38 protein-coding genes and 1 tRNA gene (2 of these 39 running past the window's edge) are annotated in these 57,671 nt (G+C 37.1%); 16 read left to right on the forward strand and 23 right to left on the reverse strand.

Features of this window, described 5'->3' with window-relative positions; all coding sequences use genetic code 11:
- From BN1225_RS12055 to BN1225_RS12095, 9 genes are all read right to left on the reverse strand, one after another.
- Nucleotides 1-19,031, reverse strand: the 5' portion of a protein-coding gene (locus BN1225_RS12055) for an SdrD B-like domain-containing protein (RefSeq protein ID WP_041140058.1). The gene continues 1,753 nt to the left of window position 1, outside the view; only the first 19,031 of its 20,784 coding nucleotides appear in the window; it begins with the start codon at nucleotides 19,029-19,031; the stop codon falls past the left edge of the window.
- 742 nt (nucleotides 19,032-19,773) lie between these two features.
- Nucleotides 19,774-20,574 (reverse strand): hypothetical protein, encoded by an 801-nt coding sequence (locus BN1225_RS12060; protein WP_041140059.1) that lies wholly within the window; start codon nucleotides 20,572-20,574, stop codon nucleotides 19,774-19,776.
- A 110-nt stretch (nucleotides 20,575-20,684) separates the two neighbouring features.
- Entirely contained in the window at nucleotides 20,685-20,876 is a 192-nt protein-coding gene (locus BN1225_RS12065; RefSeq protein ID WP_041140060.1) for a hypothetical protein, read from the reverse strand.
- A gap of 114 nt (nucleotides 20,877-20,990) precedes the next feature.
- The gene (locus tag BN1225_RS12070; protein ID WP_041140061.1) at nucleotides 20,991-21,593 is read right to left on the reverse strand and encodes a TVP38/TMEM64 family protein; all 603 of its coding nucleotides are present in this window, start codon (nucleotides 21,591-21,593) and stop codon (nucleotides 20,991-20,993) included.
- Between the two features lie 162 nt (nucleotides 21,594-21,755).
- The gene (locus tag BN1225_RS12075) at nucleotides 21,756-23,111 is read right to left on the reverse strand and encodes a glycoside hydrolase family 32 protein (protein WP_197066565.1); all 1,356 of its coding nucleotides are present in this window, start codon (nucleotides 23,109-23,111) and stop codon (nucleotides 21,756-21,758) included.
- Between the two features lie 71 nt (nucleotides 23,112-23,182).
- Complete coding sequence (locus BN1225_RS12080) at nucleotides 23,183-23,971, reverse strand: polysaccharide deacetylase family protein (protein WP_052466632.1); 789 nt, start codon at nucleotides 23,969-23,971, stop codon at nucleotides 23,183-23,185.
- A gap of 29 nt (nucleotides 23,972-24,000) precedes the next feature.
- Nucleotides 24,001-24,855: a MurR/RpiR family transcriptional regulator gene (locus tag BN1225_RS12085; protein ID WP_041140063.1), complete on the reverse strand. Its 855-nt coding sequence runs from the start codon at nucleotides 24,853-24,855 to the stop codon at nucleotides 24,001-24,003.
- 49 nt (nucleotides 24,856-24,904) lie between these two features.
- Complete coding sequence (locus BN1225_RS12090; protein WP_041140064.1) at nucleotides 24,905-25,750, reverse strand: Cof-type HAD-IIB family hydrolase; 846 nt, start codon at nucleotides 25,748-25,750, stop codon at nucleotides 24,905-24,907.
- A 120-nt stretch (nucleotides 25,751-25,870) separates the two neighbouring features.
- Nucleotides 25,871-26,242, reverse strand: coding sequence for a hypothetical protein (locus tag BN1225_RS12095; protein WP_041140065.1), 372 nt, complete (start codon nucleotides 26,240-26,242; stop codon nucleotides 25,871-25,873).
- Nucleotides 26,243-26,368: 126 nt separating this feature from the next.
- Here BN1225_RS12095 and BN1225_RS12100 point away from each other — a divergent pair, with 126 nt between their 5' ends.
- The 3 genes from BN1225_RS12100 to BN1225_RS12110 are packed head-to-tail and all read left to right on the forward strand — an operon-like array spanning nucleotide 26,369 to nucleotide 30,440.
- On the forward strand, nucleotides 26,369-26,791 hold the full coding sequence (locus tag BN1225_RS12100; RefSeq protein WP_041140066.1) for a MarR family winged helix-turn-helix transcriptional regulator: 423 nt from the start codon (nucleotides 26,369-26,371) through the stop codon (nucleotides 26,789-26,791).
- A gap of 26 nt (nucleotides 26,792-26,817) precedes the next feature.
- A complete protein-coding gene (locus BN1225_RS12105) occupies nucleotides 26,818-28,548 on the forward strand; it encodes an ABC transporter ATP-binding protein (RefSeq protein ID WP_041140067.1) in 1,731 nt (576 codons plus the stop codon).
- On the forward strand, nucleotides 28,545-30,440 hold the full coding sequence (locus BN1225_RS12110) for an ABC transporter ATP-binding protein (RefSeq protein WP_041140068.1): 1,896 nt from the start codon (nucleotides 28,545-28,547) through the stop codon (nucleotides 30,438-30,440). The genes BN1225_RS12105 and BN1225_RS12110 overlap by 4 nt, the downstream gene beginning before the upstream one ends.
- A 69-nt stretch (nucleotides 30,441-30,509) precedes the next feature.
- Here the strand turns inward: BN1225_RS12110 and BN1225_RS12115 are convergent, their stop codons facing one another.
- The 4 genes from BN1225_RS12115 to BN1225_RS12130 form a co-directional block, all read right to left on the reverse strand.
- On the reverse strand, nucleotides 30,510-32,003 hold the full coding sequence (locus BN1225_RS12115) for a family 1 glycosylhydrolase (RefSeq protein WP_082029358.1): 1,494 nt from the start codon (nucleotides 32,001-32,003) through the stop codon (nucleotides 30,510-30,512).
- 105 nt (nucleotides 32,004-32,108) lie between these two features.
- On the reverse strand, nucleotides 32,109-33,017 hold the full coding sequence (locus tag BN1225_RS12120) for an aminoglycoside phosphotransferase family protein (protein ID WP_041140069.1): 909 nt from the start codon (nucleotides 33,015-33,017) through the stop codon (nucleotides 32,109-32,111).
- Nucleotides 33,014-33,868, reverse strand: a complete 855-nt coding sequence (locus BN1225_RS12125) for a MurR/RpiR family transcriptional regulator (RefSeq protein WP_041140070.1) — start codon at nucleotides 33,866-33,868, stop codon at nucleotides 33,014-33,016. Before BN1225_RS12125 ends, BN1225_RS12120 begins: the two co-directional genes overlap by 4 nt.
- A 365-nt stretch (nucleotides 33,869-34,233) precedes the next feature.
- A complete protein-coding gene (locus BN1225_RS12130) occupies nucleotides 34,234-34,815 on the reverse strand; it encodes a TetR/AcrR family transcriptional regulator (protein ID WP_041140071.1) in 582 nt (193 codons plus the stop codon).
- A 303-nt stretch (nucleotides 34,816-35,118) separates the two neighbouring features.
- Here BN1225_RS12130 and BN1225_RS12135 point away from each other — a divergent pair, with 303 nt between their 5' ends.
- The 3 genes from BN1225_RS12135 to BN1225_RS12145 are packed head-to-tail and all read left to right on the forward strand — an operon-like array spanning nucleotide 35,119 to nucleotide 38,124.
- A complete protein-coding gene (locus tag BN1225_RS12135) occupies nucleotides 35,119-36,030 on the forward strand; it encodes an ABC transporter ATP-binding protein (RefSeq protein WP_041140072.1) in 912 nt (303 codons plus the stop codon).
- Entirely contained in the window at nucleotides 36,030-36,944 is a 915-nt protein-coding gene (locus BN1225_RS12140; RefSeq protein WP_041140073.1) for an ABC transporter ATP-binding protein, read from the forward strand. Before BN1225_RS12135 ends, BN1225_RS12140 begins: the two co-directional genes overlap by 1 nt.
- Nucleotides 36,931-38,124 carry an ABC transporter permease subunit gene (locus tag BN1225_RS12145; protein ID WP_041140074.1) on the forward strand — a complete coding sequence of 398 codons (1,194 nt, stop codon included), beginning with the start codon at nucleotides 36,931-36,933 and terminating at the stop codon, nucleotides 38,122-38,124. The genes BN1225_RS12140 and BN1225_RS12145 overlap by 14 nt, the downstream gene beginning before the upstream one ends.
- Before the next feature lie 116 nt (nucleotides 38,125-38,240).
- Here the strand turns inward: BN1225_RS12145 and BN1225_RS12150 are convergent, their stop codons facing one another.
- From BN1225_RS12150 to BN1225_RS12160, 4 genes are all read right to left on the reverse strand, one after another.
- On the reverse strand, nucleotides 38,241-38,642 hold the full coding sequence (locus BN1225_RS12150) for an RNHCP domain-containing protein (RefSeq protein ID WP_041140075.1): 402 nt from the start codon (nucleotides 38,640-38,642) through the stop codon (nucleotides 38,241-38,243).
- A gap of 220 nt (nucleotides 38,643-38,862) precedes the next feature.
- On the reverse strand, nucleotides 38,863-39,396 hold the full coding sequence (locus BN1225_RS14180; protein ID WP_052466635.1) for a type IV pilin protein: 534 nt from the start codon (nucleotides 39,394-39,396) through the stop codon (nucleotides 38,863-38,865).
- Nucleotides 39,397-39,425: 29 nt separating this feature from the next.
- Complete coding sequence (locus tag BN1225_RS14435; protein ID WP_187117561.1) at nucleotides 39,426-39,569, reverse strand: FeoB-associated Cys-rich membrane protein; 144 nt, start codon at nucleotides 39,567-39,569, stop codon at nucleotides 39,426-39,428.
- Between the two features lie 91 nt (nucleotides 39,570-39,660).
- Entirely contained in the window at nucleotides 39,661-40,026 is a 366-nt protein-coding gene (locus BN1225_RS12160) for a metal-dependent transcriptional regulator (RefSeq protein ID WP_041140076.1), read from the reverse strand.
- Nucleotides 40,027-40,195: 169 nt separating this feature from the next.
- Between BN1225_RS12160 and BN1225_RS12165 the strand changes: the two genes are divergently transcribed.
- Complete coding sequence (locus BN1225_RS12165) at nucleotides 40,196-41,299, forward strand: 5-methyltetrahydropteroyltriglutamate--homocysteine S-methyltransferase (protein ID WP_041140077.1); 1,104 nt, start codon at nucleotides 40,196-40,198, stop codon at nucleotides 41,297-41,299.
- A 71-nt stretch (nucleotides 41,300-41,370) separates the two neighbouring features.
- Here the strand turns inward: BN1225_RS12165 and BN1225_RS12170 are convergent, their stop codons facing one another.
- The 5 genes from BN1225_RS12170 to BN1225_RS12190 form a co-directional block, all read right to left on the reverse strand.
- The gene (locus BN1225_RS12170; protein WP_041140078.1) at nucleotides 41,371-42,168 is read right to left on the reverse strand and encodes a Cof-type HAD-IIB family hydrolase; all 798 of its coding nucleotides are present in this window, start codon (nucleotides 42,166-42,168) and stop codon (nucleotides 41,371-41,373) included.
- Nucleotides 42,169-42,253: 85 nt separating this feature from the next.
- The gene (locus BN1225_RS12175) at nucleotides 42,254-42,919 is read right to left on the reverse strand and encodes a winged helix-turn-helix domain-containing protein (RefSeq protein ID WP_041140079.1); all 666 of its coding nucleotides are present in this window, start codon (nucleotides 42,917-42,919) and stop codon (nucleotides 42,254-42,256) included.
- 56 nt (nucleotides 42,920-42,975) lie between these two features.
- Complete coding sequence (locus BN1225_RS12180; protein WP_041140080.1) at nucleotides 42,976-44,418, reverse strand: glycoside hydrolase family 1 protein; 1,443 nt, start codon at nucleotides 44,416-44,418, stop codon at nucleotides 42,976-42,978.
- Nucleotides 44,419-44,506: 88 nt separating this feature from the next.
- The gene (locus BN1225_RS12185) at nucleotides 44,507-46,270 is read right to left on the reverse strand and encodes a glycoside hydrolase family 3 protein (RefSeq protein WP_052466637.1); all 1,764 of its coding nucleotides are present in this window, start codon (nucleotides 46,268-46,270) and stop codon (nucleotides 44,507-44,509) included.
- 126 nt (nucleotides 46,271-46,396) lie between these two features.
- Nucleotides 46,397-47,734 carry a PTS sugar transporter subunit IIC gene (locus tag BN1225_RS12190; protein WP_041140081.1) on the reverse strand — a complete coding sequence of 446 codons (1,338 nt, stop codon included), beginning with the start codon at nucleotides 47,732-47,734 and terminating at the stop codon, nucleotides 46,397-46,399.
- A gap of 252 nt (nucleotides 47,735-47,986) precedes the next feature.
- Between BN1225_RS12190 and BN1225_RS12195 the strand changes: the two genes are divergently transcribed.
- The 5 genes from BN1225_RS12195 (at nucleotide 47,987) to BN1225_RS12215 (ending at nucleotide 51,842) form a co-directional block, all read left to right on the forward strand.
- Nucleotides 47,987-48,070: transfer RNA gene (locus BN1225_RS12195), tRNA-Leu, on the forward strand.
- Between the two features lie 128 nt (nucleotides 48,071-48,198).
- On the forward strand, nucleotides 48,199-49,173 hold the full coding sequence (locus BN1225_RS12200) for an ABC transporter permease (protein ID WP_242857711.1): 975 nt from the start codon (nucleotides 48,199-48,201) through the stop codon (nucleotides 49,171-49,173).
- On the forward strand, nucleotides 49,170-50,141 hold the full coding sequence (locus tag BN1225_RS12205; protein WP_242857712.1) for an iron chelate uptake ABC transporter family permease subunit: 972 nt from the start codon (nucleotides 49,170-49,172) through the stop codon (nucleotides 50,139-50,141). Before BN1225_RS12200 ends, BN1225_RS12205 begins: the two co-directional genes overlap by 4 nt.
- Nucleotides 50,138-50,896, forward strand: a complete 759-nt coding sequence (locus BN1225_RS12210; protein ID WP_041140082.1) for an iron ABC transporter ATP-binding protein — start codon at nucleotides 50,138-50,140, stop codon at nucleotides 50,894-50,896. The genes BN1225_RS12205 and BN1225_RS12210 overlap by 4 nt, the downstream gene beginning before the upstream one ends.
- A 10-nt stretch (nucleotides 50,897-50,906) precedes the next feature.
- On the forward strand, nucleotides 50,907-51,842 hold the full coding sequence (locus BN1225_RS12215; protein ID WP_052466640.1) for a siderophore ABC transporter substrate-binding protein: 936 nt from the start codon (nucleotides 50,907-50,909) through the stop codon (nucleotides 51,840-51,842).
- Nucleotides 51,843-51,869: 27 nt separating this feature from the next.
- On the opposite strand, the gene BN1225_RS12220 is transcribed toward BN1225_RS12215, so the two are convergent.
- On the reverse strand, nucleotides 51,870-52,850 hold the full coding sequence (locus BN1225_RS12220) for an ROK family protein (protein ID WP_041140083.1): 981 nt from the start codon (nucleotides 52,848-52,850) through the stop codon (nucleotides 51,870-51,872).
- Between the two features lie 148 nt (nucleotides 52,851-52,998).
- Here BN1225_RS12220 and BN1225_RS12225 point away from each other — a divergent pair, with 148 nt between their 5' ends.
- From BN1225_RS12225 to BN1225_RS12240, 4 genes are all read left to right on the forward strand, one after another.
- Entirely contained in the window at nucleotides 52,999-53,937 is a 939-nt protein-coding gene (locus BN1225_RS12225; RefSeq protein ID WP_041140084.1) for an NAD-dependent epimerase/dehydratase family protein, read from the forward strand.
- A 94-nt stretch (nucleotides 53,938-54,031) separates the two neighbouring features.
- A complete protein-coding gene (locus BN1225_RS12230; RefSeq protein ID WP_041140085.1) occupies nucleotides 54,032-55,366 on the forward strand; it encodes an APC family permease in 1,335 nt (444 codons plus the stop codon).
- 99 nt (nucleotides 55,367-55,465) lie between these two features.
- Complete coding sequence (gene glpK, locus BN1225_RS12235) at nucleotides 55,466-56,953, forward strand: glycerol kinase GlpK (protein ID WP_041140086.1); 1,488 nt, start codon at nucleotides 55,466-55,468, stop codon at nucleotides 56,951-56,953.
- Between the two features lie 59 nt (nucleotides 56,954-57,012).
- Nucleotides 57,013-57,671, forward strand: the 5' portion of a protein-coding gene (locus BN1225_RS12240; RefSeq protein WP_041140087.1) for a DUF362 domain-containing protein. Its footprint extends 469 nt past the window's final position; only the first 659 of its 1,128 coding nucleotides appear in the window; its start codon is at nucleotides 57,013-57,015; its stop codon lies beyond the right edge, outside the window.

The raw sequence follows: 57,671 nt of genomic DNA on the forward strand, positions 1-57,671 counted from the left end.
AAAATATCATAGTACTGAGCTTTCGCAAATAATCCCTGATCGACTTTGATCGTATATGGTTTATTGATATAAGTATCATCTGTGACGTTCTTTGCTAAGATGACATATTCTTTTGATCCTGTCATGCTTGAAGTTTCAACATTTAAATCACTGTCTTTTGTTGAATCTTCACCTTGACGATATTTAGTAACAGCATACTCTTCCGATAGAGTTTCCAGTTTCAGCTGATATCCATACAGATATCGTTTACTATCTATTTCTTCATAGACAGGCAAATCGTTAAACTGATAATGTCCGTTTTCATCTGTTACATCTGTCAAGTATTCCGCACTGATCAATTCCCATTTACCATTCTTTAGTAAATATTGGGATAAGATTACGGTTTGATCGGCAATGCCTTTCTCATTTGGATCTTTGATACCATTGTAGCTCGTTTCCAAGTCATCGCTGTTATCCAGCCAAACATCTCCTTGAATACTTCCAAGTTTATATTTTACCAGTCCGGCATCATAGTCATTCACCGTACGATTTTGAAGAATATCATAATCCTGTCCTTTATAAGAATAGATATATTGTTCGTTACGCACATCGTCTTCCTGCAATGGATAAGCCACTATAATATTTTCATCATCTCGATCACTGCCATCATTTAAGTTGAGATATCCGGTTTCAAAGACTAAATCACTGTCTCTTATTTCATCATACAAATCGTTATCTCCTGTACGCATATTAAGATGTGTGATTCCATAATCATTTGGTATAGAATCGATTCTGACTTTATAAGAAGCTAAATGTACACTGCCATCTGCCAAAGTCACATGCGTCGGAAGATCTTTAAATTCAAAGATACCCATACGATTATTGATTGTCGTACTCAATGTTGATGCATAGTCTGTCGTAGGATCTGTACGTACCCAATGATTATCATCATCTAAATAATATTGTTCGATATTTACTTCAATACCATTGATTCCTTCTTCATTTGTTTCATCGAAGAAACCATCATAATTTTCATCATCAAAGATAGTACCAATAATATTTCCGCCCATTTTATCTGTATATCCAACGTTATAGTCACTTAATTCTCTTGATTTAATTAAGTCATATCCGTTGATCACAGAAGCATTGTTGACAACATCCGTTGCCTTATTGTGATAAGCCGCCACAATATAACCGTTGACTTCTTCGGCAACTGATCCTGTGTAGCCATCATTAGGACTGGTCTTAGTAATCATCAAATCATGACCGTCTTTGTATAAGGCACTGTCTTTTTGTCCAGAATTTCTCAGATATTTTGTTGCTCCAAATCCATCCGGAATCAAATTGATCTTTAATTTATATCCGGCTAAATGATGCTGTTCATTTACATAGACTTGAGTTGGAACTTGATCAAAAATGTATTGTCCGTTTTGATCTACTTCTACAACACGTTCTACCGGTATTCCGCCGCTTAGTAATGGCTGCCATTGTGAATGTTCGTCGAGGTAATAAGAGGTTAATGTGACTTCTAATTTCTGTCCATTAGTCAATGCGGCTTTAATATCATCATATCCTTCTTCTGAATCATATAAACCATCATAATCTTCATCCGCAAAAACATTACCTGAGATTGTTGATTCTTGGTAAAGGGTTAAGCCACCGTCATGCTCATTACTATCAAGCGCTGTAACAAGATCATAGCGATTTCCGTTTAACTCTATGATATATGGTGTGTTTTCTTTAACCCCAGTAGTTACTTTATTGGCTGCGATTATATATTCATCATCTTTTTGCATCTTGTATTGTGATGATAAATCATTGTTTCGTTCACCATCATTTACCTTGACACGATAAAGTGTGATACCATAGTTTTCTTTGTCCGGTATACTGTCTTTATCCACTGATACTTTATAGCCTGCTAAATAACGCTGACCATTGATGACAACATGTGTATCGGTATCGGTGAACTGATAACGACCATCACCATCGGTTACTGCCAAATGATCTACTGAATCCCATATACTGACTGGAACCTGCTTCCATTCTTGATGTTCATCTAAATAATATTGTTCTAAATGTAGAGTGACATTTTGGATACCAGGTTCATCAACGAATGAATCGTCGATATCTTTATACTGGTTCATAATACCATCATAATTTTTATCTTCCCAAATTTTTCCAGAAAGAATTGCTTTTTCATAAGCAACTAATCCGGCATCATAATGTTCGATATTCTCTACTTTATGAATATCAAAGTTTCCTAGATTATTACTAATAATATAGCTTGGTTCATAATTCGTATTTGTAATCTTCTTAGCGACAATCAAATATTCATTATCTTCTGTTAAATTGAGATTTTCATCAATTAAGTTACTATCCAAGGTTGTATCATGGGTTGCCTTATATTTTGTAACAGCGTATTGACTGTCAATATCCTTTATTGATATTTTGTATCCGGTAATATAATTTTGTCCGTCAACAGTAATATAAGAATCTAACTGATCTGCCGTATATACTCCGCTAGCATCCGTTTTAATTGTCGGTGATACATACGTTTCATTTTTGATCCACTGAGAATCTTTGTAATAATATTGTCTGATTTCCAGTTCAACATCGGCAATTCCCGGTTCATCAACAAGACCACTATCGCTCTGATACTGATTTTGGATACCATCATAATTCTTATCATCCCAAACGATACCGGTAAATGATGCTTTGTCTTTTGTCGTTAATCCAATATCCAGATCAAGAATCATTCTTCCATCGGCTGTGTTGTAATCTACTCCGTTGTAAGTTTTGATATAGGCAGCTTGAGTATGTTCATCTGCCTTTTCAGCAATAATAATCATACCTGAAGCATCATGATCTGCCACCGAAGTTAGATATCCATCTGCTGAGAGTATTGGCAAATCACTGTCATTTTTACCATTGTTCATCTGATATTTAGTAACAGCGTAATCTGCTGGCAAGGTAGTTGGATCTACTTTGATCTTATATCCTGCCAAATATACTTTATCACCTAGGGTGTACGTTGTTTTAACATTTTGGAATGTATATGACCCGCCTGTATTGGTTATTTGCTCAGACGTTGGCACATCAGGGGTTGGTTTCCATGTATCATCCACATCATCATAATAGTATCTTTCTAAAATAAACTTCACATTTTCAATTCCCGGTTCACTGATAAGGTTACCAGCATTATCTAAATAGTCACCACGAATACCATCGTAGTTTTTATCATCCCAGACATATTTACCTAGATATCCACGTCCGGCTTCTACAAAACCTAACCCAATATAATCGAACTTACCATAGAAATTTCCATTCGTATCGATAATCGGTTTTCCATTTGTATCAAATTCGACACCGGCGTGTAAAGTGAAGGTTTGATTATATAATTTATCATCTGAAAGAATCAAATCATTATCATCATTTCGTACTTTTGGATCAGTATTCCATGTAATCGGAGATGGTTTATAAACACCATCGGTATTGCTTGTATCTACTCTGGCAATATAGCTTCGGTCCGGATACAAACTCATTTCAAAGCGGCCATCTGCGTCGGTCTTAGTAACAGCTGGGTTTCCATCTGCATCAATTGCTTGTACTAATCCGGCATCTGTAATTTCATAGAAGGTTACATCCACATTTTCCAAACGCTTTTCCGATGGGTCGATTACTCCATTACTTATCACATTGCTTGTATCGGATAGATCAGGAGTTTCATCCACCCATGCTGTTCCTCCATATACATATGCTCTTGAAACACCGACATTATATGATGTCATTTTTTCATCATAGGCTGCATATTGGCTTGGATCACTGCCGATAGCTTCTATCTTAATACTGTCTGCTGTTTGTACCACTAATTTATTGGTGACTGTTTGTGCATCACTTTCTACATCCCCGGTTCCCGGGTTTCCTAAATCCGGCAGGGTATCCCCATCACGATAAACATCCATCTTCGCTTTTGTATCCCCTATTTCAAGAGTGGTTAAAGCGTGAGTGTTGTATGTTTTTTCAGGGAATGTATATCTTAGCTTATAGTTGCCCGGTGTTACATTCGAGATAATGAAATATCCGTTATTGCCATAAGCATCTGCTTCGGTTGTATACGTTGCAGGTCCGTTAATCGTATAAAGATAAGTTCCGTTAACGTCTTTCTTTTTCAACCCGGTAGCTTCATCAATCAGAATGAATTTACCTGTTCCTTCTTCTTCTACCACAGCTTCACCCAGTTTATTTACCGGATAACCGTTTTCTGAAAGAAGTTCGACTAGCACGCCATTGATTCCCGGATCATCATAGATACCGTCATAATCCAAATCTTTTGTTTTATTCTTGAAGATCAGACGTCCATCATCACGACGTTCATATTCGCCTTCATCAATAGCCGCATTGTAGTTAGCATCATACCAGACATAGCTTCCGATGTAGCCTTTTTCTACCGGTGCATTCAAATAGACACCTGCACGTGGAGATTCTACAACCGAGATTGGATTATCGTTGCTGGAAGCTTTAGCCTGAACAGCAAAGGTATTCCATCCAGTATAAGCAGCTACATTTTGACGTATTGCGTCATCCCCCATATCGCTTGTGACAGCGCCGTTGTATTGTGGAAGATTTAATGGAGAATGTAAACTGTAATTTAATTCAAACTTCATGCTTCCGTCCAAACCTAAATCATTTCGATCATTGATTTGTACCCATATTGCTTGAATGTTCTTTGACAACAATTTGTATGTTTCATTATTTGTTGTTTCTAATGCTTTTAGTTCTGATAATTTTACAAAGTATTGTCTGCGTAAATTTTCATCTGCATAAAGCTTAGAATAAAATTCTGTGTTTTGTGTATCTTTAAATGCCGGTAATTGACTGATATCTTTTGTGACAATCTCTCCATTTGCTTTCTTTTCAAATGGTCCAATCCATGCTTCATAATCTGTATTCTCTGCTAACTCCGTTGTAACGGTACCACCTGTTGCCGGTGTTGTTGTTTTTAACACTTTTATGGTTTCAGGAATTACCCATCCTGCCCATGTTGACTCACGATTCGCGGCAGGTGAATCCGGATCATTGCGGTCGAGCGGATTGACAATGTTTTTGTCATTAGCATATGGCAAGACATCATAAATAAGCGCCTGTTTATATCCCGGTTCTCCATAGTTATCCGGATTTAGAATAACCGATCTAAAATTGTAGTCCGTTCCTTCCGGTACTAACGAAGGGCGCGTTGTTTCCAAACCGCTTGTATCATATTCTGAATATGAAAATTTAAGTCGGTTTAAGGATTGTTTTGATTCAAATGAGATACCGCCAACTCGTTTTACCAAAGTTGCTTCACTGATTGTTTTACCATTATCGTTAATATCACGAGAATCGATTTCAATACTATATGTCTCATTTGTATTCTCTGATGGTGGAATATACCCTTTAAAACTTCCTTGCAAGAAGCCATACCCACTACAGTTCAGCAGGTCTGAAGAAATCATACCAAAATCTTTTGTTCCGATTGGTACCATAAATTCTACAGCGATTGTTTCTCCGGGTTCCAAATACCCATTAAATGACCAAGTCAATATCTTTCTGTCTGTTCCGGATAAATCGGCACTCTTCTTATAAGATTTAAAATCGACACCGTTAATTCGAGAATTTTGTTTAATAGAGCCATTTTTATCCTCAACATAATAGGTCCACTGTGCCTGATCTCTTTCAATGCGGACATCAGAAGTATAAGAAGTATTTACAAATGCATCAGCATAATCTCCCGAATGCGCATCTACATAGTTATACTTAGTATCCATGATATCTTCCATATATGGCAGAATTGCAGATATTTCCGGTTTAGTCGCATTATCTTGTTCCTCTCCGGCAAATTCAGTCATTGCGATTTCAGCATCAGTCAAGTTTTTAATCGTTATCTTATATTTAAGCATCGTACTAAATCCTTGCTTAATGACCATATCTGTATCCGACCACTCAAATCCATAGGTTTCATCTTCTTTTTTATAACGATGGAAATAATAAGGAACGAGGTCGACTTGAATCGCCGGCAGTTCTGTATTTACAAAATACCCTGCACGTGCGGCACTTGATAAAGCACTGTATTGAGCATCATCATATCTAGCCCACGCGGTCGCAAAATTGTTCGCATGCAGCTTCACTGATGAACTTGTTTTATGAGCTGTGGTTAATTGTACATAAGCTGCATTGTCTTTAACACTGTCCGGTAATTCTTTGACATTATCACGATTTGGATCAATGTCGTCCATTTCTTCTTTCGTATTCGGTGTTGTCGGATCAGCATCAATATCTAATCTAAATCCTTGCGGTACCGGATATTTTTGTGTGGCTTTAGCGTCGGTTGAATCATCTGCTTTAATCACATAACGAATTTGCACAATACCGCCACTATAAGATAAGTTTTCAACGTCTATGACTTGATTATCGGTTAATCCATAGCTTCCCAAGTCTTTCCATTGTCCGCCGGTATATTCCCCCGGTGTTCCCGGAATAGTATAAGGGAAAGTACCTGGATCACTGACGACTAATGCATAGATATGCACTCTTAGTTTATTTTGCAGTTCGGCAATACTTGATGGTCCTGTATAGTCCGCCTGACTAGGCAGCTCCCATACTCCGGTTCTAATTTTTCGGATAGATGAGTTGAGTTCAGGGGCAGACATTGGTGCCTCATAAATGGTTCCTGAATTGGTACCACGATAAGGAACACGATAATCTACTACAAATTCCGGAACTGCTCCCCCTCGATTGACGACTTCATCCATATATACCGTCATCACAGTTGCCCCTTTAATGCTCGGATCTTCGGCAACGATAATACCGGCATCGGGATTGTTCAGCTGATTTCGTCGCACTGATGTATCCAAACGGACATCTGCCGTCGGTTTAAGGATGGTAACGCGTCCGGAAGTATCGGATGCATAGCGTTCTTCTAAATCACCGTCATAATCATAATCGATATCTTTACTATCCGAATCAGCAGGATCTTTTGCTTGATCCTTGGCTTCTCTTACAAACTCAACAAGATCCGTTGACTGTTCCGTTAACCCAGCTATCCCTAAATAAGCCCCATCTAATTCATGGAAAGTGACATAGCTTTGAGCATAATACTGATTATCCCAATAATTGTCACCCGTTAAGACTGTGTCAGGGGTATCTAAATGGTCAATCACTGTTTTAATCTTTAATTCAAAGGAATCTCCTGTCCCAAAGAATCCAGCGACATTCTTTCCTGCTAAATATTCATCGTAGTTATCTGTTTCTCCCGGTGTAATAATTTCAAAGATTTGTGTCTCTTCTTTTGTATCCGGATCAATCACTGTATTAATTAGGTTGATCTGCCATCCACGATTCACAGCCGGATCAGGATTTTCAATATCATCTTTCGATAATTTAACTAAGTTCCCCAATGTATCTTCATACTCTAAGTAGTATTGTTCCTGATAACTTACAATTGAAGGAAGCTTAACGGAAACAATGATTTTTGCGTGCTTGATATCCCCTTTATGCATATAGTCTGCATCATTTTCCGGGATATTTGAAACTTTAGTGTTATACCATAAATGATCGGCATATTGCTTATGGTCTTGGTCTGTCTTGTTGTAATTTTGATCATCGAAATTAATGGTCGGATAATGATCGACTCCATTGACAGCTTCGGTATCTCGCATTGCATCGGCACTGTCTTCTTTATTTCCTACGCGTGTTTCAACTTCAAGACGGGCATATTTCGTTCTGATTCTCATCGAAGTATGAACACCATGATCGGCTAAGTCACCTTCAGAAGGCACATCAACATGGGTCAATGCTCCACTTAAATCGAAGTCTTTTTGAGTATCACTTAATTTTACACCAGTGCGAATATCTGTGTAATCCTCAAGATTAAATTCATCTGTTTCGTTATAACGATTATTATTTGCACTAATAACCTCATATTTTGTATTTAGGATACTTACCGGTATATTCGGAAGTGTTCCGCCGGTATCGTAAATATTCCCACTACCTGGTCTGTGCACAGTTTGTACAATCGCATCTTTTCGATTATCCCCAGTGTTATATTTTTCTGCGTAATAAGGATACCAAGGAGCTCCGACATAGTATGGATTTTTCGCAATGTCATCGTCTATAACAAACTTAAATCCCGGAAGCTGACTTGTCACGTAAGTATGATTAGACTGATACTGTGCTAATAAATCGCTGTTTTCTTTACCATCTTTCGTGGTTTTATCCGGTTCTTTTACGGTGACTAAATCAATACTGTAAACGCGTGTGTCACCGGAAACAATCTTCGCATCAGGATGATTGCCTTGCGTTGCCTTATCTTGATAGAACGTCACTTTGAAGCGTCCTTCTTTACCGCTTCCATCTTCTTTATCCAATTCGATATATTCTACTTTTGTAGTATACAAATCTTTTTCTGTTGCGTTAAGATCATTTTTAGTTTGTCCGTCATAAATATCCCATTTTAAAGTCATGCCATTATTCACGGCATTATCTTTAGTAAACGGATCTCCGTTAACGTCTTTAGGTACGACACCTTCTGGCAAAATATTGGTAATTACCGGGAAGAACAGTGTTCCCTGATTACCGCCATCCGTTGAGTAATTATGGAGATGACGAACCGCACTATTCCCATCTTTACCTCCACTTGTCATTGAACCATTACCATTAGTAGACAACTCATTCCAATAGTATTTATTTTCGACATGGATATTTAAAACTCCGGTTCCTGCTTCCGGATGCAGATAATAAGCGTTTGGATCTTTACCATCAATGTCGTCTCCCATTGTTGTCCAAGTACGAATGAATGGCTTACGCATATGGGCACGTGTTCCTGTCGCTGCATATGTGCTTGTCTTTCCGGATCCATAATAATCTTTCAGATTGCCTGAAACAGTGACTCCATTCACATCTGTGTCAATGCTTACTTCACTGTTTTGAATATTGAAGCCATTGATATATGGCATGTTTGGTGACCCATTGTTGTAGTTAGTGACTAAATCAACAGCGTTAGCGTTGTCATAACCATCCCACAAATAATCCATACCGGCAAATTGTGTGCTCAATGAACCATAACCGGTCTTATAAATTTTGTCTTTCGTTGCTCCTTGCCATGATGTAATATCATAGATTTGATAATATAGACTGTTTTCTGTATCAATCGGTTTAGCGAATACTTTATCATACCAATATTCACTTTCATTAGTGCTGTCAACATGACAGCCGATATCGACATTTAATATATAACCTTTATCGCTGCCCCTGTTGAACCACTTTTTAAGATCTTCATTAACGGTTATTTTTAATACCCAAGATTGAGCATCAGCTTCATCATAATATTCATTATTTGCATCATAATCATCAGTTGTCGTATTCATTTTCGTTTGAACAAGTAACGGATCTTGTACTTTCTTTGGCGATAAGTACCTGCTATTGATTGTCGTTGGATTCTGAATCACCTCTACACTAATTTTCCCTGGATCAATCGCTGAATATCCGCCATTGCTAGAGTTTCCACTTGTGAGCGTTGTTCCGCTGATGACAATATTGCCTGAATCATCCATCTGCGGAGAAATTCCTCTAGGCAGTACATAGATGAATTCTACACCATCTAATGACCAGTCTCCATAGTTATAAGCAGAGAGACGTGCATTGTAAGATTCATCATATTCAATCGTTGGAATAGAATCATCTGGGAATACTTCATGACGAGCATGCTGTCCATAATTATCGGAAACATAATAGTAGTAATTAGGATTTGTTTTATTCCATCCAAAATATTTTGTATAACCATTACCTAAATATTCTAAGGCATGATTTGCATAGGCAGCCCCTGATTCGTTAGGCACTGACTGATTAGGAATAATCTGTGAACTGGTTGCCAGCCAAGCCGTTTGTAAATGGGTTCTCGCTTCCGACCATAATATTGGTGTATGGGAAGCTTTATTGTCCCATGGAGTTTCATTCAGGTTGGTTCTTGGCTGAACAACATACTTATACACATCTCGGTTCGCATTTGCTGCTCCTTGATATTGTGTACTTGTTGGCATCACACTTAAATCACTGCCGGTTATTGATGGCACATATTTCACTTTTTGATAAACACTGCCTGAAGCACTGTCATAATCCATCAATACATTATTGTTTCCATAAACCGATGCCGAACGTGTTGTTCCCGGATTATTGCTGGCATTCCCCGGAATATATGTGGTAGAATCCGCTAAGAATTCCCAGCGATCTACATTCGGATTCATCGTTCCGGAGATCCCGACATCGTGAATTAAATAACTCATATCCATCATAATTCCGCTGTTATCTACGGCACGAATTCTTCCATCAGCCGAAGAACCCCCTCTACCGGTTGCAACTAATGGCCATCCGGCAATAGAACCTGAATAGTAAGCATCAAATGAATTCTGATAATATTCTCCCATTTTCGGATAATATTCCGGATAGACATTTCCATTGTCATTTGCATAAACCATTGGCAGATTATCTTCTCTGGCAGTTGCTTCATACCAAATTTCAATGCTTTCTCCCACTTCTAAACGAGCATTTCCTTCAAAAGAGAATTCATAAACCGTATAGTTAATTTCGGTTGAATTATCTTTGCTTGGAATAATATCATCAAAGTTTTTGCCGGTAAGGTTGCCTCCTGCCCCTTCTTTAACAGAAGATTTCGGTACTACCATATCTCCGCCATAATCAGGAGCATTCACATCGGTTAATACTTTAACTTGAATTTTTGGTGCATCCGTTCTCACGCTTCCATCCGCAGACAGCCAACGTACGTGTAAGTTATTTGTATCCGCACTGACATATTCAGGGACTTTATCATAGAATACCGGATCGAGCAATACCCCTTGATTGCCTGTGGCTGCTTCTGCTGCATTCAATTTATTGTTGATGACAGAAACTTTATACCACATGGTATCATTTGGACGATACCCTTTCTTTTGCTCAGCTGTCGGATCATAGTCAGCCGCAGCCTTTTCCTGTGTTTCAAAGATTTGCGTCTGATACGTTAATACCGGACGTTCACGTGCAATCGATACTTCATCTTTACCGTCTCCGTAATAGTGAACGGTATTATCCAGTGTGATTGGACTAGTGATTCCGTCTATTGTGTTATTTAATGTTTCTTTATGCTGATGAATTGGCGTCACTTTTCCTTCGGTCACCATCGTATAACGATCTTTAATCGGTACCGTATCATTTTCACGGATATCATTGTAACGTCCCAGTCCCTCAAACACAAATGGATTTCCTATTGTCGCAAAGACAATTTCCTTCCCATCTGTTCCAAAGGCAGGCACATCATAATAGGTCCAACGAATCTTTTTTGCTTCTGTAATCAGATAAGTCGTATTTAGAACTGCGGTCCTTGTCGTTGTCGGTTCATCCACCAACGTTTCTTCCACCCAAGTGTCAACGCCATTGACATCAAATAAGTATTCAACTTTGATTGGTTGAGTTGACGTCATATTGGCAGGGTATTCAAACTTTGGCTTTTTCGTCAGATCAAATCCCTTATAATATTCAACTGCACCTGAACTTGTTGTGTGTTTTGACATGAATGATACTTCATAGATCATTTCCGCAACATCATGATGAAGATCATTGGTAACATCGACTTGTGTGTTTTTGATTGAATCTTTACCTGACACTTTCAAAGTCATTTGCTGACCGTCATACTGTGTCGTTAAATCATTAAAACTATAATCAAACCATAAGTTATTTGAATCTTTAAAGGTAATATCGCTGGTAATAATAGAAGTATAATCACTGCCTTTATAAGGCGTTCCATTCGTTCTATAGAAATCTGTTTTCTTACGATAATAAAGAACATCGCTGTCACTTGAATAATAGCTGTCTCCGTAATAACCCGTATTATTTCCGTTTCCACTGATGGAATACTGACTGTACGTATGTTTAGGACGGCATACTGCTTCATATTTAGCGGTAACGGTTTTCCCTTCAAAAGCCGGATTTCCATCACTGTCTTTTTGTTCATCACTCATTTGAGTATAGACAATGATTTGTACTTCTTCTCCTGCTTGAATTTGATTTTCCGCTTCACTTTTCGCAAGATCGCCAATGGAAATATTCATTTCTTTATAATTTGTTGGTATTCCTGAACTATCTTGTAAATAATAGTGTTCTGATTGCATCGGGATATCTGTACCAGACCCTTTTACAAATGCTGTAATATCATCACTGCTGATCTTAGCAGTTTTGTTACTTTCTATCTTCCATCCGACAATGCGTTGTCCGTCCGGTGCTGTAAAACGCAGATCAGCATGCTGTAAAGGAATCGGTGAATCATTGCTTGCTTTAATTGAAAGTGTGTAATCAATATAATCGTAAGGAACAATATGCTTTTGATCTACCGGCAGTTGTACAATCGTTCCGTCTTGATTTTCACTGCGGTCATAAGCAAAACTTGTTACTGAATTGATGTTAGTCCCTCTATTTATTGCGACTTCCATTTTTCCAACTAAGTTTTGAATATTATCATTTTTTGTACCGATTGTTCCGGTGATATTTCCCTGGTAATTTTCTGCATTAAAATCAGCTGCAGTAAATTTAACGGAAGTCGTCGTAGTTGTGGTTAAAGCCGGATATTGATTTGGTGTTAATCCAAATGTTGGACGTGATTGTGCTGTCCATGCATTTTTGTCAATGTCCTCTTGTGTACGATCCACCCAAACACCATCATAAGTGATGGCATAGCCTTCTTGTTTATCTGCACTTAAATACTGTGCTGCTGCCAGTAATGTTTCCTCTTTTTCCACATCCGGATTGACTGCTGACATCGTAACAACAAAACTATTGATATGTTCCTTGATATAGCTTTCTGCTGAATTATCCACTGTATACGTAGGTAATGAAGAAGAAATTTCGGCAATAAACTTATTTACATCAAAATAGTAGTCATTTCCTGATTTGACCAGATAAGGTGCGATATCTTTTGTATTGACATTGCTGTTATCATGATCAAAGACAGTGCTTGCATTTGTCGAACCTACGGTGTAATTCAGTTTAACCGAGGTGACGTTAAACCATGTTCCGTCAATGAATTCTCCCGGAATATGGATGGCTTTTAAATTATAACGAGTATCTAAATTATTGGTAATTTCTACTGTTTTAATTCTTGATGCCTTATCTTTGACTGGATCTGACCCATCGTTTTGATTCCATACTTTGACTCCATATGTTGTCGTGTGCGGCGTAATATTGGCTATAATATTCTTTGAAGGATCATCAGCACTTTCATAATCCATTTCGCTAGCTGCAATGTTCAGTCCTTCAATTTTATATCCTGCTTTAAATGGCAATCTAAATCCCATTAAATAGGCTGTATCTGTTTTTTGAGGATATAAAGTATCTGCATAATCATTTTTCAATGTTGATGTCATGGTGTTTGTTGCATCACTAACAGGATTAATATCCTTAATCAAATAAACATAGCCACCTACTTTAATATCCACTTTACTGCTATTACCGTGTGAATCTGCTTCAAACAAACCATCATTTCCTAATAATTCTCTGGCATAATCCGCATTCCCCGGTATATTTTTAAGCACAATTTTATAACTGTATAAATAATCATCTTGTTCAAAGACAATTTCATTCGCTGCATTTGATACAGCGTCAGCCTCTTTTTCTTTATACTTAAAGAGGATCTTATAATTGTTGTTTTCGTCTTTTGCCCCTAAGTCACTTTGCGATAAGGTGATAAAAGGCGTTTGTTCTACAGTTGTTTTATATCCTTTCATCCCATTTGAACTGTCCGGAACCGCTGTTGAACCGCTGTCTTTTACAACATTTTGCTTTGTTAGTTCAATACGATCGATATATTGATATAATTCTTCAGAGATCAAGATATCTTCTGTTAAGAAACCATAGTAATCATTGGTTTCATCTTTTCTTATTTTTGGCAATGTATCTTCTAAGTAAATCTCATCTGCAAAAGATACTTTATTTACCCAGTCATCTAAATCTTGATATGTCCATCCTTTATTGCCAGATTGGTAATCATGATTAACTGCCGCAGATTCACGATAGAAACTGACTGCAAAATAATCTTTGCGTGAGTACTCCACATCTATATCCTTATCAAGTGCGGGATTATCATGAACCCCTTTTAAGACAAGGTTATTATCATTTCTGACATTTACCCATGCTGTTGATTTTAAATGACGGGCATCATATTCACGGCTTGTACGTTCATTCCACCAATACCCGGTCTTATATTGATACGTATTGCTGTATGACCAACTAGAACGATCATTTTTACTTGCTGAATCTACTCTTACTTTACTGCGATCGCCACCGACTGTTAACTGTGTCGCTGCGGTTGCTTCTGCTTTTCCGGTTTCATAAAAGCGTCCGGTGACTTCAAACATGTATTTTGTTTTCTGATCATTTGGATCATACCAACTTCCAAAATCTGGATTATTTGCATTCACGCCATCACTTGATTCAGTCTGGTTGATATTTAAATTAAAGACCACACTGGTAACCGGATTCACTGCTTCATAATCGATCGGTGACTTATAATAGTCTGTATTTGCACTTCCGGTTGTTACTGTATCGTATAAGTTCGTATTGTCATTGACTAAATTGATACGGAAGTAATGATTTCCATCCGGATCAGTTTCAATGCCGTTTCCAACCTCACTGATCCAATCTTTTCTTTCTAATGTGACTGTCGTTCCATCACTTCTAGTAACCGTAATACTTTGTAAGTAGTCAATCGCACGTGGATGCACTTTCACATAATAGGTATCAAACTTATCAGCTGGCAAATTCATTGTCATTTCAAGATTTGCCGCAGTATTAAAGGATTGGGTATAAATATAATTCATACCTTGATGTTCTTGCCCAACATACCCTAAATACCCAGAAAGCGGATTTGAGTCAATCGGATAATTGTATCCGACATTCAAGTATTGTCTGAAGTCCAGCATATAAGAACCCATCGCCTTATACCCGATATCTAATTCACTGTCATCTTTAAAACTATTGCCATCATTAGAATAGCCGCTATATCCTCCGCTTGTATCACGATAACCAAAACGTACATCTTCCACTTGTGTAGAAGTTTGATCAAAACGATCCCCGTTTTGTGATTGTTCGGTATCTTTAAATCCGGCAGTTAAGATCGTATCAAAGTACATCTTACTTACTGTTGAAGTAGAGCTGTCATTTTCACTCATTTTATAATTATCATGACGAATACCGTCCAAATAATTTTCCGTCACTGCCGTAATCGTATTTTCTGTTCCAAAATTTGAATCAGAATAGCCATAAAAATCTATCCAAGCATCTGCCGTATCGATATCTTTTAATTTAACGTTTTTTCCATTGATGATGACTTTTCCAAGATAAGCAATGCCATTATTAGTCAAATCATCTTGACTGATGTTTAAATCTCCATCAGCATTAAAAGATAATGTTTGACCATTCGCTGCGATAAATGTGGTCGTTGCTTCATCATAAATAAATTCAATGCCATTATTCATGCTGTCTCGATCAAATAAAGTAATCGAATTCACTTTATTGTACTGATCAAAGAATTCTTTATTTACTAATACTTGTGTTGTATGGAATCCAGTATGCGCTTCGTCTCCACCTTTATCATTGACAGGTAAAGTCATAATTAAATCTGCATCGTCAATCACCGATATTTCCGTATTCTCAATAGAAACACGATATCTAAAATTACGATCATACGGAATTCCCAAACGTGTTAAATTTCCATCACTATTGGAAGTATTGCTATGGGTAGTTTCCAATGTATTTTCATAATATTTAATATTGGTATGCACCATCAATGATGGTCGTTTGACACTTAATCCGGCAGTGACAGATTTGATTTGATCGGACATCGTTGGATTTTGCGGTTCAAACGTTAATACAGCGTCTAAATTATCAAACCAATCCGTTGTTCCATCCACTTCAATCGTTAATTTATCCGGATTTGTTTTATTTGTCTGTCCATAAAAGTCAGAGAAAATCACTTTTATTTCTATAATTCTTTCCATTGAAGCTAATTGATCTTGCCCAATGAATAAGCGTCCATCCGCTAAAACCGTAATATCGGCAAGGTTAATGGATACAGCCGGAGTATCTTTTGTCGGGTTTTGGTTCCAGTCATAGAATTCAATTCGTTCAATAGCGCCGATTTGATCATGGTTGCTTGATAAATAAAGATCGGAAACATCAAACCCTTTTACATTCTGAGGACATGCTCCGCCCCCCCTGAAAATACTGTCAAAGAATGAAGTCGTACAAATATTTTTGTCTCCAACACTTGACGATAAATCGATAGATAGATTTGTTTCTCCAGCCGGAGAGTTAGATGCATTGCTTACTTCAAAAATATAGCCTGTATTCGCTTCTTTATTCGGAACACCTAAACGTGCAGGGTTAGCTGTCGTATGCGTATTGATAGAGGAGTAATTTCCGCTTGCATCATGACTTTTTCCTGTCAGCTGCGGATTAATCGCTTCTATTCTCAAGGTTCCATCATCGGTTGCCTTACTGTCCGCAGAAGGATTATTATACTTTGTTTCAAATGATCCTGTAACCGTTAGATCTCCCACTAAATTCGGTTTTCCATTGATCATCATATAAATATCATCAGAAAGATTGATATTCGCATTAAACTTTTTAAAATTAACCTGTACTTTATCTACGTTTTTCAACCCTGACCATTGAGATGAAGGAATAACGATTTTCCCCTCTCCATCAACAGTCAGTTTATTACTCAAAATTTTTACAGTTTTTCCTGTTGTATCTGTTATGACTACATAATCTATCTCGCTGACTGCCAGTAATTCTTTTGAAAATAGAATTGAATCGGCAATTAACCCATAATATTTTCCATTCACATTCTTTAAAAGGTTTCCTGATTCAAAGACAGCAGGAATAATAGATGAAATACTGCTGTTGCCTAAGCGATAACGGAATCCTGAATTGGCTTCATTAACCGCTACTCCCAAAGGATCTCCAAAAAGATACGTATCATTAGTTGAATTATAGTGATACCCATCCGTTGAAATAACAGGAACCCCAGGAAGCGTTTTGACAGTTGCTTCATCTTGAAGTACTTCTTTTGGGATTACCATATATCCTTCTTCGGCAGTTGTTGTTGCAGTGGTGTAAATCCACATCTCATAATTCATATCAATTGTATTTTTATACTCCTGTAAAACAGAAGCCACTCCATTGACAATGATTCTGCCGTTAAATTCCGCATTCTTATAAATACGTTCTGCCAGATTGAATCGCATATGCCCGGTAAATTCGTAACCTGGATGGGCATCGAGATAACTTTGTATTTTACCCGCCATATCCAATGTCCAGACTTTAGAGGTACTTGTATCTGTGGCAGGAGCAAAACTTCCTAAATCGACATAGCTTGCATTCCCGGATGCATCTTGGAATTCAAATTCAATTAAATGATCGGTTTTAAACCATTCTGTTAATGCAGGAACATAATCCGGTCTATTGCTATCAAAATCTAATTCGATCGTTAACTTCTGCAGATTGAAATTATCCGGTAAGGTATCTACCACTACGGAATTAAATGCCGGAATATTCCCAGTATTATTAAATCCTGACAGATAATAATCGACCGTATCACCGATAGCGACATTGAGTTGATCCACTTTATTGCCATTATCATCTAACAAATATTTTTCATGATTCATCTCCGGTCTAGGACCAACGAAATGATTAGTATCATTCAATGTTTTTGACCATGAAAGTCCCTGACCAAAATAAATGGTTGGATAAGTTTTTGTATTAAATGTGTAATTCAGCGATTCAGGAAAGTTATTGGCAAAAGGAATCGCCACATAATAAACACGTTCTTCTTCCTTATTTATACGTTTATTTTTCACAGGTATGTTAATGATACGGTTATTGGTATAATGATATACCAAGGATTCATCACTAACATTCGAATACGTATCTAAATCCCATTTCTTTAGTTCTTCTTCTGTTTTACCCGTCACATCATACACGAGTACCCCACCTTGACTAGGTACCCCAACATAACTTTTATCTGTGATTTCAAGATCGTTGTTTTTTATCGGATCGCCATTTTCATTATAAATCCATGCCATGATATCCTGATCTAAAACACCATAACTCTTTTCACTAAAAGATGGGACTGTAAAGTTTAAGTCAAATGAATCAAAATAACTATCTTCATCAACTGAAGTATTTTTCATGGTTACTTTATAGGTCATGTAGTTATATTTATCCCACATCACCGGTTCGCCAACTTGCTCTGTAACGGATTCCCAAGTCAGGTTAGAATTAATTAATGTATACGTACTGTTTTCACTTTTACCGGGACCTATAACATAGTTAATTTCACAACTGACTGAATCTTCTGTCACATATTTTTTATATCCGCCTCCAACTTCAATGGAAACAGCCGCATTTTCCGGCACCGGACCATAGAAGCTTAATGCCACACGTACAGTTTGTGGAGCACTGGCTTTTACACTGGCAGCACTGGTAATCTGCATAGATCCTTTATATAGTTTGGTTGTATCTGAAACATCGAAATCCTGCCCATCTACAACACGAGCCTGTATTCCCATAAGCTGATCCCCACGTTGATCATATGGAACATCTTCAATATTGGTAGTATACAGAATTTCCTTTGATTCTCCATAATATAAATACGGTAGATTCATCTGAAGACTCAGTCCTAATGCTTCTCCTTTATCAAATTCCGCATCCATGACCACATCTACAATCAGTTCTTCTTTTTTACCAATCAATGATGTCATGATCTGGCTGGTTTCAACCCCACCGGATACTTTTTTCAAGGATACCTTTACCCCCGGACGTCCAATGGTATCGCAGGCTGCATTCGCTCTCTCCTGATTTTCAGCGTAAACACTAAACCCGTTCCATTCCATCGCTGAAAACAACATTGAAAAAACCAATACAAACTGCATAAACATTTTTAGTAACTTACCTATTCGCTTTTTAGTCCCCATAAACCTTTCATCCTTCCTATTCCTAATCCTATATTTGAAACTGAAAAAAGTTGATTTATATTACAAAAATCAATCCATGCTCCTTTTTATAAACTTAAATATTTATAGCGAAAATATCTGCTGTACTTTTGAATTTAAGGTACAAATTTGAAATTAATTGTACAAAATCTCACATAATCAGAGGATTAATATCAAAATATTTACAAAGTTTTGAAAGTGAAAATTCTACAAAAAACGCCGTTTTTATACAATATTCGCCATTTTCATAAACTTATCTCATTTTGACCAATACTAATTTAATTACTATGTTATTTATTTCACATAATAATTAACATTTATATAAATCTGATATTAATGATAATATTTATGATATTTGTTATTTTCGCAAACTAACAGCATGTATCTGAATAGTGCTGCAATCATAAATACGCTATAAAACATTGCATAAAATAATTCAAATTGTATACATTATGAACACATCTTTTAGATAAAAAAATTAAACTCATATTGCTTAAAACCCTACTAAATCAGTCTGTTTTTTACCAAAAATTGATGATTGACTTTATATTTAGAGTGTGATTAAATGAAATAGGAAAATAGAAGATTGGTGTATTCACAACGTATACATTGTGACCGATACCATTTTCAGTCAAATAAAAAAGCAGTCATTTTACTTTAAAAGTAAAGCGACTGCTTTTTATATTTTGTACTAATCCTTAATTTGAAAATTGCCTTTTTACATTCAAAAAGGTATTTCCACAAAACAAAAACGAATAAAACTCACAACCCCATGTGCCAGCATTGCAGAAGAAAGATCCCATTTCTTTTGCAGCAAGGCAAAAGGCAATCCATATAAAATCACATAAATCAATGTATTCATCAAACCACCCATTAACCCAAACTGAATGAACAAATTAGGCGTATGAATGACAACATGAGGCATCACCATCATAAAAAGACATAACAGATGCTGACTTTTTGTCTCCAGCTTACCATTAAGTAAGTCCACACATAATGCATAAAATAATGAACTCATAACTAATTCTTCCATAATTGCCGGACTAAAAGACCCTAGTAAATTATAAATACTAAAATTAAAAGCTACAGGCTGTCCCGATAATATTAAATTAAATGTTCCCAATAAAACACCAACGCTTCCTCCTATAAGGATTGTGCCGATAGGCTGATACTTTCCCGGTTTCACAAAAGGTAACGCGTGTTTGCGATAACGGTCGAAGGTAGTAAATATAGCTAAAATGCCCAAAAACGTTATGATAGGATTCATCAGCATCGAACGTGGATGAATGACTCTATTTGATAAATATGACAATGCCACCAATAGACTTAATCCTAAGGCAATCATAATTTTATTGGTCGCCGGGGCTTTATATTTTAATAATAAGCGAATGGAAATAATCACACAAAAGCCAGCCAAAATAAGCCACATATGCTGTGTTGCCAACGGATCGGCGATATATAAATTTCCTATCAACAATACGATGAGGGCAAGAAATACCACCCCTATCTTTTTTATCCCTGTCATATCTTCTTCGCTCCTTTTTTCTTTCCATTAGAAAAGATCTCTCCACCATGTATTTATGTTATCTGCTTTAGAGAGCGTGTATCAGTTTTTTAATCCAGCTTTATGCATCATTAGAATTTGTATGGCTCTGCAACTTTCATACTCACAATCTCTCCGCACTTAGCACAAAACGTCACCAGTACTTCTGAACGTTTTAAGTTAAGCATGGAATTCATTTCAACGACGAACGCAGGCGGGTTAAGCCTTCCTGACTTCATGACATCATAGCCGCATACCGGGCAAATGATTTTCTTTTCCTCCATTTCTTCTTCTCCTTTCTATTCATAATCCGTAGGATTAAAGCATTTTAAACTGCTTTTCTTATCTTTATCATATACGAATATACACAATAAAAAAAGATATAGCGTTCACTATATCTAACCAAATGAAATAAATTTTTCCAACCAGCTGCCTGCATAGATTAAGGTTAAGCTATACATCGCAATTGACGCAGGCTTTCCTAATAATATAATGGCGGAGAATTTCTTTAATGACATTTTAGTTAACCCTGCCAACATACATAAAAAGTCATCCGGTGCAACGGGGAAGAAGATAGCCAAAGCAAAGAATTTATCAAATTTTTTCCCTTTATCCAACCAGTTAGAGTATTTATCATAGGTACTTTCACTGACAAAGGATTTGACTAAAGTGGTTCCGTATTTTCTTGCCAGATAGAAATTTATGAAAGAGCCGATGACTATCCCCACATAATTATAAAGTAATCCTGCCCATGGACCGAATAATACGACACCGGCAGCACAACTGACACCACCGGGAATGATTGGAATGACAACTTGAATGATCTGAATCAAAACAAAGATTAATGGTCCCCAGATTCCGCCTTTGGAAATAAAAGATTTTAAACTGTTCATATCACTAAACAAATGATTTTCTAAACCATAATACAGAAATAATCCCATTATTATAAGGATGACGGCTGTAATGAAGTGTGTCCATCTTTTTATGTTTTTATTTTTCATAATCATCTCTCCTGTTTCTTTACATGTATATTATAGCTTTTCATTCTGCATCTATTTCTTACACTTTTGTTAGATTTACATTATAGATAGTATATACAAAAGATATTAAAAATTACTTAAGAAGAAGAGAAGATTTTCCAACAAAAAAATGAGGTTTTACCCTCATTTTGCTTCAAACATCACAAGATCTTCAATATTTTCATATTCTAAATACTCTTTCATGCCATAAACGACATTGCTTAATACATATTCTCCATGATTGACATAGATTTCAATAACCTGTGTATCCACATAAATATCTAAATGATTTCCATCTTGAAGAGGCGGTGTCAAAAATTTTGTTCCGGCTTTCGTGTCATTATTAAATAATTTAGCTTCATGGACAAAGACATCTTGACGGTCTGTATACACTTTATGATCGTCGATCCATATTTTATAGCCACCGATATTTAAGCGGCTCCCCTCTTTCACATCAACGCTGATCTTTATAGCGTTCGTTAATGTAAACTGACTGACAGACTGGCTGAACTGTTTTTCTATTTCCTGATGAACACTAAAATAAACGCGATGATCTTTAATCGTCATCACTCTTGGAAACGTATATACACCATTCCATTCTAAATCTTCACTTGGACAAGGCATACGCAGCCAGTTGATGACTACACGCTGATGATCTTTATCTAAGGTGGTCTGAGGTGCATATACATCTAAGCCATAGTCTATAAAATGCATTTCTTCATTCATCGTAATTTCACAAGTGTTCTCATCAAAATCAACTAAACCGATCATCGCATGACTAGGATAATTCATTCCATCATTGATTGTATTTTCCGGTGACATGATCAGCACATACTGCTCTCCTATCTTAAACAGATCCGGGCATTCCCACATATTGCTGTCAAAATTTGCATTGATCAAACGGTTTTGATAATCCCAATGGATACCGTCACAACTTGTATAGATCAAAATCTCCCCACGCATTTCGTGGAGCGTCTGATCTTCATACTGACTCCCCAATACCATATAATAAGTATCCTTATCTTTCCATACTTTTGGATCTCTGGTGTTATTTGGATGTCCGATTTGATTTTCTTGGAAAACCGGGATAATCATTTGTTTTTGATCATTATCAAAATGAATACCATCTTCGCTGATCAGCAATGCCTGACTGGCGATAATCTTATTCCCTGTCACATGAATATTATCCGGGTTAAGCTGATCATAAGCAATAGCGGTGTAATAAAGATACATCTTTCCGTCCTTCTCAATCGCTGACCCGGAAAAACAACCATTGCGGTCGAAATCTTTACTTGGATACAGCGCAATGCCTTTATCTTCCCAATGAACTAAGTCTTTGGATACTTTATGCCCCCAATGCATCGTTCCCCATTTTGTATCATAGGGAAAATGCTGATAAAAAAGGTGATATTCGCCTTTATAATAAATAAATCCATTAGGATCATTCATCCAGTTTTTAGTAGGTGTAAAGTGTAATTTAGGTCTCGTCATATATTTCATCCTTTCTTTGCTGTCATTATTATAAAAGCGTCCGAAATAAGTGTCAAACAAAAAAAGAAAGCTTGCGCTTTCTAATCCACGATCCATTTAAACCATGTCAAATTCATAAAGCTGTACATCAAAAAACGCGGCATTAAATAGCGGTCATCGTTACGTGTCGCTCTTCTGTTTTGAGCATAACCATAGCCCATAATCGTCCCATTTTCAATCAAAACTTCTCTTGATGTTTTAGAAGGGCGCCCAAATGGATAGGCAAAGTAACGATCATCCACAATCCCTTTATTGGCTTGGAAGTCCTGCATAATCTCATCTTTAGTCAAAGTTTCGATTTTCTTTTCAAACATACCGGTACTGACATGCAGATTATAGGAATGAGAGTAGTATTCTACATTTTTGGTATTCACTAACTGATCTTGTTTTAAATATTCATAGAAGTCCGGTTCATCTTGACACAATACCCCTATCACAAAACACGTCGCTTTCAAATTATATTTTTCTAAGATTGGCTTCACGATCGTATTAAAAGATTCAAAGCCATCATCAAAGGTAATCACCACACTTTTCAAAGGGATTTCCATTCTTCCTTCATACCATTCCGTCACTTCCCCTAAGCTTAGTGTACTAAATTGATGATCGGCCAAATATTTCATTTGCTTTTCAAAGTCTGAAACTGCCATTGTATAAATATCCCCACGATGATACTTCGCCTTATCCTCATCGGATACGACATTATGGTAACCAAGAATAGGGATTCCTGATTTATATTTAAAGTATTTGTACCCTTCAAACCCCACCACTGCCACTAAACAAATCACAAGCAGAACACATATTCCCTTTATTACTTTTTTCATTCTTTTCATTCCTTTTTAATTCCCCTATATAAACCCCTTTATTTACTGAACTCCCGCATACGTTGATAATAAGCTAACTTCTTTTCCACATTATGTTCATAATCCAATTCAAAGAAACAGGTGTATAAACAATCCAATATGTACAATAAAGAAAGACGTGTAGAAAAAGAAGAAATCTTATTATAATGATTTTCATAAGAACTCATGAAGAGCTGATAATCCGCAAAACACATCAGCGGGTTTTCATGCGTCGAAGAAATCAAAACGATCGGTGTTTTGACTGCTTTTAAGGTTTGTACAAAATAATTCATTAATAAGCCTCTGCCGCCAAAGGAAATAATGAAAGCAAGATGCGTGTCATCACTGCTTGAAGCAGTAAGCCTTTGCATATATTCTTCTTTAGGAACATTGACCTGAATACCTATTTCCTGCATTTGAAACTTAAAATTTTCCGCAAAATAAAGGTTACCGGCTGACGTATAGAGATCGATGGTCTTGGCTTTTTTCATTTGATTAACGACTAAACGCAATTGTTCCAAATCCAATAAGTTCTGCGATGAAATCAAGGTCTGTTCATAAACTTCTTTCAATTTATGGGTAATCTGATACTGAGACTGATGCTGTTTGATCGGATAATCATAATCAAAGTCTTCTTCCTCTTTCAAATAACTGTCAATCGAAGCAGAAACCAGCACTTTTAATTCCGATAACCCCGATACCCCCACTTTTTGACATAGGCGATAAATGGAAGAAGTGGATACGTAACATTGCTGAGAGATTTGCGCTGCGCTTAAACGAATAAAATCCTCGGTATGCTCTTTAATATAATGAACGATTGCTTTTTCATTATCGGTTAGATCCGTAATATGTTTTAACTTACTAAAAATGTTCATGAGTATTCACCCCATGAACATTATAATCGATTATGAATTTAATCACAAACTAATTTATTTCCGGCATATGTTTATATAGATATTCCGCAATACCGTCTTCTTCATTGGAAAGCGTGACAGCGTCCGCAATATCCTTTAAATCCTGAACAGCATTTGCCATTGCTACGCCGGTTCCGGCATATTTCACCATTGATGCATCATTATGCCCATCTCCAAAAGCCACCATTTCTTCTACTTTATATCCTTTTGGAATTAAAACCGTATCCAATGCTTTTGCTTTATCAATCCCTTGAGCAGTAAATTCAAAATAGAACGGCGCTGTAAACATACAGCTTAATTTTCCATCGAATGGTTCCATCATTTCTTTATAGTGAGCTTGCAGATAATCCGGTTCTCCTGCTGTTAAGATTTTATTTAACGGATAATCCACAAAAGCAGCTAAATCCTCTTGTTCACATAATTTGAATTTTCCACCACGTGATTCATATTGAATAATATTAATCGGATTTCCATTATTTTCCAACATTCCGGCGAATACATCATTGACATGCATGTAATCCCCTTTGTCAATCATAGGCATAACATCAAATTTTTTCATATGTTCCAAAACGGCTTTGCCTTCTTCAACGCTCATTGCCTGATTAAACAGTGTTTCTCCGGTTTCACAGTCAATTACTTTTGATCCATTGAAAGCGACTAATAATCCATGGTGTTTATCCATTTCTAATTCAGCGGCTAAATCACGCAGCCCGGAAGTCGGTCTTCCTGAAGCTAAAATTAAGATTGCTCCTGCTTTTTGTGCTTTCATTAATGCTTCTTTTGTTTTAGGTGTTACGATTTTCTGACTGTTTGTTAGTGTTCCGTCAACATCCATTATAATGACTTTGATACTCATATTGTTCCTCCCTTTTTTAAACATCATATCAAGTATTGGGCGTTAATCAAGCAATGTTTAAAAATTGAAAAAAATATGTCACAACTTGATAAAATTAAAGCACAAAAATGAAATAAATCTTTAACATTCTTCACGAAATAAATAAATGACCCGTATATAAGGATAGAGAAGATGATCTTTTTCTAACGTATTATCAAAAATTAAATAAATAAAATGGGTATTGACCGGTTGAATAAAACGCAGCCGTCCACAACAAAATTGTTCATCTCCATAAAGTTCATTTTTAACTTCAGCAAAAGAATACTGCTGATCTTTATATTTCAATATCCGCCAGCGTAATTCCACATGACACTGCATAATCTGATCAATTACGCTCTGATAAAGCCTTTTTTTGTCAATATCACAATAGATAGGACGTTCCGGTTTGCAATGTAGGATTTCATGTATATCAAAACGTCTTAAAGTCCCTTGCCCACACCAAATTAATTTCATTTATATCACCCTTTAATGGTAGTATGGGCAAACGAATCAAATTAAATCTTTTAAATTAGTATATTGACAAACTATTTATACAATGATAAAATATGTTAGAATTCTAACATTCTGGAGGTCATAGAGATGGTGCAAATCGGTAAAGAAGTCGGTAACTTATCCAATCATATTAAACGTACAGTAGATGCGAAAATTACAGCAATCAGCAGTGATCTTACAGGATTCCAATCAAGAATCCTGCATTTTATTGCCTTTTGCGGTCGTGATGTCTATCAGCGTGATATTGAGGAGGAATTTGAGATACGACGTTCTTCCGTAACAAGCGTTTTACAGACAATGGAAAGAAACGGATTGATCGAAAGGGTCAGTGTGGAACAGGATGCTCGTTTAAAAAAGATTATCCTGACAACAAAGGCGAAAGAATTGATACGCCGCATTGGTGAAGTCATTGAAGAATTTGAGGCTTCATTAATGGAAGATCTCTCCATTGAAGAAATTACCGTCTTTATGCAAGTCATCAATAAAATGATGGCTAAGCTGAATGATTAGAATGATATTTAAGAAGGGGGTATATGATGTATAAAAAATTAATGGCTTATATAAAAGAATATAAGTTAGCTTCCCTGCTTGCTCCTATATTTGTTTCATTAGAAGTAGTCATGGAGGTTCTAATCCCAATGATGATGGCACAGATTATCGATGTGGGTTTAGCCAACAACAATATTCCATATGTATATAAAATTGGAATCATAATGATAGGGATGGCACTTATTTCATTATTATTTGGTGCCCTGTCCGGACGCTATGCCGCAGTTGCTTCTGCGGGGGTAGCCAAAAATTTAAGACAGGCAATTTATTATAAAATACAGGATTTTTCTTTTGCGAACATTGATAAGTTTTCCACATCAAGTCTGGTCACCCGTTTAACTACCGATGTGACCAATGTACAAAATGCTTATCAAGTGATCATTCGTATGATGGTACGTGCACCGATCATGCTGATCTTCGCTTTATTCATGGCATTTCAGCTGAATGCACAATTATCTGTTATTTTTTTATTTGTGATTCCATTTTTAGGGGTCGCATTGTATTTCATCATGACACGTGCGCATCCTAATTTTGTTAAGATGTTTAAAAAGTATGATTTAGTAAATCTGGTCGTTCAAGAAAACCTAACCAGCATTCGTACTGTAAAGGCTTATGTCAGAGAAGATTATGAAAATAAAAAATTTAAAGAAGCTACCGGTGAATTACAGCAATATTCGATTAACGCTGAAAAGATTTTGGCATTTAACTCACCTATCATGCAGTTATCAATGTATTTTACCATTATTATGATTTCTTGGTTTGGAGCACAATTCATTATTGGCGGTTCAATGGAAACCGGTCAATTGATGTCTCTGTTTACTTATGTAACACAGATCTTATCAAGTTTAATGATGATTTCTATGTCGTTTGTTATGGTAACAATGGCAAAATCTTCGGCAGAAAGAATCATTGAAGTATTAGATGAGGAAAGTGATTTAACCAATGCGTCAGATCCATTAACTCAAGTAAAAGATGGATCAATCGAATTTAGAAATGTAGATTTCAGTTACAGTAAAGATCCAAACAATTTAGCGTTAAGTCAGATCAATATCAAGATAAAATCCGGTCAGACAGTTGGTATTCTTGGTGGAACCGGAAGTGCCAAAACTTCTTTGGTACAAATGATTCCAAGACTCTATGATGTGACAAATGGTCAAATTTTAGTTGGTGGTCAGGACGTTCGTAACATTGACATTGAAACATTAAGAGACAATGTTGCCATGGTACTGCAAAAGAATATCTTATTCTCAGGGACAATCAAAGAAAACTTGCGCTGGGGTGATGCGAATGCGACAGATGAAGACATCATTCATGCCTGTCAATTAGCTCAAGCCGATGAATTTATTCAGTCATTCCCGGAAAAATATGATACTTTGCTAGATCAAGGAGGAACGAACGTATCCGGAGGACAAAAACAGCGTTTATGTATCGCCAGAGCATTGCTTAAAAAGCCTAAGATTTTAATCTTAGATGATTCTACCAGTGCCGTAGATACTAAAACAGATGCACTGATCCGTAAAGCTTTTAAAGAAGAAATACCCAATACGACTAAAATTATCATTGCGCAACGTGTATCTTCAGTGGAAGATGCCGATATGATCATCGTTTTAGATGATGGTAAGATTAATGGTATCGGAACGCATGAAGAACTATTAAAAACAAATGCCATCTATCAGGAAGTCTATGAATCACAAACGAAAGGAGATGACCAAGAATGAGAATGAAACCTATTGCTGGACCTAAACCAAAGCGCGGAGATACGATAAAATCATTAAAAAGAATTTCCGGTTATCTCTTTAAATATTATAAAATTCATTTTGTGACAGTGGTCATCTGTATTATTGTCAGTGCTTTTGCCAATGTTCGCGGAACATTATTCTTGCAGACCTTGATCGATAGCTACATTGTCCCGTTTATCGGTCAGACCAATCCCGATATGAGCGGATTAATGCGTGCCTTGATGTCACTTGCTGCTATCTATATGATCGGAGTGGCAACCACTTATATTTATAACCGTATTATGATTAATGTAGCAAATGGAACGTTAAAGCATATTCGTGATGATATGTTTACACACTTGCAAAGTTTGCCGATTCGTTATTTCGATCAGCATACCCATGGAGAGTTAATGAGCCGCTTTACCAATGATACCGACACTTTACGTCAGCTGCTTAGCCAAACGATTCCGCAAATTTTAAACTCTGCCATTACGATTATCAGTGTTGCCATTTCAATGATCGTGTTAAGCTGGCAGTTAACAATCATTACGGTTTTGATGGTCATGATTATGATCGTGACAAGTCGTAAAGTCGGAGCCCAAAGTTCTCGCTTCTTTAATAAACAGCAAAATGATTTAGGACGTTTAAACGGTTATATCGAAGAGATGATGGACGGTCAGAAAGTTGTCAAAGTGTTCTGCCATGAAGATGTCTCTAAACAAGAATTTGATGCCCTTAATACGCAATTATGTGCTTCTGCAACCAGTGCCAATAGTTTTGCCAACTTTATGGGACCAATCTCTGCTAACTTAGGGCATTTGACTTATAGTGTGACCGCGATTGCCGGAACGATCTTTGCGATTAACGGTATTGGCAGTCTTTCTATCGGTAAGATTGCTTCTTTCCTGCAATTAACCCGAAGCTTCAATATGCCAATCTCACAGATTACTCAACAATTTAACTCGATTGTTATGGCATTAGCAGGGGCAAAACGTATCTTTGACTTATTAGATCAAGAGCCGGAAACAGACGAAGGATATGTCACTTTAGTCAACGCTGAAATTGATGCCGAAGGGAATATCACAGAATCACAAAAAAGAACCGGACAATGGGCATGGAAACATCCACATAGTGATGGCAGCATCACCTATACAAAATTAACCGGAGATGTTCGATTCTTCGATGTCGATTTTGGTTATACAGATGAAAAAATCGTTTTGCATGATGTCAGTCTGTTCGCTAAACCGGGACAAAAACTGGCCTTTGTCGGGGCAACCGGTGCCGGTAAAACTACCATTACTAACCTAATCAATCGTTTCTATGATATTCAAGACGGAAAGATTCGTTATGATGATATTAATATTAATAAAATCAAGAAAGATGATTTACGTCGTTCTTTGGGCATGGTATTGCAGGATACCCATTTATTCACCGGAACCATTAAAGATAATATCCGCTATGGTAAACTCGATGCTACGGATGAAGAAATTTATGAAGCAGCCCGTATCGCCAATGCGGACACATTTATCAAACATTTACCGCATGGCTATGATACCTATTTAACAAGTGATGGTGCCGGGCTTTCTCAAGGGCAGCGTCAGTTGCTTTCCATCGCCAGAGCCGCAGTAGCGAATCCTCCGGTATTAATCTTAGATGAAGCTACTTCAAGCATCGATACTCGTACCGAATCATTGATTCAAACCGCAATGGATCAATTAATGCATGGACGTACTGTCTTTGTCATCGCTCACCGTTTATCTACGGTTAAAAATTCTGATGCCATCATGGTACTTGAACAAGGACGTATTATCGAACGTGGTAACCATCAGGAATTAATTGAACAAAAAGGACGTTACTATCAATTATATACAGGTGCTTTTGAACTTGAATAACTAAAACCGCATCCAACAGGGTGCGGTCTTTTTGTTTCAGAGTATCTATTCTCTAATCATTTTATAATCTTACTTATCGAATTCATCTTCAAATAAGCATGCGCCATTAGTTTTAATGACGTTCTTATACCAATAGAATGAATCTTTGCGATAACGATCGTAAGTGCCTTTTCCATAATCATCTGCATCGACATAAATAAAACCATAACGTTTAGACATTTGTTTGGTAGATTCCGATACTAAATCGATGCATCCCCAAGAAGTGTATCCTAAACATTCTACACCGTCGATCTCGATCGCATTCAGCATTTCTTTGAAGTGTGCATCAAAGTAATTAATACGATATGGATCATGTACCTTCCCATCTGCTTCCAATACATCTTTGGCTCCCAGTCCGTTTTCAACGATAAACAAAGGTTTACGATAACGATCATACAAATCTACCATTGAGATTCTCAGACCAATCGGATCGATCTGCCATCCCCAGTCTGAACTTGGAATATGGGGATTTTTAATAGCGAAGATTGTGTTTCCGGCAGTTTTTTCAATCCCTTCATCTTCTTTAGCGGCAACACATGATGAAGAATAATAAGAGAAAGAGACAAAGTCAACCGGATATTTTTTCATAATAGCGTCATCTTCTGGTTCTTTATGGATAACGACCCCATTGTTTTTAAATCTGGCAACTAAGTAAGCCGGGTATTCGCCAAACACTTGCGTATCACTATAGCAATACGTACTGCGCATATCCTGTTGTGCCTGTAACACATCTTCCGGTTTGCAAGTATAAGGATAGAACGTTAATTTTGTCAGCATACACCCTACCATAGATCCCGGAATAATATCATGACAGATTTTAGTCGCTAAAGCCGAAGCCACGAATTGATGATGCATGGCTTGGAAAATAACGCTTTCCCAATGCATCCCTTCAAAGCGGTCACGGACAAGTCCTCCTGTTGTATAAGGATGACGGATCATTGAATCAACTTCATTGAATGTGAGCCAATATTTTACGTGATTTTTATAACGAGTACAGATTGTTTCTACATATTTTTCAAAGAAGCCGATCACTTCTCTTGAATACCACCCATTATATTTTAACACTAAGTTTAATGGGGGTTCATAGTGAGACATGGTCACTAAGGGTTCAATATTATATTTTTTTAACTCATTAAAGACATTTTCATAAAACTGCAGTCCTTCTTCATTAGGTGTTTCATCATCCCCATTTGGAAAGATACGTGACCAAGCAATTGACATACGATAAACCTTGAATCCCATTTCTGCCATTAAAGCAATATCTTCTTTGTAATGATGGAAGAAATCTGCCCCATGACGTTTCGGATAATACACTTCATCATCTGTTGCCATTGCTTCTTCGATATCTTTTGTGGTGATTTCATTGTGTTTTTGATAATCGGTGACATCGACATCTAAATGTGAGCGAGCACAGTCCGATACGGAAAGTCCTTTTCCGCCCTCTTTCCAGCCCCCTTCTACTTGATTGGCGGCAGTGGCTCCGCCCCATAAAAAACCTTCAGGAAATTTTCTTATTTGTTCCATTTTGTTACCTCCATATACGATTTTATTATAACTTCCTTCGATTATTTTTGAATAGTGATTTTCATAATTGGTTGAAATATCCAAAGATAAAATTAAAAAAGGGAATTAGCTGAAATTTTCCTCCAGCTTTTCCCTAATTTTATCTATAAGCATTGATATATCCGCTATTTTCTCCACACCTTTTAAACGATCACGTATAATATCTGCACCAAAATCATGAATAAGAAGTCCCTGTATGCAAATTTTTATATACTGCTTAATAGTCAGATGTCCAAAGTAACCAAACAGATAATCTTTATCAAATTGAAACAGCTCGCAGATAATAACTGCCCATTCATATTCGATCGGTGCCATTCGGGCATCGGCAAAATCAATAATATAAAGCCGCTGACGATGATCAATGATAAGATTATCCCCATTAAGATCCCCATGAACATAGACAAGCGAAGAAGAAGTAAGCTGATCTAAATATTCTATCCTCTCTTTTTGAAAAGAATCAGGAAAGATCTGCCAGCGAGGATTCTGTTTTGCTTGTTCGATAGAATCGACTGGTTTTAATACCGAGTCAGACTGATTAAGAGAATCGGTCATTTTTCTTAGCTGACTGCCTAATTTTATTTTGGTTTTAGTATCATAGTCAAACATCTTCAAAGAAAAAGGGATGCCGTCAATATAGGTCAGTACAATATAACGAAATACATAACGATCATAACGTATGCCCTGACAAAGAATAGTCGGTGCCGGCACGTATGCGCGAGCATAATTTAATCCTGCTGTTTCCACTTCATAATCATGTTGAGTATCACATCCGGATTCAATCGGAGCAAAGATTTTGATAATTTTATCCCCTACTTTAAATACAGCATTCGTTCCTGCCTGACAATGTTCAACGGGCGCCATCGTCCATCCATTCTCTTTCCAAATTGATGTAATTAGGGGTAAAAAAGCAGGAATTGATTGATAGAGGTTTGCCCATGATGCCCAACCGCAAATCGATTCATGAAAGACGTTCATTCTTCTTTCCCCCATTGTTCCCTAGCTTCTCTTAATTCTTCGGTAATCATTTTTAAATGATCATAATGCTGAATCATTAATGAAGCTACCATGATATCAAATATATATTGCGTTGACATTGTGAACATAACATTGGAAAATTCCAGTGTATTGCGAGTAGTCATAATCTGTAAAGAAGTATCACACCATCGACTTAATGACGAATCTTTTGTGCCAACGATCCCTACCATAAAAATATGAGCATCTTTTAAACGTTTGGCACTATCAATAATCCCCGGATTTTTCCCAGTATGAGAAATCAGCACAGCAATCGTATTGGTCTTATTTTTCTCCAATAGTTTCACATGGGTCCAATTAGCACTGGTATAAGCATATGCAGATACCCCCACTTCTTCAAATTTATATGCCGCAATCTTTGCCAATTCATAATTTACGCCATCTCCGTAAATTTCAATACGTTCCGATTGTTTTAAACGATTGATGATTTGAATCATCTTATTTCTTTCGAGCATCGTTCTTGTGAAATCGATTGCTTTTGTATAAATAAGCGGCATCGTCTGGATAATATCATCAATTGTACTTTCTTTTTCATAGGGAATCGGTTTTAATTCTTCTTCCATCTGCTGCATCTTAGAATATTCACTGGCAAATTGGATTTTTAATTCACTGTACCCTTTATACCCTGCCTTTTGCGATAGACGAATGATCGTGGAAGCACTGGTATGACTTGCCTTTGCCAATTGATTGCAGTTCATTTTCAAAACATCTTGCGGATGTGCCAAAATATATTGCATGACATATGTTTCCTGTTGAGTTAAATGATCTAAGCTTTTGATTTTATCTACTATCATGTTCATCACCTGCTATCATAGTAACATGGAATATATAAGAAAAAAACCTGTATAAACAGGTTTTCGTCAAGAATATCGTATTAATGCCTATCATTTACTAGCAAAAACGATAGATCATCAATGTTCACCACTGCACATAATATTATTATAAGCATTCGGAAAAATCAAAGGACATGCAGTGAATGAAATAGGAGAATATTTCATGCTTAATTCACTAAGCTTAGGTTAGCTTTAACTAACCATCTATATATTAGCATATGCTAACTTTACTTGTCAACAATAAAAAACGAATAGAAGTAATAAATATTAATTTGTTTCAAAGTTTCCTATGTAATTATTTTTATAAAGGTTAACTTACACATGATTTAAAACTTTTCGAGATAGCCAATGACTCCGTTTGCCACTAACCCTTGTGCCATCCTGAAAAATTCGTTATCGGTTAAATCATTCCCGTTTTCATACCATTTCGTTACTAATCCAATCATTGCTGAGTAGCTATATTCCATTAAATAATCCAAGTGTTCTATTTCATCGGGTAAATTCCAAAAGCGAATCAGCATGGAGCGAATACTTTCTTTGAATTCACTTGTAAATTTTGGATCTCCGTTTTTACCAAGTAATGTAAATATTTTATCTTCATGTTTTTTAAAAATAGGAATACTGATCGCATATAAATCATTTATATCCATAGGCCCTTCTTGTAAAGGCTGCTTCGCCAAAATATCCGTCATTTCTTCGCATACTTCTTTTATAAGATCACTTTCAATTTGTTCTAAAACGTCATAAACATCTTTGAAATAATGATAAAAAGTCCCTCGATTATTATTTGCCAGATTCGTTATTTCAGAAACGGTTATCTTGTTAATTGTTTTTTCTTTATAAATACACCAAAACGCATCCATTAATTTTTTTCTTGTAGCTGCTGTAACTTCAGGTTGTTTCTTCATTCATTTAACTGGTATATTGTTTCCTTTAAAAAGCCTAAACAACATCCCTTCTCCTTTCTATCAATGAGTTTAATGACAGCTTAGTCTATCTTTCAAATAAGCATATTGTCATAATCAAATTATATTGCAATTTTTATATTTTTAAAGCCTTTTATCCATAATATGAAACTCTTGAACTTCCCTTTTATTCCCCTATTAAAAATTATCTACAACATCATGCAACACTTTGTTCAATATTGATGCTTGATGAACGATTTTAATTTTTTTATAATTTTACCATATCAAAATAAAGGAGTGATACACATGTCAGTTATAGAAATCAATAGTTTGACAAAGGACTATGGGCATGGCAGAGGCGTGTTCAATGTATCTGCTTTTGTGAACGAAGGAGAGTGCTATGGTTTCCTTGGTCCAAACGGAGCAGGAAAAAGTACTACGATCAGGCATTTGATGGGATTTTCAAAACCACAGAGCGGAAGTACTCTCATTGATGGGAAAGATAGTTGGCAGTATTCAGCTGAACTCCAAAAAGAAGTCGGCTATCTTCCAGGTGAAATCGCTTTTCCTAGCGGAATGACAGGTACACAGTTTTTAGAAATGCAAAAGAAAATGCGAAACATAACGGATTCATCTTATTTAGATAAATTACTAAAGAGATTTGAACTGGACCCAAATATCGGGCTGAAACAAATGAGTCTTGGAACCAGACGTAAACTAGCGGTCGTAACTGCCTTTATGCATGATCCTAAAATACTCATCTTAGATGAACCCACTTCTGGACTTGATCCGATTATGCAGGAAATCTTCATTGATTATATTCTTGAAGAAAAGAAAAGAGGTAAAACAATTTTTTTATCCTCTCATATTTTTCATGAGGTAGATGCATTGTGTGATCGAATAGCGATTATTCGTGATGGGAAAATTGTTTCCGAATTTGATCCTGAAGTTTTAAAAAAGGAAAGTGATAAGATTTACAGAGTGACTTTTGAGGATGAAAAGCAATGGCAGGAATTTACTACCCATAACTATCAATTCACTTCTATCAATAAGCATAAATTACGTGCAAGGATACAACTTAAAAACAGTGAGATAACCTCATTTATAAATGATATCTCGCAATTTCATATTGTAGATTTTACCGAATTTCCTTTCTCATTAGAGGATTACTTTATGCAATTTTACCATGAAGATAAACTTTTCGAGGGGGTGAAATAATGGCTGATATCATTATAAAAACCGAAGGTCTAACTAAGGATTACGGTCAAGGGCGTGGTATTTTTGATATCGATATCGAAGTCCATAAAGGGGAAGTGTTCGGTTTTGTCGGAACTAATGGATCAGGAAAAACAACGACGATTCGAAATATGATGGGGTTTATTAAACCAAACCGGGGGACTTCGATCATCAATAATTTAGATTCATGGAAACAGTCCGCAGACATTATGAAAAATGTCAGCTATGTTCCCGGAGAAATCGCTTTTCCTGCATTAAAGACAGGAACCGAATTCCTCAAAACACAAGCCGGATATCTTGGAGTGACGGATTTTCGATATATGAATCATGTGATCGAACTATTGCAGCTTGATCCCACTGCCAACTTGAAAAGAATGTCCAAAGGAATGAAACAAAAGACTGCAATCGTTGCGGCACTAATGGGAGAAAAAGAAGTGCTCGTCTTAGATGAGCCTACCACAGGTCTCGACCCATTAATGCGAGAAGCATTCTTAGATCTGATTAGAGAAGAAAAACAAAAAGGACATACGATATTTATGTCCAGTCATATCTTTGAGGAAATTGAAGCTGTCTGTGATAGAGTAGCGATGATAAAGGATGGACATATCATTAATACAATATCTCTGCATGATTTGCGCCATCCGGTCATTAAAAATTTTATAATTGAGTTTGAAAATACTTCTGACAAACAGCACTTTATTGATAATACAGACTTTTTAATTGAGAATGAAGAATTAAACCATTGTACGGTTCAATGTAATATTGATCAATTAGATGCATTTTTCAACGTACTCAAACATTATAAAATCATGAATTTTCAAGAAATTCATCGTTCGTTACAGGAACAGTTTATGAGCGCATATAAGGAGGGACTTACTAAACATGGAACAAAATAAAAAAATTGCACGATTTTTCTCTAAACCACTGATGAGACAGACTATAAAATCCAATTGGGGATTATGTGTTGCGATATTGCTGGTAATGGTACTTCTGGGAAATGTCATGAATTATGCGATGAGCATGATGGCGACAGAAAGATCCGATATCGATGTCACTGAATATCAAGAAAGTTTTTATACCTATCTGGGAGCATTGGCAACCTATGATGCCATGACACAACAGGAATTGTCTTATACGGATTTTACAGCAGGAAACAACGAAACGGCTTATGAAGCTGCTTTTGGAATGATGAATGCACAAACAAATATGAACCTTAGTACAAAAGGATTTCAAGACTCAATTGATGGATTATCGCAATCCGGTATTAGCCTTGATAAATATGTGAAGCAATTTGAATATGTCTATGCTTTAAAACAATCCGAAGGTGTTTTCAACAAAGAGGAATTAACGGTTCCGGATATGCTGACGATTACGTTGGATATGATGGGAGTCTCATCCGATATGGTAGAGAAAATGAGTGAGATGAATCCCGCTTCAATGATGAATCAGATGTATTATACCGCAATGGGCTTGCTGCCGATATTTATACTCATTGTTATTTTGGCGAACTCTCTGATTGCGGATCAGGTAGACCGCGGTTCTATGGCTTATGTGTTATCGACACCGACAAAGCGCTCTGCTGTCGCTATAACGCAATTGGTATTTATGATCGTTGTACCATTTATCATTCTTTCTATTGTCTGCGCAACGCGAATAGGAACCTCTTTCCTATTTTATGATGAAGTAAATGTGGCTGGAATCCTTGCTTTATTTGGCGGTATGTATATTCTTGTGGAAGCAGTATGCGGAATATGCTTTATGGGAAGCTGCATATTTTCACAGAGTAAAAAATCAATGGCGTTTGGCGGCGGACTGGCAGTATGGTTCTTCCTTGCCTCTATGATTGGTATGTTTGGTTCTGAAAATATGGTAAATACCGGTATGGGGGTTTCTGAACTAAGCATTTTCAATAAACTAACTCTCGTAGGTCTGTATGACGTCGATGCATTGTCAACTATCGGCACAGCTAGTGTAAACACTGCATTTGCTTGGAAACTGCTTATTTTGGTCATAATCGCTGTGGCTTGTTATGCTATCGGGGCGGTCAGATTCTCTAAAAAAGATTTACCCCTATAACTATATTTATGTAAAAGATGTCTTTCAAATTAGAAGGGCATCTTTTTTAGTTAGACTTTAACCAAATAAAAACCGATGAATATAAAATTCACCGGTTCAAAACTCAATCCACCATTTTATTCCGATTCATCATCGTTATATCCATTTATTTTAGCGATTTGTTTTAATCGTTCAATGGGAAAAGGTGGATTGGTCAAAGGTTTTAAAGCGATTGACATAATTTTCAAAGGATTGTCATCCGCTGCTGTCCGATTAGAACGAATATGTCCACACCTGCGACAGCGATGCAGGATCGCCCATTCTCCGTCTTTTCTTACCCAAACCCCGATTGGCTCCATAATGCCGCCGCATCCTGCCGCACGATCCCCCGGTACATCATCTAAATGTACACTGGATAAACAATTCGGACAGTGATTACGATGCAGACTGCCTGCCCCTTCTAGGGTTACCTTTTTACCACATACTTTACATATAAATGGTTGGATATCTGTATTACTTTTATTATTAAATTTCTTCATACTTTCCTCCTTTAGTTAACACATTAACCTATGGGAGGTATTGCATTAGATTTAGAGTCCGCAAACCTCCCGGTCTGCTGCAATATCCTGCATATTTATATTCAACATCAAGCAATAATTCCTTTCTTATAACATTATGTTTTTATTATAAGCACATATTTGAAAGAAGTAAAGCCATTTTATTTAAAGAAAAGACCGCCTTTTGATGAAGCGATCTGCTTTAACTGAAATTTTCATAATAGTAGATATTCAGATTGTTGTAATCTTCTTCTGTAATGATTTCCGCCCTTTGATTAGGTACAATCGCTACATATTTAAAATTCCCACCCTCTTTTAACTTAAATCCATAAACCAAGATCGGACATAGGGTTTCTTCCGGTTCACATGAACGTCCGTCGCTATATCGTTTCTCATACCCTACCGTATAATCCTCTAAATTCTCATCTCCCGATAATTGTCTCAGTTTTTCAGGAGGAATCGCCGTTTTCAAACTAAGACGATGATTGGTCGAAGAATCAGGACGAATAGGATCAGTCAATCTTAAAGTATCCGCTAATCTGCCTTTTTCAATCTCTATGGTCAACGCAACATAATCTGACCTTGCCATCGATATAAATTTTTGATTATTCGCATCATCAATGTATCCTGTTACTATTGGTATAGTCAATGCAGACAAGATGGCAATGATGACGAATACGACGGCTAATTCAATGAGGGTAAATCCTCGTTTATCTTTTTTTATTTGTTTTCTCATCACAAATCATACTTTCTATTTAACCTCTTTTACTTCTTATGCTGGCATTGTCTAGCTTTACTGCAGCCGGCACAATCACTGCATCCATGCCCATTGCGGTGATCCTTTATCATCTTGTAAATACAGATGATAATGGCAATCACTAACAGTGAGGCAACAATAAAAGTTGACATTTTCATCACTTCCCTATTTATTTAAGCTACACGAATCGTACCATTGGATAATGGACCTTGTCAATTGAGACGCAAAAAAAGAAATGATCTCTCATTTCTCTTTGAAATGTGCTTTTAAGCAAGAAAATGTTTTAGGGCTTAACGCATGTTCGATTTTACAGGCATCACTCGCCGCTGTTTCTTCATCGACACCTAAGCGCATCAGCATCGCCATTAAGAGCTGATGCTTTTCATAGATATCCTCTGCAATTTGGCGGCCTTCCTGAGTTAATTCAATCTTTCCTTCTATCACATCTACATACCCTTGCTCCTTTAAAACAGAGACAGCGCGGCTCACGCTTGGCTTAGAAAAATGACGTGCCTTCGCAATATCAATAGCTCGTACACTTCCTTTATTGTTTTTTATAACGAGGATCGTTTCCAAATAGTCCTCACCGGATTCATGTATTTCGATCATATTTATCCCCCCATCAGCTTTAAATATTATAGCATAGTTCCATAATTTAAAGCGGTTATTATCATATTTTTGAAATAGGATATAGTTTATTCCTATAATCAGTGATATTTAATATGAATTATATCATAACCAAGAATCATGCTATGATGGGAAAAAGGGGGAATACAGAATGGAGAAAGCACCATTTAGATATGATATTGTTGGGAGTTTTTTAAGACCGGAACGTTTGAAAAAGGCACGTGAAGATTATTTTAATCAACACATAACCAAAGAAGAACTGACGGTTATCGAGAATGAAGAGATAAAAAAACTGATTGATAAACAAAAAAGTATGGGTTTAAAGGCGGTTACAGATGGGGAATTTCGCCGTCGTTGGTGGCATTTAGATTTTATTCAAGCATTAAATGGCATTACGGTGTATGACAAAGTAACGACAGGTTTTCAAGGGAAAGAAATGAACGTACAGGGAAGCTTCATCAGCAGTCCGATCTCTTTTAATGAACATCATCCTTTTTTAGAACATTTCCATATCACTCAAGAAATTGCAGGGAATGCTTTAGTCAAACAGACAATACCAGGACCTAATATGATTTATTTAGATTCTTTGATTCTTTCACCACAATACAAAGAACACCCGGTTTATGTAGATATTGCAGATTTTAAAAAAGATCTTATTGAAACTTATCAAAGAGCGATTTTAGCCTTTTACGAGGCAGGCTGTCGTTATTTGCAGCTTGATGATACATCATGGGGTGCCCTTTTCTCTTCTGTTTTTAGAGAACGAATTGAAGCGTGTGGCTTTGATCCTGATCAGTTAATTAAAGAATTTGGAGATATCACCGAAGCCGCTTTAGAAGTAAAACCAAGTGATATGGTGATTACTTTTCATATCTGCAAAGGAAATTTCCAGTCTTCATGGCTATATGAAGGATTTTATGATATCATTGCTGAGCGATTATTTTCCATCGATGCTTTTGATGGGTTCTTCTTGGAATATGACGATGAACGTTCAGGAGATTTCAGTCCGTTAAAATATATTCGTCATCAAAAAGTGGTATTAGGCTTAATCACGACAAAGACTGCACAATTAGAAAATAAAGAAACAATTAAGAACAGAATACTGGAAGCCAGCCAATATCTTCCATTGGAGCAGTTATGCTTATCACCGCAATGCGGCTTTGCTTCTACTCAAGAGGGCAATCATATTACATTGCAGCAGCAATGGGATAAACTTGAACATGTAATCACGATTGCAAAAGAAATATTTGAATAATGACCGGGTCGCTTGACTTGGTTTTTTTTATAAATAAACTGGTACCAAAAAAATGGATCATAAGATCCACTTTATAGAAACAATTCCTCTAATTTACAAGCTACACCATCCTGATCCACCGATAAGCAGACCTCATCTGCATGTTCTTTAACGTGTTCCGGGGCATTTCCCATTGCTACACCATGTCCGACGGTTTGAAGCATTTCAATATCATTTGGTCCATCGCCAAAAGCATAACTGTCTTCAACATCGATATTCAGCTTTTCCAATACTTTTAATATCCCGGTCGCTTTTGATGTATTCTTAGAATACAGTTCAAAAGTAAAAGGCGGATTTCCCATCATTGCAAAATCGTCCCCTTCCAAGCTGCGGCAAAAAGCAATATTCTCTTCTCCGACCGGCAGCATTTCTAACTTCACGATATCATCTAACAGTTGATGGGGTGTGAAATCATCGGTTTTAATATAATCATAATTGACGCTGCAGCGATCATAAAAAGCTTTCATCAATGTATTTTCTTTATTCATATAAGAATACTCTTTAGTCTGCATAATATATTCGATCTTGCGTGTTTCAAAATCATTGATCAAAGCTTCTACCAGTTGTTTTTTCATTGGGGCATGATAAAGCAGATGATCATGGTATAAGACAACGGCACCATTAGACAGCACAAAGCCATCAAAGCCAAAATCCACGATATCTTTATCTAAAAAGGCATAGGGTCTTCCTGTCGCAATGAAGATTAAATGCCCTTTTTCTTGTACTTTTCTTAATACATCCTGTGTTTTTTTACTAATAGCGGGCGCATCGTTCTCGTTTTTGCGATACAGCAATGTGCCATCCATATCAAAAAATATGACTTTTTTCATTTTTTCACCTCACCCCATTATAACAAAGCTTCTATAATAGAGACTTTATTTTGCGAATAAGAAAAACTTTTTGCTTAGCAAAAAGTTAATCGACTACCATCTTATATCCGGTCTGCCAAATATTGGTAATATATTTTTCTTCCGGATGTACTACGGCTAATTTCTTTTCAATTGTATCGACTAATCCTTGTATATAATCGACTGTGATCGCCGCATTTTCACTAAACAGCATCTCTTTCATTTTTTCGGCAGTGAAAGAACGATAAGGATGTGCCATTAATAGATCCAAGATCAGCAGTTCTTTATCATTGATGAATACTTCTTTATTCCCTACCATCAGCTTAGAAGTGCTGACATTTAATTCTAAGTCTTTAAAATGCAAGATTTCTTGTCGTGATGGTTCATAGTCTTTGATTAATTGATGGGCGATGTTAAGCATTTGTCCGTAATTGATCTGACCATACATCATCTTATCGACATGCTGCTGTTCAAATTCTTTAACATGTTCACTTTCTGTTACATCATATACGATCACCGGCAAACGATAATCCTTAAAATAAGTAATTAGGTTTGGGTGCTTTAAATATTGAAAACTTGCCAGAACGATATTAAATGTATTCTTTTTAAGAGCTGTTTCAATATATTGTTCGGTAGTGCAATATAATTCAACGTCACTTGTTTTGAAATACTCTTTCATCGTGTCTCTTGTATATTGATTATCTTCGATTACTAACCATAATTGTTTTGCCATGACTTTTCCCTCCACGCCTATTATAGACCTATGGGAAGGAAAAATGAACATTAAAATTACAATATTTCCCCATTGCTTTCTATTACTTTTTGATACCAATAGAAAGAATCTTTACGATAACGTCCAAGATCTTTAAGATCATGTTCATCACGGTTGACATAAATAAATCCATAGCGTTTTGCCATCCCCTGATGGGTAGAAATTAAATCAATAGCGGACCATGGGCAAAAACCAATCAGGTTGACCCCATCATTGATCGCTAAACGACATTGCGCAATATGATTCTTTAAGTATTCAATACGGTATGGATCATGGATACTTCCGTCTTCCTCTAATTGATCATAAGCGCCTAATCCGTTTTCGGTAATAATGATTGGCAAATCATAACGATAAGCTAATCGTCTTAATGCGTTACGCAACCCTACCGCATCGATTTCCCAGCCAAATTCCGAACGTTTTAAATGAGGATTCGCATACCCTTTTACAACCCCTTGAATATTATAAGACGTCATATCATCTGCCCCGCCATCTTGACTGATTGCCATAGAGACACTTTCATCAGCTAAACTAGAATAGCCAACAGTTGCAGACATATAGTAATTAAGGGTCAGCCAATTAGCGTTGTGAGCGGCGATAATTTCCATATCTCCTGGCTGAATATCCGGCAATGCGTCACGATCTTCCAAGAAGCGCCATACCAAAGGATGATATTTTCCTTTACAAGCGACGTCTAAGTAAAGATATACTCTAAACGCATCATTGTTATCCACGGCAAGTTGATCTTCCGGACGTGAACTGAAAGCATATCCCGGTTCATAATGTACAGTCGGACCAATCCATGCATCAGACCACATTTCCTGACAGATTCCAATCACTTTTGATTCAGCGACTAATTTGATATGAGCAATGTTAATGCCTGCTTTCAAAGCATTTTGATCATCGATTCCGGCTGTTTTATCACCAAATGAACTATTCAGCATGTCAAAGAAAAAGCTGTTGTATTCGTTGTTTACCGTCCAATGTTTAACACGATCTCCGAATTCTTTGAAGCAAACGGTGCAGTACTCAGCAAAATCATCAATCACTTCTCTTGATCGCCATCCGCCATAGCGTTCTTCTAAACAGTTCGGGATATCAAAATGATGCAGTGTCACGATAGGCGTAATCCCGTTTTTTAAACATTCATCAATCACATCATTATAATGTTGTACACCTAAGGCATTCACTACTCCATCCCCATTGGGAATGATTCTTGTCCAAGCAATAGAAAAACGATATGCCTTGAATCCCATTTCTTTCATTAAAGCAATATCTTCTTTATAGCGGTGATAATGATCACTGGTTGTGGAAAAATCAGCTATGTTATCCGGTACCGGTCTTAGCTCCCTTTCACATTTAGATTTTCCGTCTTCATCATAAGCCCCTTCACATTGAAAAGCACTTGTACTTGCTCCCCAAAGAAAATCTTTAGGGAAAGAGATTAGTTTTTTATATTCCATAATTTCAGCTCCTTTACTTTATTAGTATACCGATTTTCTTTTTTTACTCCGTCTTTTTTCAACAAAAGAAACACCGGCATCACCGGTGCTATAATAAACCTAAATTATGTTTCCAACGTAAGATACGTTCTACTGAGGCATCAATTTGTTCCATATGGATCGTGCCATCTTGAACGGCTTTCTTTACGGCATCGATTTGCTGTGGGGCATCACTTGTCAGAAGCATATCATTTCCAGATAGAATTGCCATAACGGCAATGTTTTTGCTGTCTGCATAATCTGCCACACCGTCCATTGCCAAATCATCAGTGATAATTACCTTATCAAACCCTAAATCATTTCTCAAAATGGAATGAACTTGCCAAGAAAGAGATGCCGGGTGCTCACTGTCCATTGAAGTGACGATATTATGATTGACCAGAATGCACTCTGCCCCATTGTTAATACCGGCAATAAAAGGCAGAAAATCACTGTTTGTAAAAGTATCATAACTTCTTTCATCATAACAAATATTGGTATGGGTATCGCCATTATTGCCATATCCCGGGAAATGTTTCAAAACGCTGCCCATGCGATCCTGCTTCATACGCCATACGACCTGTCCGACATAATCGGCATCTTCATCGGCACTCTTGCCAAAACTGCGGTCATAAATAAAATCATTGGCATTCGTCGAGACATCCGCTACCGGGGCAAAATTAACATTGATACCAAATTCTTGCAGGAAACGGGATTTTTCATCGACATCCTGAAGAATTGCCTGCATTCCCCCTTGATTAAACAGAGTTTGCGGTGATAAAAAAGGAGTATCACGAAAATAACGGCTGACACGATTAACCGTTCCTCCTTCTTCATCCGTTCCGATAAGCAGAGGAATCTTACTGGCGTTTTGATAAGAAGCGATGTTTTGAGTAACTTCTTGAGCTGTCTTATTTTCAAAATCTTGTCCAAATAAAATATAGCCCCCTATCTTGTATTCTTCAACAAAGGCAGTCTGATCTTCTTTAGGACAGCGAGCCATAAACATCTGTCCGATTTTTTCTTCTATCGTCATCTGATTCATCAAAGCAATAATCGGATCAAGATGTCCTAAATCTACTTTCGTCACATCAATAAATTGAACAGCTACATCCTGTATACCTTCTTGGGTATCACTGATTTTTCCATGATAGGTTACTTTTGCCTCGTAGCCTACGATTACATTATCCCCTCTGACATTGATGCGGTTAAATAAATATTCACTGCCGTCACTTGCCCTAATCGCAACCGCTTCATCATTCACTTCAATGAGAATCCCCTCATAATAGCGATCGATGTCTGTAATCTCCATCGACTCTAATATCACATTTTGGATAGGTTGGTCAGACAATGTGCCGCGATAAGTGATTGTGATCTGATTATCTTCAATGATCTGTCCGCCATTTATTTTGTCTTCTTCTCGTCTAAAACCATAACGTCCTTCTTCATTAGATAAGAAAACGATGTCAGCTTCCGCTGATTCGATGACCCCTTGAATAATATGGGTAGGTAATGTTATGGTTGCTTTTACCAGCTTTACTTTTTGTACCGCATTGCTGTTTTCTTTTAAACGACCTTTATAGATCAGTTCAATATCCCCATTGACTTCTGCCGGATCACCTTCCATTATGGTTTTTTCCCGATTAAATATATAAATCTGCTGATCATCATTCATAATCGTTACCGTTTGTTCACTTACTTCTTTAATGGTCCCGTGCATTGTTTTTTCCTTATTTAAAATAGGAATCATCATCGCAAGCAAAACAGCAATGATCATGAATAAAAGAAATAAGACTTTTATACGTTTTTTATTTTGATGAGCATGTTTTTTCATTTGTATCACCTTCATTTTCATTCTAGCATAGAATAAAAGCGATCCTTGGTATAATTTAGTAAATACTTGCCTGCGAACGTAAAAAATCTCCCAATGCACTTGGGAGATGATGACGATAGCTTTTAATTAATCCGCGTTTTGTTTATTAGACATCAAAACAAATGGTGTCCATAACAATACTAAGAAGACGATTCCGATTGCCTGATAAATTGTCGCTCTGAATCCTCCGCCAGTTACTAAGAATCCGCTTAATAGAGGTGGTGTTACCCAAGGAATAGATAAACATCCACGTTCAATAATATTGAAGTCCATTAATAGGTAAGTGGTGATAGATAATACAACCGGTCCTACGATAAATGGAAGCATATAGATAGGATTCATTACGATTGGCAGCCCAAAGATAATCGGTTCATTGATTTCGAATAATCCCGGTGCAATGGAAATACTGATAACAGTACGTTCCGCTTGTACTTTAGAGAATAATAAAGAAGCGATCAATAAACCTAAAGTTGCTCCTGAACCTCCCATTTTTGTGAATAAGTCAACTCCCGGTACAACATTAGGAATCGCTTGATGGTTTTCAAAAGCCGCTGTATTTTGTACTAACATCGGAGTAAAGATAGGTGTTGTAACCGCCCCTACTAAGTTTGCTCCATGTAATCCAAATACCCATAAGATATGTGTTAAGAATGAAACTAATACGGCAGTTCCTAAAGTATCGGCAACACTGTTCAATGGTGCAGATACGAATTTTTGGATGATTGTCCATAAGTTCATTCCACTGATTCTTTCAATATAAGTTCCGGCTGCTACAATTAAGATGACAGATAAAATAGCTGGGACTAATACAGTAAATGATCCCGCTACTGCTGGTGGTACACCGTCCGGCAGCGTAATTTTCAATTTATCATTTTTAGATAAACGAATAAAAATTTCAGCTACTACGATGGTAAGAAGCATCCCAACAAACATACCGTTAGAATCTAATTTTGCTCCGGCGATACCGCCACTGGCAATATCATCTGTTAATACTTCAACATTTTTTGCATTTTCTGCCCAAGAATAAGAATTGTTTAAAGTCTGTACTGCCGGTGCTAACCCTAAATAGCAAGTTAAAGAAACAACTGAAGTGGCAATCCCATCTCCGTTTAATCCTTTTGCCATTTGGTACCCTAATGTCACAACAAGTAATACTGCCATCATATTGATTGACCCTTTGTTTACTGCTGACATAACATCAGAGATTCCTGTACTGTTAATAAAATTTGTATATCCGTTATAGATAGACATAACATTCAATCCGTTTTCAGCGAATACCCCCTGAATGTTATTGATCAATACCGCAACCGCACCCACGATCGTTACCGGCATGATTACGACGAAAGCATCCCTGATTGCAACTAAGTGTCTTTGAGACCCGATTCTAGCTGCAAATGGGACGAACTTTTCTTCTAAGAATTTCATTGCTAGTTCCTCCTATTAAATTTTAACTATGCACATAACTGCATACTTAGAATACCGATGTTTTTTTGCGCATTATCAGTATTCCACCCTTATCGTCACAACTTATGATAACTAATGAAGAAAGCGTTGTCAATATTTTTTTGTATTCACTTCCATACATTCATAAATCGTATTTCTCCTTAAATTTTATGACTCAAGCGATTAATACTGGACGAGTAAAAAAAATTGGTGTATGATGTAAAAGGAAATTATGCAGAAGTGGTGGAATGGCAGACACGCTGTCTTCAGGCGGCAGTGCGGCAACGCGTGGGAGTTCAAATCTCCTCTTCTGCACCATTTGAATTGGAACGACAGATTAAATCTGTCGTTTTTTTGTTGTATAAAATAAAAAGTAATGGATTAAAACTGTTGACCTATAAGTTAGCTTGTGCTAACATACCGTTAGTTAGCTTAAACTAACTTAGTTGGGAGGAGATACTATTTTATTTCAAAAATATTACCGTACGATTTATCTTATTGCATTTGTTTTACTGGCTGTCTATTCTTTAAGCATCGGCGTACAGGATTTTAGTTTTACTGCCTTATTGAATGGAGAAAGCAGTCAGTTGACACTTGCTGTTATAAGTCGTCTGCCTCGTTTAGCGAGTATCTTATTAACCGGTGCCATGCTCAGTGTTGCCGGGATGATCATGCAAAGTATTACCAGCAATAAATTCGTTTCTCCTTCAACCGCCGGGACAATGGAATGGTGTCGTTTTGGCGTCATGATTGCCATGGTTCTTTTCTCTCAGGCGACTACCGGTCAAAAAGTTTTTATTGCCTTTATCATTGCTTTATTAGGCACTATGCTGTTTATGAAGATCTTACAGAAAGTAAAAATAAAAGATCAGGTAATGACCCCCTTGATCGGTATGATGCTTGGCAGTGTGGTCAGCAGTGTCACGACTTTTGTTGCCTATCGCTTAGACATTATTCAAAATATGTCATCATGGCTGCAAGGCAGCTTTGCCTTAATATTAAAAGGAAATTACGAACTGCTTTATTTAGGGATTCCCTGTCTGATTCTATCTATGATCTATGCCAACCACTTTACCATTGCCGGAATGGGTGACAGTTTTGCGAAAAACTTAGGATTACGTTATGAGCATATCCTTTTTATTGGTCTGAGTTTAGTCAGTATCATGACTTCAATCGTTGTAGTAAATGTTGGGAGCATCGCGTTTATCGGCTTGATTATCCCTAACTTGCTTTCCATGATTAAGGGCGATAACGTGAAAAAGAATGTCATCGACTGTGCCTTATGGGGAGCCGGATTTGTGCTGATCTGTGACATATTCAGCCGTATCATCATCTATCCTTATGAACTGCCAATTAGTGTAGTGGTCAGTGTGGTCGGCAGTATCCTCTTTCTATTCTTGATTAGGAGGAAAAAAAGATGACGATGCTGAAAGCTTTAACTAAACAAAAAAAGATTATTTTGCTTACTGCCCTAGTGTTATTAACGGTTTGTCTGCTTTATTTGCTGCCCCAGTTAAATGCCTCAAACTATCAATATTTCTTAAATAAAAGAGGAACTAAGATTATAGCGATCTTATTAACCGGCTTTAGTATTGGGGTATCTGCATTATCCTTTCAGACAATTACCAATAATAAGCTGATTACCCCTAATGTGATGGGCTTGGAATCACTTTACATGTTTATTCAAACGTTCATCATCTTTATTTGGGGAAGCAAAGAACTTTCAATGATGACAAGCTATACTCAGTTCTTCTTATCCATTGGGTTCATGATGATGGCTTCATGGGGTCTGTTTAATCTTGTCTTCAAAAAAGAAAATCAGGATATCTATCGATTAGTATTAACAGGAATGGTCTTAGGCAGTCTCTTTGGGGGATTATCTTCATTCATGCAGGTATTACTAGACCCCAATGAGTTTACCATTCTGCAAGGTAAGATGTTTGCTTCCTTTAATAATGTAAATGTCTCCTTGTTAGGCATCAGCTGTCTGCTGATCTTGCCTTGCAGTTATATCCTGATCAAAGACCGTCATGCCTTAAATGTATTATCATTGGGCAGAAGTTCTTCTATTAATCTAGGTGTAAATTATTATCGTTTAGTCAAAAGACAGTTAATGATGAGTGCGGTCCTCATCTCCATTTCCACCGCTTTAGTAGGACCGATTACCTTTTTAGGAATCTTAGTAGTTTCTTTGACAAGAAAATTACTCAATACTTATCGCCATCAGGAAATGATGATTGAAGTAACACTGCTTAGCGGCACATTCTTATTGGCTGCCACTTATTTAGTTGAACGTGTCTTTTCATTTAATACGACCGTCAGTGTTATCATTAACTTCATCGGCGGAGTGTATTTTATCTATCTAATTATAAAGGAGCGACAAAAATGATAGAAGTAAAACAAGTGACTAAAGTTTATGATCAATTCCCGGTCCTTAATGAAATCGATGTCTGTTTACCCGAAGAAAAGATCATTGCGTTTATCGGCAGCAACGGAACCGGAAAATCTACCCTGCTTTCGATTATCGGAAGAACATTGGAAAAAAACGGTGGTCACGTTTATATCGATGATATCGAATTAGCCCTATGGAAAAGTCAGGAATTGGCAAAACACCTTTCTATCCTACAGCAAGCACAACAGTCAATCGTTCGTCTGACTGTCGAAGAATTAGTGGGATTCGGACGTTTTCCTCACAGTCAAGGAAGATTAAGCCAAGAAGATCAACAGCATATCAATCGAGCGATTGCTTATTTAGAACTCGATCATTTAAGAACACGCTATTTGGATGAATTGAGCGGCGGACAAAGACAGCTCGCTTATATTGCGATGGTCTTAGCTCAAGACAGTCACTACATCTTCTTAGATGAACCCCTTAATAATTTAGATATGAAACATGCAACCCAAATCATGAAAGTATTACGTAAACTGGTGGATGAACTGCATAAAACTGTATTAGTCGTGATCCATGACATTAATTTTGTTTCGTATTACAGCGATCATATCATTGCCTTAAAAGAAGGAAAGATTGTCGCTCAGGGAAGTACGGATGAGATCATTCGTCCAGATGTATTAAAAGAAATTTATGATATCGAAATGACCATCAAAGAAATAGATGGAAAAAGATTTTGTTTATATTTTGAATAGGAGCATAACAATGAAAAAACATATGAAAAGAATAGTTACAGGAACACTTGCCTTACTGATGGCATTTGTATTAGTCGGGTGTCAAAGTGCCCCGGAAAAAACACCTTCAGAACAAAGCATTACGATTGAGCATCTTAAAGGAACCACCACCCTTAACAAAGAAGTGAAAAAAGCAGTTGTCTTTGATTTTGGCTTCTTAGATACAATGAAAGTGATGGGAATCGACACTCAATTAGCACTTCCGGTTGCGAGTTTACCGGACTACTTATCGGAATATAAAAACGCCGTGAATGCCGGTGGAATCAAAGAGCCGGATTTAGAAGCCCTTTATACATTCAGCCCCGATGTGATTATTATTTCCGGCAGACAAAGTGATTATTATGATGAATTAAACAAGATTGCCCCTACGATTTATGTTGAAGTCAATGCCGAGACCTATTTAGAGGACGTGAAAAAGAATACAGAGATTGCCGCTAAAATCTTTAATGTTGAACATGCCGGAGAAAAAGCAATAACAGATTTAGAAGCACAAATTGAAGAAGCGAAAGCAACGATCGGTTCAACGGATCAGAAAGCCTTAATTCTTCTTACAAATGACGGAAATATTTCTGCTTATGGTGCCGGTTCTCGTTTTGGTTTAATCCATGATCTTTTAGGCATTCCTACTGCCGATCCAGCCATTACGGTTTCAACCCACGGTCAAAGTGTCAATTATGAATATATCGCTAAGATTAATCCTGATATTTTATATGTCGTTGATCGTACACAAGTCGTAAGTGGAACAACTTCTGCCAATGCGACATTGGATAATGAACTGATTCGCCAAACTAATGCATATCAAAACAATAAAATCATTAACTTAACACCGGATTACTGGTACTTATCAAGTGGTGGGTTATTATCGGTTTCAGAAATGATCAAAGAAGCTGTTGCCCCCTTTAAATAGTAAAAGTCAGGCACTTGCCTGACTTTTTTACATAATCTTTTTCTTTAATAAAGAAAGGGTTAATTGGATGATGCCATTTAAGATTTGATCTTCTTTGCTTTCAATCAAAACTAAACGAGGAAGATGATTTTTAGGGATATAGTCCTCCATCTTGGATGCAATATAATCCAAATCCTTTTGCTGATAACCGCTGATACCGATAATAGCGGGATTGATGATGGCTGCCATAGACGTACAGATTTTCACCAAAAGATCTACCTGCTGTTTAACACTTAGATCAAAGACTTGACGCATTCCCTCTTCCGGGTAATACATGATCTCACCGGCAAAATGACTTGCTCCCTTTAGTAACTGCCCATTGACATAGATTCCTGCCCCTAATCCCCGATCAATCAATACGATGCCTTTACTTGCCTCTTGTGGAACTTGAACGGCATAGCCCAAGACGGCCAGATTCAAATCATTTTCAATTACGGTTGGCACTTCAAATATTGTCTGCAAACGTTTTGGCAGGTTCCCTAGTTCAAAGACATAGTCATTAGCATTATGAATATGATCATCCTCAAGAATCCCGGCAATGCTGATGCCAATCGCTTTGATATTCGGATACTCTTTAAACAAAACCGCTACTTGTGCCTCTACTTTATCATCGTGATACTCTTTTTCTTCTGTAATCAAAGAATGTACCACATTTCCCGATAAATCCACAATACGGTAATCCATCTTAACATAATCTTCTTCCTGAACGGTAATAATTGTCAGAACCAATTCATGCTGTTCATTGATATAAAAGCGTTTTGCCCGACGTCCTCCTGTCGATTCACAATGAATGACATTCTTTATTTCCCCGCTGTCTATCAAAATTTTAAGGATATTCGTACATGATGCCAACGAAAGTTCAGTGGCCATACAAATCTCATTTTTAGTTAACCCATTATCTTTAAGCAGGGCGTTCCTTACTAATTCAATATTCATCTTACGAATGTTCATCGTATTATTTACAGTCATTTCCCACACCTCTTTTTATTATTCTATCATAGAAATCGAAAACTCCAATTTCTTTTCTATCCATGAAATAAATTTCATCATTCATATCTTAACACATATAAAATGACTTAGGATTATGCTATAATGGGGGCGAAACAAGGAGGAACATATGAAAAGAAAAGTTTTGATTATGGGTGGCAGTTATTTTATCGGTAAGAGCATTGCCGAAACATTCAGTCAATTTGGAGATGACGTCTATGTCTTAAATCGTGGCAATCAGCCATTGAATAATCCAAATATCAAAGAACTTGTTTGTGATCGTGAGGATCAGGAACAGTTAAAAAGAGTATTAGAGGATCAGCATTTTGAAATCATCGTCGATGTCAGTGCAACAAATAAAATACATTTACAATATTTAATTGAGTCTATACACACCGATCAGTTAGCTTCGTTTATCTTTATAAGTTCGAGTGCCGTTTATGATGTGGAGCATCTTTCCATCCCCTATAAGATCAGTGATCCATTAAAAGAAAACAAGTATTGGGGAGATTACGGAACGAATAAAATCGAGGCTGAAGCCTATTTAAAAACACAGCTGACACATAGTCAAATCATTATCTTACGTCCGCCGTATGTTTATGGAGAAAACAATTATGCACAACGTGAAAGCTTTATCTTTGACCATCTGGTGCATCATCGTCCAATCCTCATTCCGTGTCAAGGGGATACCTTGCTGCAATTTATTTATACGCATGACCTTGCGAAAATCTGTTTCGATCTTTCTTTAAAAAGTTTAGATCATCTTTCCATTTATAACGTTGGAAATAAAAAGCCGTTATCCATTAAAGAATGGATACTTGCGCTTGGCAAAGCGGCTCATGAAGACCCCATCTTTAAAGAATTTGATTACTTAAAGCATGGTTACACGATTCGTGATTTCTTTCCTTTCCATGATTATGACAATGTCTTAGAGATCAATCTGGATTTTGAGGAAACGCCTTTTATCGAAGGGGCACGTGCTGCCTTTGCTTGGTATCAAAAAACGCCTATCGAATTTAAAAAGAATGTTCGTCAAAATGAAGAAGAAATTATCAATCAATATTTTTAATAGTCATGTGTTCTTAATGGAACACATTTTTTATTTATATTTCTTTGTATACAATTTAATTTATGGTAAACTATCAAAGAAAAGGAGTAAGTGCATGAAAAATAATAAACAATATGGATTATTTACTGCCATTACCATGATTATTGGAATCTGTATTGGATCAGGAATATTCTTTAAAAGTGACAATATATTAGTTGCGACCAATGGAAGTATCTTTCTTGGTGTATGTCTCTTTGCTTTAGCCGCTTTTTCTATTATCTTTGGTAGTTTAACGATCGGACAGCTCGCCAGCCGCAGCGAGAACCCCGGTGGGATGATCACTTATGCCCAAGATTTTATTGGCGATCAGGCAGCTTGCAGTTTTGGCTGGTTTCAAACGTTTATCTATTATCCGACAATCACTGTTGTCGTCGCTTGGGTAATCGGAGTTTATACGGGAATCCTATTTCATTTAGACGCATCCTTGGAATTGGAAATAATGATCGGGTTAGCTTTTTTAACCCTATGCTTCATTTATAATGTTATCAGTCCGATGATTGGTAAAACCATCCAAAACGGAGCCACGATCGTGAAAATGATTCCTTTATTTCTGCTGGGAATTTTAGGCATGGTCTTTGGTGATCCAATCGGGGGATTGACCCATGTGAGTACCAATGAACTTTTTTCAGTGACTTGGCTGACCGCTTTAGGTCCGATTGCCTATTCTTATGATGGTTGGATCGTTTCTACCTCTATTGCCCATGAGGTAAAAGATTCTAAAAAAACATTGCCTAGAGCGTTAACGATTGCACCTTTGATCATTTTAATTATCTATGTTACCTATTTTGTGGGAATTTCATCTTACTTAGGACCACAGACCGTGATGTCTTTAGGTGACCAGCATGTCAGTGTCGCCGCAAGTCAATTAGTCGGTGTTCAATTTTCTAAGATGATCGTGATCTTTGTCATTATCTCGGTAATGGGAACCGTTAACGGTTTAGTGACCGGCTTTATCAGAACCCCCTACTCATTAGCTTTAAGAGAACATATGATGCCGTTTTCCAAGAAACTGACTGCGGGATTATCGCACCATGGTGTTCCTATTTATTCGGCTGTATTTGCTTATGGATTAGCTGTCTTTTGGATGTTTGTCCATTACATAACCGCGAAATATCATCTATTGCCTAACAGCGATGTATCAGAGATTTCGATCGCAATTTCTTATCTTCTTTACATCATGCTTTATTATCAAGTTTATCGCTTATATAAAGCTAAAGAGATTATCGGTAAATTTAAAGGGATCATCTGTCCACTGTTAGCGACAGTAGGTTCACTCATCATCTTATCCGGCGGGATTCAAAGTTCTCTGTTTATCTATTACCTGATTTTCTGTTTGTCTGTCATGTTGTTGGGACGTTCTTATTATTTGAAAAAATCAAAAGTTGTATAATGAACATTATACACTTTTTTATTGATTTCTAATTCTGATACAACGTGGACAAATAAGTAAAATTAAGCTAAAGTGATACTATAGAAAAGAGGGAATCACATGGAAACATATATTATGGCCATTGACCAAGGGACTACCAGTACCCGAGCCATTCTATTTGATAAAAAAACACAAGTCATCGGAATTGCACAAAAAGAATTGGAAAATTTTTATCCTCAGCCGGGCTGGGTCGAACAAGATGCCAATGATATTTGGGCAAGTGTTGTCGGTGTGATGTTTGAAGTACTGGCAAAAACCGGAATTAAAGCCAAACAAATTGCCGCTATCGGAATGACCAATCAAAGAGAAACAACCGTCGTTTGGGATAAAGCTGCTGGAAAACCTATTTATAATGCGATTGTTTGGCAGTCACGTCAAAGTGATCGCTATACGCAGCAATTAAAAGAAAATGGAAAAGAACCCTGGATCAAGCAAAAGACCGGATTATTATTAGATCCTTACTTTAGTGCCAGCAAGATTCGCTTTATCTTAGATGAAACCGATAGTCAGCAAAGAGCAGAAGCCGGAGAATTGCTTTTTGGAACGATTGACACTTGGCTGCTGTATAAACTGACTGAAGGAAAACAACATATGAGTGATGTATCGAATGCATCACGTACATTATTAATGAACTTAGAAACACTGGACTATGACGAAGAACTGCTTGCATTATGGAATATTCCCCGCTGCATGCTGCCGTCCATCGTAGATACCAGCAGGATCTATGGATATTGTGAAGGCTTATTTGATTGTCAAATCCCCATTTGCAGCATCGTCGGAGATCAGCAGGCAGCGTTATTTGGTCAGACTTGCTTTAAGGCGGGAGACGTGAAAAATACTTATGGAACCGGTTGTTTCCTATTAATGAATACAGAGGAGCATATCATTCATTCCAAAAATGGATTGGTAACTTCTGTGGGCTGGCGGATTAACGGAAAAGTCAATTATGTCTTAGAGGGTAGTGTCTTTATTGCCGGAGCTGCTGTACAATGGCTAAGAGACGGACTGAAAATTATTCGCAGTGCCGGCGAAAGTGAAGAACGGGCATACCTTGTTGAGGATAATGAGGGGGTCTATGTCGTTCCTTCCTTTACGGGATTAGGGGCCCCCTACTGGAAACCTCATGTCAAAGGAGCCATCTATGGCTTAACACGAGGAACCAAACAGGAACATATCATTCGGGCAACGTTAGAATCTTTAGCCTATCAGACCTCAGATGTTATTTCAGCGATGAAAGAAGATGCCAACTTGCAGTTAAATGAATTAAAAGTAGATGGCGGTGCTTCTATGAATCAATTCCTATTGCAGTTTCAAAGCGATGTTTTAAACATCCCGGTCAAACCTGCGGTCATTCAAGAGACCACGGCATTAGGAGCTGCTTATTTAGCCGGATTAGCCATTGGCTATTGGAAAGATCAAAACGAAATCTGCCAGCTATGTCAAAACGGAACTGTTTATGAGCCTAAAATGGCAAAAAAAGAAAGAACAGATAAATTAAAACAATGGGATAAAGCCATCAAGGCGACCATTCTTTTTGGTGAAGAATAAATATTTATTCACAAGTAGCCTATATTTGGAGTATGATAAAGATAATGGAGGAATAAATTATGGAAAAATCAAAAGTATATTTTACAGACTTGCGTGCTCGTCCGGGAACCAGTCTGCCTCAAAAGTTAGAAAAGTTAATTCGCAAAGCGGGAATTGGTGATATCGATTTTGATAAAAAGATGGTCGCTATCAAGATTCACTTTGGAGAACCCGGAAATCTTTCTTATTTAAGACCTAATTATGCTAAGGTGGTGGCAGATGTCGTTAAATCATTAGGGGGATCACCGTTTCTAACGGACTGCAACACGTTATATGTCGGGCGCAGAAAAAATGCCTTGGATCACTTGGAAGCTGCCTATGAAAATGGATTCTCTCCTTTTTCTACAGGTTGCCATGTGATTATCGGAGATGGTTTAAAAGGAACTGATGATATCGAGGTACCGGTTGTCGGCGGAGAATTAGTAAAAAGCGCTAAAATTGGCAGAGCCGTTATGGATGCCGATGTCTTTATTACCTTAAGTCATTTCAAAGGTCATGAATTGACCGGATTTGGCGGATGTTTAAAGAATGTTGGGATGGGCTGCGGAAGCCGTGCCGGAAAAATGGAACAGCATAATTCCGGAAAACCTACTGTCGATCACTCTAAATGTGTAGGCTGCCGTTTCTGTGCTAAGAATTGTGCACATGGTGCCATCAGTTTTGGGGAAGATCATAAAGC

Origin of the sequence: Beduini massiliensis (assembly GCF_000829905.1) — a bacterium.
Taxonomy (GTDB): Bacteria; Bacillota_I; Bacilli_A; order Erysipelotrichales; family Coprobacillaceae; genus Beduini; species Beduini massiliensis.

What these genes read in the sequence shown, in the direction of transcription:
- BN1225_RS12060 (WP_041140059.1), bottom strand. Translation starts at nt 20,574, where the DNA reads ATGACAGGGATAAAAAAGATAGGGGTGGTATTTCTTGCCCTCATCGTA.
- BN1225_RS12065 (WP_041140060.1), bottom strand. Translation starts at nt 20,876, where the DNA reads ATGGAGGAAAAGAAAATCATTTGCCCGGTATGCGGCTATGATGTCATG.
- BN1225_RS12070 (WP_041140061.1), bottom strand. Translation starts at nt 21,593, where the DNA reads ATGAAAAATAAAAACATAAAAAGATGGACACACTTCATTACAGCCGTC.
- BN1225_RS12075 (WP_197066565.1), bottom strand. Translation starts at nt 23,111, where the DNA reads ATGAAATATATGACGAGACCTAAATTACACTTTACACCTACTAAAAAC.
- BN1225_RS12080 (WP_052466632.1), bottom strand. Translation starts at nt 23,971, where the DNA reads ATGAAAAGAATGAAAAAAGTAATAAAGGGAATATGTGTTCTGCTTGTG.
- BN1225_RS12085 (WP_041140063.1), bottom strand. Translation starts at nt 24,855, where the DNA reads ATGAACATTTTTAGTAAGTTAAAACATATTACGGATCTAACCGATAAT.
- BN1225_RS12090 (WP_041140064.1), bottom strand. Translation starts at nt 25,750, where the DNA reads ATGAGTATCAAAGTCATTATAATGGATGTTGACGGAACACTAACAAAC.
- BN1225_RS12095 (WP_041140065.1), bottom strand. Translation starts at nt 26,242, where the DNA reads ATGAAATTAATTTGGTGTGGGCAAGGGACTTTAAGACGTTTTGATATA.
- BN1225_RS12100 (WP_041140066.1), top strand. Translation starts at nt 26,369, where the DNA reads ATGGTGCAAATCGGTAAAGAAGTCGGTAACTTATCCAATCATATTAAA.
- BN1225_RS12105 (WP_041140067.1), top strand. Translation starts at nt 26,818, where the DNA reads ATGTATAAAAAATTAATGGCTTATATAAAAGAATATAAGTTAGCTTCC.
- BN1225_RS12110 (WP_041140068.1), top strand. Translation starts at nt 28,545, where the DNA reads ATGAGAATGAAACCTATTGCTGGACCTAAACCAAAGCGCGGAGATACG.
- BN1225_RS12115 (WP_082029358.1), bottom strand. Translation starts at nt 32,003, where the DNA reads ATGGAACAAATAAGAAAATTTCCTGAAGGTTTTTTATGGGGCGGAGCC.
- BN1225_RS12120 (WP_041140069.1), bottom strand. Translation starts at nt 33,017, where the DNA reads ATGAACGTCTTTCATGAATCGATTTGCGGTTGGGCATCATGGGCAAAC.
- BN1225_RS12125 (WP_041140070.1), bottom strand. Translation starts at nt 33,868, where the DNA reads ATGATAGTAGATAAAATCAAAAGCTTAGATCATTTAACTCAACAGGAA.
- BN1225_RS12130 (WP_041140071.1), bottom strand. Translation starts at nt 34,815, where the DNA reads ATGAAGAAACAACCTGAAGTTACAGCAGCTACAAGAAAAAAATTAATG.
- BN1225_RS12135 (WP_041140072.1), top strand. Translation starts at nt 35,119, where the DNA reads ATGTCAGTTATAGAAATCAATAGTTTGACAAAGGACTATGGGCATGGC.
- BN1225_RS12140 (WP_041140073.1), top strand. Translation starts at nt 36,030, where the DNA reads ATGGCTGATATCATTATAAAAACCGAAGGTCTAACTAAGGATTACGGT.
- BN1225_RS12145 (WP_041140074.1), top strand. Translation starts at nt 36,931, where the DNA reads ATGGAACAAAATAAAAAAATTGCACGATTTTTCTCTAAACCACTGATG.
- BN1225_RS12150 (WP_041140075.1), bottom strand. Translation starts at nt 38,642, where the DNA reads ATGAAGAAATTTAATAATAAAAGTAATACAGATATCCAACCATTTATA.
- BN1225_RS14180 (WP_052466635.1), bottom strand. Translation starts at nt 39,396, where the DNA reads ATGAGAAAACAAATAAAAAAAGATAAACGAGGATTTACCCTCATTGAA.
- BN1225_RS14435 (WP_187117561.1), bottom strand. Translation starts at nt 39,569, where the DNA reads ATGTCAACTTTTATTGTTGCCTCACTGTTAGTGATTGCCATTATCATC.
- BN1225_RS12160 (WP_041140076.1), bottom strand. Translation starts at nt 40,026, where the DNA reads ATGATCGAAATACATGAATCCGGTGAGGACTATTTGGAAACGATCCTC.
- BN1225_RS12165 (WP_041140077.1), top strand. Translation starts at nt 40,196, where the DNA reads ATGGAGAAAGCACCATTTAGATATGATATTGTTGGGAGTTTTTTAAGA.
- BN1225_RS12170 (WP_041140078.1), bottom strand. Translation starts at nt 42,168, where the DNA reads ATGAAAAAAGTCATATTTTTTGATATGGATGGCACATTGCTGTATCGC.
- BN1225_RS12175 (WP_041140079.1), bottom strand. Translation starts at nt 42,919, where the DNA reads ATGGCAAAACAATTATGGTTAGTAATCGAAGATAATCAATATACAAGA.
- BN1225_RS12180 (WP_041140080.1), bottom strand. Translation starts at nt 44,418, where the DNA reads ATGGAATATAAAAAACTAATCTCTTTCCCTAAAGATTTTCTTTGGGGA.
- BN1225_RS12185 (WP_052466637.1), bottom strand. Translation starts at nt 46,270, where the DNA reads ATGAAAAAACATGCTCATCAAAATAAAAAACGTATAAAAGTCTTATTT.
- BN1225_RS12190 (WP_041140081.1), bottom strand. Translation starts at nt 47,734, where the DNA reads ATGAAATTCTTAGAAGAAAAGTTCGTCCCATTTGCAGCTAGAATCGGG.
- BN1225_RS12205 (WP_242857712.1), top strand. Translation starts at nt 49,170, where the DNA reads ATGACGATGCTGAAAGCTTTAACTAAACAAAAAAAGATTATTTTGCTT.
- BN1225_RS12210 (WP_041140082.1), top strand. Translation starts at nt 50,138, where the DNA reads ATGATAGAAGTAAAACAAGTGACTAAAGTTTATGATCAATTCCCGGTC.
- BN1225_RS12215 (WP_052466640.1), top strand. Translation starts at nt 50,907, where the DNA reads ATGAAAAAACATATGAAAAGAATAGTTACAGGAACACTTGCCTTACTG.
- BN1225_RS12220 (WP_041140083.1), bottom strand. Translation starts at nt 52,850, where the DNA reads ATGACTGTAAATAATACGATGAACATTCGTAAGATGAATATTGAATTA.
- BN1225_RS12225 (WP_041140084.1), top strand. Translation starts at nt 52,999, where the DNA reads ATGAAAAGAAAAGTTTTGATTATGGGTGGCAGTTATTTTATCGGTAAG.
- BN1225_RS12230 (WP_041140085.1), top strand. Translation starts at nt 54,032, where the DNA reads ATGAAAAATAATAAACAATATGGATTATTTACTGCCATTACCATGATT.
- glpK (WP_041140086.1), top strand. Translation starts at nt 55,466, where the DNA reads ATGGAAACATATATTATGGCCATTGACCAAGGGACTACCAGTACCCGA.